The 54195-nt window shown below is 64.5% G+C and carries 61 protein-coding genes and 1 tRNA gene (2 of these 62 cut by a window edge); 32 read left to right on the forward strand and 30 right to left on the reverse strand.

Translation table 11 applies throughout. The features are described 5' to 3' along the window. Positions 1 to 199: the 3' end of a hypothetical protein gene (locus tag DNA98_RS03600; protein WP_110525862.1), read on the forward strand. Its footprint begins 209 nt before the window's first position; the window shows 199 of its 408 coding nt (coding positions 210-408); its start codon lies off the left edge, out of view; it ends in the stop codon at positions 197 to 199. On the opposite strand, the gene DNA98_RS03605 is transcribed toward DNA98_RS03600, so the two are convergent. Next, positions 173 to 1021 carry a patatin-like phospholipase family protein gene (locus tag DNA98_RS03605; protein WP_110525865.1) on the reverse strand — a complete coding sequence of 283 codons (849 nt, stop codon included), beginning with the start codon at positions 1019 to 1021 and terminating at the stop codon, positions 173 to 175. The two genes, DNA98_RS03600 and DNA98_RS03605, sit on opposite strands and share 27 nt — an antisense overlap. A 62-nt stretch (positions 1022 to 1083) precedes the next feature. Here DNA98_RS03605 and trpC point away from each other — a divergent pair, with 62 nt between their 5' ends. Next, the gene (trpC, locus tag DNA98_RS03610; RefSeq protein ID WP_110525868.1) at positions 1084 to 1863 is read left to right on the forward strand and encodes an indole-3-glycerol phosphate synthase TrpC; all 780 of its coding nucleotides are present in this window, start codon (positions 1084 to 1086) and stop codon (positions 1861 to 1863) included. Between the two features lie 43 nt (positions 1864 to 1906). Next, positions 1907 to 5281 (forward strand): BTAD domain-containing putative transcriptional regulator, encoded by a 3375-nt coding sequence (locus DNA98_RS03615; protein ID WP_110525872.1) that lies wholly within the window; start codon positions 1907 to 1909, stop codon positions 5279 to 5281. A 194-nt stretch (positions 5282 to 5475) separates the two neighbouring features. Here DNA98_RS03615 and DNA98_RS03620 read toward each other — a convergent pair whose 3' ends face one another. Continuing rightward, positions 5476 to 6081, reverse strand: coding sequence for a superoxide dismutase (locus DNA98_RS03620; RefSeq protein ID WP_110525875.1), 606 nt, complete (start codon positions 6079 to 6081; stop codon positions 5476 to 5478). Between the two features lie 78 nt (positions 6082 to 6159). Continuing rightward, positions 6160 to 7560 (reverse strand): class II fumarate hydratase, encoded by a 1401-nt coding sequence (gene fumC, locus DNA98_RS03625; RefSeq protein ID WP_110525878.1) that lies wholly within the window; start codon positions 7558 to 7560, stop codon positions 6160 to 6162. A 69-nt stretch (positions 7561 to 7629) separates the two neighbouring features. Between fumC and DNA98_RS03630 the strand changes: the two genes are divergently transcribed. The 10 genes from DNA98_RS03630 (at position 7630) to cimA (ending at position 16924) form a co-directional block, all read left to right on the forward strand. Then, complete coding sequence (locus DNA98_RS03630) at positions 7630 to 8622, forward strand: YpdA family putative bacillithiol disulfide reductase (protein WP_110525881.1); 993 nt, start codon at positions 7630 to 7632, stop codon at positions 8620 to 8622. Then, positions 8619 to 9092 (forward strand): cupin domain-containing protein, encoded by a 474-nt coding sequence (locus tag DNA98_RS03635; protein WP_110525884.1) that lies wholly within the window; start codon positions 8619 to 8621, stop codon positions 9090 to 9092. Before DNA98_RS03630 ends, DNA98_RS03635 begins: the two co-directional genes overlap by 4 nt. Positions 9093 to 9325: 233 nt before the next feature. After that, positions 9326 to 11014, forward strand: coding sequence for a biosynthetic-type acetolactate synthase large subunit (gene ilvB, locus DNA98_RS03640; RefSeq protein WP_110525887.1), 1689 nt, complete (start codon positions 9326 to 9328; stop codon positions 11012 to 11014). Between the two features lie 19 nt (positions 11015 to 11033). Then, positions 11034 to 11546, forward strand: coding sequence for an acetolactate synthase small subunit (ilvN, locus tag DNA98_RS03645; RefSeq protein ID WP_110525891.1), 513 nt, complete (start codon positions 11034 to 11036; stop codon positions 11544 to 11546). Positions 11547 to 11574: 28 nt separating this feature from the next. Continuing rightward, complete coding sequence (locus tag DNA98_RS03650) at positions 11575 to 12297, forward strand: trans-aconitate 2-methyltransferase (RefSeq protein WP_110525894.1); 723 nt, start codon at positions 11575 to 11577, stop codon at positions 12295 to 12297. A gap of 13 nt (positions 12298 to 12310) precedes the next feature. Further along, complete coding sequence (ilvC, locus tag DNA98_RS03655; RefSeq protein WP_110525896.1) at positions 12311 to 13333, forward strand: ketol-acid reductoisomerase; 1023 nt, start codon at positions 12311 to 12313, stop codon at positions 13331 to 13333. Between the two features lie 83 nt (positions 13334 to 13416). Further along, on the forward strand, positions 13417 to 14976 hold the full coding sequence (locus tag DNA98_RS03660) for a 2-isopropylmalate synthase (protein ID WP_110525899.1): 1560 nt from the start codon (positions 13417 to 13419) through the stop codon (positions 14974 to 14976). 5 nt (positions 14977 to 14981) lie between these two features. Continuing rightward, positions 14982 to 15200, forward strand: coding sequence for a hypothetical protein (locus DNA98_RS03665; RefSeq protein ID WP_129865625.1), 219 nt, complete (start codon positions 14982 to 14984; stop codon positions 15198 to 15200). Then, positions 15182 to 15334 carry a hypothetical protein gene (locus DNA98_RS17890; RefSeq protein ID WP_174719994.1) on the forward strand — a complete coding sequence of 51 codons (153 nt, stop codon included), beginning with the start codon at positions 15182 to 15184 and terminating at the stop codon, positions 15332 to 15334. Before DNA98_RS03665 ends, DNA98_RS17890 begins: the two co-directional genes overlap by 19 nt. Positions 15335 to 15337: 3 nt before the next feature. Further along, the gene (cimA, locus tag DNA98_RS03675; RefSeq protein ID WP_110525905.1) at positions 15338 to 16924 is read left to right on the forward strand and encodes a citramalate synthase; all 1587 of its coding nucleotides are present in this window, start codon (positions 15338 to 15340) and stop codon (positions 16922 to 16924) included. 44 nt (positions 16925 to 16968) lie between these two features. Here the strand turns inward: cimA and DNA98_RS03680 are convergent, their stop codons facing one another. The 3 genes from DNA98_RS03680 to scpB all read right to left on the reverse strand — a co-directional run bounded on the left by DNA98_RS03680 (position 16969) and on the right by scpB (position 19056). Next, positions 16969 to 17697: a WecB/TagA/CpsF family glycosyltransferase gene (locus DNA98_RS03680; protein WP_110525908.1), complete on the reverse strand. Its 729-nt coding sequence runs from the start codon at positions 17695 to 17697 to the stop codon at positions 16969 to 16971. Next, positions 17687 to 18463 carry a 2-phosphosulfolactate phosphatase gene (locus DNA98_RS03685; protein ID WP_110525911.1) on the reverse strand — a complete coding sequence of 259 codons (777 nt, stop codon included), beginning with the start codon at positions 18461 to 18463 and terminating at the stop codon, positions 17687 to 17689. Before DNA98_RS03685 ends, DNA98_RS03680 begins: the two co-directional genes overlap by 11 nt. 71 nt (positions 18464 to 18534) lie before the next feature. After that, positions 18535 to 19056 carry an SMC-Scp complex subunit ScpB gene (gene scpB / locus DNA98_RS03690; protein WP_110525914.1) on the reverse strand — a complete coding sequence of 174 codons (522 nt, stop codon included), beginning with the start codon at positions 19054 to 19056 and terminating at the stop codon, positions 18535 to 18537. Between the two features lie 67 nt (positions 19057 to 19123). Between scpB and DNA98_RS03695 the strand changes: the two genes are divergently transcribed. Next, positions 19124 to 20350 carry a type II secretion system F family protein gene (locus DNA98_RS03695; protein ID WP_110525916.1) on the forward strand — a complete coding sequence of 409 codons (1227 nt, stop codon included), beginning with the start codon at positions 19124 to 19126 and terminating at the stop codon, positions 20348 to 20350. Here the strand turns inward: DNA98_RS03695 and DNA98_RS03700 are convergent. Together DNA98_RS03700 and DNA98_RS03705 are read right to left on the reverse strand one after the other, a co-directional pair. Continuing rightward, positions 20344 to 20811 carry an EVE domain-containing protein gene (locus DNA98_RS03700; RefSeq protein WP_110525919.1) on the reverse strand — a complete coding sequence of 156 codons (468 nt, stop codon included), beginning with the start codon at positions 20809 to 20811 and terminating at the stop codon, positions 20344 to 20346. The genes DNA98_RS03695 and DNA98_RS03700 overlap by 7 nt on opposite strands. Before the next feature lie 28 nt (positions 20812 to 20839). Further along, on the reverse strand, positions 20840 to 21565 hold the full coding sequence (locus DNA98_RS03705) for an alpha/beta fold hydrolase (protein ID WP_233493065.1): 726 nt from the start codon (positions 21563 to 21565) through the stop codon (positions 20840 to 20842). A gap of 139 nt (positions 21566 to 21704) precedes the next feature. Here DNA98_RS03705 and DNA98_RS03710 point away from each other — a divergent pair, with 139 nt between their 5' ends. Both DNA98_RS03710 and DNA98_RS03715 read left to right on the forward strand, forming a co-directional pair. Next, a complete protein-coding gene (locus DNA98_RS03710) occupies positions 21705 to 22115 on the forward strand; it encodes a hotdog fold thioesterase (RefSeq protein WP_174719997.1) in 411 nt (136 codons plus the stop codon). 40 nt (positions 22116 to 22155) lie between these two features. Beyond that, entirely contained in the window at positions 22156 to 23235 is a 1080-nt protein-coding gene (locus DNA98_RS03715) for a prephenate dehydrogenase/arogenate dehydrogenase family protein (RefSeq protein ID WP_110526522.1), read from the forward strand. On the opposite strand, the gene DNA98_RS03720 is transcribed toward DNA98_RS03715, so the two are convergent. The 4 genes from DNA98_RS03720 to truD form a co-directional block, all read right to left on the reverse strand. Further along, positions 23220 to 23753 carry a DUF1648 domain-containing protein gene (locus DNA98_RS03720; RefSeq protein WP_110525925.1) on the reverse strand — a complete coding sequence of 178 codons (534 nt, stop codon included), beginning with the start codon at positions 23751 to 23753 and terminating at the stop codon, positions 23220 to 23222. The genes DNA98_RS03715 and DNA98_RS03720 overlap by 16 nt on opposite strands. Before the next feature lie 12 nt (positions 23754 to 23765). Continuing rightward, positions 23766 to 25112, reverse strand: coding sequence for an FAD-binding oxidoreductase (locus DNA98_RS03725; RefSeq protein ID WP_110525928.1), 1347 nt, complete (start codon positions 25110 to 25112; stop codon positions 23766 to 23768). 52 nt (positions 25113 to 25164) lie between these two features. After that, complete coding sequence (locus DNA98_RS03730) at positions 25165 to 25473, reverse strand: hypothetical protein (protein ID WP_110525931.1); 309 nt, start codon at positions 25471 to 25473, stop codon at positions 25165 to 25167. Positions 25474 to 25717: 244 nt separating this feature from the next. After that, positions 25718 to 26791 carry a tRNA pseudouridine(13) synthase TruD gene (gene truD, locus DNA98_RS03735; RefSeq protein WP_110525934.1) on the reverse strand — a complete coding sequence of 358 codons (1074 nt, stop codon included), beginning with the start codon at positions 26789 to 26791 and terminating at the stop codon, positions 25718 to 25720. A 66-nt stretch (positions 26792 to 26857) separates the two neighbouring features. Between truD and tilS the strand changes: the two genes are divergently transcribed. Further along, positions 26858 to 28438 (forward strand): tRNA lysidine(34) synthetase TilS, encoded by a 1581-nt coding sequence (gene tilS / locus DNA98_RS03740; protein WP_110525936.1) that lies wholly within the window; start codon positions 26858 to 26860, stop codon positions 28436 to 28438. Continuing rightward, positions 28417 to 28508: transfer RNA gene (locus DNA98_RS03745), tRNA-Ser, on the forward strand. Before tilS ends, DNA98_RS03745 begins: the two co-directional genes overlap by 22 nt. A gap of 78 nt (positions 28509 to 28586) precedes the next feature. Here DNA98_RS03745 and DNA98_RS03750 read toward each other — a convergent pair. Both DNA98_RS03750 and DNA98_RS03755 read right to left on the reverse strand, forming a co-directional pair. Continuing rightward, the gene (locus DNA98_RS03750) at positions 28587 to 29807 is read right to left on the reverse strand and encodes a tyrosine-type recombinase/integrase (RefSeq protein ID WP_110525939.1); all 1221 of its coding nucleotides are present in this window, start codon (positions 29805 to 29807) and stop codon (positions 28587 to 28589) included. A 2-nt stretch (positions 29808 to 29809) separates the two neighbouring features. Continuing rightward, positions 29810 to 30745, reverse strand: a complete 936-nt coding sequence (locus DNA98_RS03755; protein WP_110525942.1) for a hypothetical protein — start codon at positions 30743 to 30745, stop codon at positions 29810 to 29812. 121 nt (positions 30746 to 30866) lie between these two features. Between DNA98_RS03755 and DNA98_RS03760 the strand changes: the two genes are divergently transcribed. The 14 genes from DNA98_RS03760 (at position 30867) to DNA98_RS03820 (ending at position 41658) form a co-directional block, all read left to right on the forward strand. Next, on the forward strand, positions 30867 to 31088 hold the full coding sequence (locus DNA98_RS03760) for a hypothetical protein (protein ID WP_110525945.1): 222 nt from the start codon (positions 30867 to 30869) through the stop codon (positions 31086 to 31088). 15 nt (positions 31089 to 31103) lie between these two features. Next, on the forward strand, positions 31104 to 31379 hold the full coding sequence (locus DNA98_RS17600) for a hypothetical protein (protein WP_146237971.1): 276 nt from the start codon (positions 31104 to 31106) through the stop codon (positions 31377 to 31379). Next, entirely contained in the window at positions 31379 to 31675 is a 297-nt protein-coding gene (locus DNA98_RS03765) for a hypothetical protein (protein WP_110525947.1), read from the forward strand. The genes DNA98_RS17600 and DNA98_RS03765 overlap by 1 nt, the downstream gene beginning before the upstream one ends. Before the next feature lie 29 nt (positions 31676 to 31704). Next, positions 31705 to 32820, forward strand: a complete 1116-nt coding sequence (locus DNA98_RS17605; protein ID WP_146237972.1) for a hypothetical protein — start codon at positions 31705 to 31707, stop codon at positions 32818 to 32820. Further along, positions 32817 to 33593, forward strand: a complete 777-nt coding sequence (locus DNA98_RS03780; RefSeq protein WP_110525955.1) for an ATP-binding protein — start codon at positions 32817 to 32819, stop codon at positions 33591 to 33593. Before DNA98_RS17605 ends, DNA98_RS03780 begins: the two co-directional genes overlap by 4 nt. After that, entirely contained in the window at positions 33581 to 33955 is a 375-nt protein-coding gene (locus tag DNA98_RS17610) for a hypothetical protein (protein WP_146237973.1), read from the forward strand. Before DNA98_RS03780 ends, DNA98_RS17610 begins: the two co-directional genes overlap by 13 nt. 49 nt (positions 33956 to 34004) lie before the next feature. Next, on the forward strand, positions 34005 to 34850 hold the full coding sequence (locus DNA98_RS03785; RefSeq protein WP_110525959.1) for a hypothetical protein: 846 nt from the start codon (positions 34005 to 34007) through the stop codon (positions 34848 to 34850). Continuing rightward, the gene (gene dnaN, locus DNA98_RS03790; RefSeq protein WP_110525962.1) at positions 34847 to 35914 is read left to right on the forward strand and encodes a DNA polymerase III subunit beta; all 1068 of its coding nucleotides are present in this window, start codon (positions 34847 to 34849) and stop codon (positions 35912 to 35914) included. The genes DNA98_RS03785 and dnaN overlap by 4 nt, the downstream gene beginning before the upstream one ends. Beyond that, complete coding sequence (locus DNA98_RS03795) at positions 35914 to 36702, forward strand: hypothetical protein (RefSeq protein WP_110525965.1); 789 nt, start codon at positions 35914 to 35916, stop codon at positions 36700 to 36702. Before dnaN ends, DNA98_RS03795 begins: the two co-directional genes overlap by 1 nt. Next, positions 36695 to 37288 (forward strand): hypothetical protein, encoded by a 594-nt coding sequence (locus DNA98_RS03800; RefSeq protein WP_110525968.1) that lies wholly within the window; start codon positions 36695 to 36697, stop codon positions 37286 to 37288. Before DNA98_RS03795 ends, DNA98_RS03800 begins: the two co-directional genes overlap by 8 nt. Before the next feature lie 120 nt (positions 37289 to 37408). Next, positions 37409 to 38158 carry a hypothetical protein gene (locus tag DNA98_RS03805; protein WP_110525971.1) on the forward strand — a complete coding sequence of 250 codons (750 nt, stop codon included), beginning with the start codon at positions 37409 to 37411 and terminating at the stop codon, positions 38156 to 38158. A gap of 552 nt (positions 38159 to 38710) precedes the next feature. After that, complete coding sequence (locus DNA98_RS03810) at positions 38711 to 39043, forward strand: DUF3307 domain-containing protein (RefSeq protein ID WP_110525974.1); 333 nt, start codon at positions 38711 to 38713, stop codon at positions 39041 to 39043. 21 nt (positions 39044 to 39064) lie between these two features. Further along, positions 39065 to 39559, forward strand: coding sequence for a hypothetical protein (locus DNA98_RS03815; RefSeq protein ID WP_110525977.1), 495 nt, complete (start codon positions 39065 to 39067; stop codon positions 39557 to 39559). Positions 39560 to 39561: 2 nt separating this feature from the next. Next, the gene (locus DNA98_RS03820; RefSeq protein ID WP_110525980.1) at positions 39562 to 41658 is read left to right on the forward strand and encodes a phage terminase large subunit family protein; all 2097 of its coding nucleotides are present in this window, start codon (positions 39562 to 39564) and stop codon (positions 41656 to 41658) included. Here the strand turns inward: DNA98_RS03820 and DNA98_RS03825 are convergent. The 16 genes from DNA98_RS03825 to DNA98_RS03895 form a co-directional block, all read right to left on the reverse strand. Further along, a complete protein-coding gene (locus DNA98_RS03825) occupies positions 41655 to 42596 on the reverse strand; it encodes a DNA adenine methylase (protein WP_110525983.1) in 942 nt (313 codons plus the stop codon). The two genes, DNA98_RS03820 and DNA98_RS03825, sit on opposite strands and share 4 nt — an antisense overlap. Before the next feature lie 8 nt (positions 42597 to 42604). Beyond that, positions 42605 to 43561, reverse strand: a complete 957-nt coding sequence (iscB, locus tag DNA98_RS03830; protein ID WP_110526525.1) for an RNA-guided endonuclease IscB — start codon at positions 43559 to 43561, stop codon at positions 42605 to 42607. Between the two features lie 266 nt (positions 43562 to 43827). Next, a complete protein-coding gene (locus DNA98_RS03835) occupies positions 43828 to 44796 on the reverse strand; it encodes a phosphoadenosine phosphosulfate reductase family protein (RefSeq protein ID WP_199489352.1) in 969 nt (322 codons plus the stop codon). Continuing rightward, positions 44793 to 45656 (reverse strand): hypothetical protein, encoded by an 864-nt coding sequence (locus DNA98_RS03840; RefSeq protein WP_110525987.1) that lies wholly within the window; start codon positions 45654 to 45656, stop codon positions 44793 to 44795. Before DNA98_RS03840 ends, DNA98_RS03835 begins: the two co-directional genes overlap by 4 nt. Continuing rightward, positions 45653 to 46147, reverse strand: a complete 495-nt coding sequence (locus DNA98_RS03845; RefSeq protein WP_146237974.1) for a hypothetical protein — start codon at positions 46145 to 46147, stop codon at positions 45653 to 45655. Before DNA98_RS03845 ends, DNA98_RS03840 begins: the two co-directional genes overlap by 4 nt. Positions 46148 to 46150: 3 nt before the next feature. Continuing rightward, the gene (locus DNA98_RS03850) at positions 46151 to 46750 is read right to left on the reverse strand and encodes a hypothetical protein (protein WP_158531596.1); all 600 of its coding nucleotides are present in this window, start codon (positions 46748 to 46750) and stop codon (positions 46151 to 46153) included. Positions 46751 to 46752: 2 nt separating this feature from the next. Beyond that, the gene (locus DNA98_RS17740) at positions 46753 to 46902 is read right to left on the reverse strand and encodes a hypothetical protein (protein ID WP_158531597.1); all 150 of its coding nucleotides are present in this window, start codon (positions 46900 to 46902) and stop codon (positions 46753 to 46755) included. 36 nt (positions 46903 to 46938) lie between these two features. Further along, positions 46939 to 48150: a hypothetical protein gene (locus DNA98_RS03855; protein WP_110525996.1), complete on the reverse strand. Its 1212-nt coding sequence runs from the start codon at positions 48148 to 48150 to the stop codon at positions 46939 to 46941. A gap of 173 nt (positions 48151 to 48323) precedes the next feature. After that, entirely contained in the window at positions 48324 to 48719 is a 396-nt protein-coding gene (locus tag DNA98_RS03860; RefSeq protein ID WP_110525998.1) for a hypothetical protein, read from the reverse strand. Between the two features lie 69 nt (positions 48720 to 48788). Next, positions 48789 to 49445: a trypsin-like peptidase domain-containing protein gene (locus DNA98_RS03865; protein WP_146237975.1), complete on the reverse strand. Its 657-nt coding sequence runs from the start codon at positions 49443 to 49445 to the stop codon at positions 48789 to 48791. A 63-nt stretch (positions 49446 to 49508) separates the two neighbouring features. Beyond that, the gene (locus tag DNA98_RS03870; RefSeq protein WP_199489353.1) at positions 49509 to 50195 is read right to left on the reverse strand and encodes a glycoside hydrolase family 19 protein; all 687 of its coding nucleotides are present in this window, start codon (positions 50193 to 50195) and stop codon (positions 49509 to 49511) included. After that, on the reverse strand, positions 50192 to 50653 hold the full coding sequence (locus tag DNA98_RS03875; RefSeq protein WP_110526002.1) for a phage holin family protein: 462 nt from the start codon (positions 50651 to 50653) through the stop codon (positions 50192 to 50194). The genes DNA98_RS03870 and DNA98_RS03875 overlap by 4 nt, the downstream gene beginning before the upstream one ends. A 64-nt stretch (positions 50654 to 50717) precedes the next feature. Continuing rightward, the gene (locus tag DNA98_RS03880; RefSeq protein ID WP_110526004.1) at positions 50718 to 51542 is read right to left on the reverse strand and encodes a hypothetical protein; all 825 of its coding nucleotides are present in this window, start codon (positions 51540 to 51542) and stop codon (positions 50718 to 50720) included. An 8-nt stretch (positions 51543 to 51550) separates the two neighbouring features. Continuing rightward, positions 51551 to 52519 (reverse strand): phage tail protein, encoded by a 969-nt coding sequence (locus tag DNA98_RS03885; protein WP_110526007.1) that lies wholly within the window; start codon positions 52517 to 52519, stop codon positions 51551 to 51553. A gap of 26 nt (positions 52520 to 52545) precedes the next feature. Beyond that, positions 52546 to 53229 (reverse strand): hypothetical protein, encoded by a 684-nt coding sequence (locus tag DNA98_RS03890; protein WP_110526010.1) that lies wholly within the window; start codon positions 53227 to 53229, stop codon positions 52546 to 52548. Continuing rightward, positions 53222 to 54195: the 3' end of a hypothetical protein gene (locus DNA98_RS03895; protein WP_110526013.1), read on the reverse strand. Its footprint extends 1201 nt past the window's final position; only the last 974 of its 2175 coding nucleotides appear in the window; the start codon falls outside the window, past its right edge; its stop codon occupies positions 53222 to 53224. Before DNA98_RS03895 ends, DNA98_RS03890 begins: the two co-directional genes overlap by 8 nt.

Here is a 54195-nt window from a genome sequence, read left to right on the forward strand (position 1 = left end):
GCGCGTGCGCCAGCTCGACCCCAAGCGTTCCGGTTACGCCGTAGCCAGAGGGTTACTGGAGGCCGCCTCTTTGGGCACCTTTTTGCTTCTAGCGGCGCTGGCGGTGGCTTTCGGGTTGGTGGGCTGGGGGTTGCTGCTGCTAGGGATGGGGCTAGGGGGGTACTTGTTGGCCCTATCCCGCGCGTTGGATGCGCCGTAACCAGCCTTTCCACCAGCGGCGAGGGCGGAGGAGTTCCCGGATGGCTGGAAGGGCCGCCGCGATGCGTTCCTGCCCCAGCCGGTAGATGTACTCGGCCTGGCGCGTGTCGAAGGTCTCGATGGCCCGAGGAGGATCTAGCCGGATCACCAGATCGGCTTTTTCCAAGGCGAGCTGCAACAGCCGCCGTCGGGAGGCTTCTCCGGCTTGCAGCGCGGCCTCGAGGGCGGTTTTGGGTTCCACGGGAGGATAGGGGTTAGAGATATCCACCGCTAACACCGGCCCTGGGGCGAGGGAGCGGGCTACCGTCACGGGAACCTTTTCTGCCACGTCTCCGTCCACCAGAAGCCGCCCGTCCCAGACTACTGGGGGGAAAACGCTGGGAATGGCACTGCTGGCTTTAACAGCTTCCCAGACCAGACCTTCGCGAAGGGCTACGGCCTCGCCGGTGCGCAGGTCGGCGGCGACCAGGGCTAGGGGAATCGGGCTTTCCTCGATCCGCCGCTCGCCGAAAAGTCGGGCGTAACCGCTGCGCAACCCGGCCCCCTCGGAGAGGTGGGGTTTGCGAAGAAAAGCCACCAGCCGGGCCATCTGCCGCAGGGTTCCGGCCTGCACCAGCCGTTCCACATCCGGGTCGTAGAGGGTTTGCAATACCAGCTGCGGGTCGAGCGGCAGATCAAAGGCGTACATGGCCGCGGCCAAGGCCCCGGCTGAGCTTCCCGCCAGCGCCCGGATAGGGATGCCCTCCCGGCGGAGGGTCTCGAGGATCGCCAGGTGGGCGATACCGCGGACACCCCCCCCTCCTAAGGCCAGGACCAAACCCATATCTTCACTGTATCAGCCGGCGGCCCGTACACAACTCACCCCGGCTGGAGTAAGTTAGGCCTATGCACTGGGATCATGTACCTGGGGTCTTGGGGGAGATCATCCGGCGGCGCTGGGAGGAAGTGGCGCCCCGGGTCGGCTCGCCCCTGGCTGAACCGCCCGCGGTTCCCTCCTTTACCGAGGCCTTGGCCCAACCTGGTCTATCCTTGATCGCCGAGGTCAAACGCAAAAGCCCCTCTCAGGGAGACATCGCCCAACTCGATCCGGCGCAAGTCGCCCGTCAGTACGCCGAGGGCGGGGCTCGAGCCATCAGCGTGCTGACCGAGCCCCACTACTTTGCGGGTTCCGACCAGGACTTGCGGGCGGTGCGGGAGGCGGTGAGCTTGCCCATCCTGCGCAAGGACTTCACCGTGCATCCCTATCAACTCGCCGAGGCCCGCAGCTTAGGGGCTTCGGCGGCGCTGCTCATCGTGGCGGTGCTAGGTGAGGAGACCGCGGGCTTCCTCGAGGCTGCCCGCCAGGCCGGAATAGAGGCCCTGGTAGAGGTGCACGACGAGGCTGAGCTGGAGATCGCCCTAGCGGCGGGGGCGACCCTCTTGGGCGTCAACAACCGCGACCTCGCCACCCTCGAGGTCGACCTTGAAACCGCCCCTCGCTTAGGTCGTCTGGCCCGGCAGCGCGGCTACTCGGGTTTGTTGGTGGCCGAGTCGGGGTATGGGCGGGCAGAAGAACTCATCCCGCTGAAGGGGATTTTTGATGCGGTATTGGTAGGAACCAGCCTGGCCCGTAGCGGTGGATGGCGCCAAGCCGCCCTCGCCCTGATGGGTCGGGGGGGATGCTAACCGGGGCCCGAGGAAGCGCTATCGTGAGCAGATCATTAGCCCCATGAAGCCCCACCTCAGCCTGCTCGGCCCACCGACCCTTACCCTCAAGGGAAAGGTTGTTGAGCTTTCCCAGCGCAAGGCGGTAGCCTTGGTGGCCTACCTGGCGACTCGGCGGGAGCCGGTGGAGCGTTCGGTCTTGGCTGGGCTTTTGTGGGAGGGGGACGAGGAAGCGGCGCGGAGAAATCTACGGCAAGAACTCTTCCGGCTCAAGGGCTCGGTGTTCGAGCCCTTGCTCAAGCAAACCCCCCAGACCCTGGCCCTAGGCGAAGTGGACACCGACCTCGAGGCCTTCCTGGGCCACCTGACCCGGGGCGAGTGGGCGAAGGCGGCGGGGATCTGGCGGGGGGGGTTCTTGTGCGGCTTCGAGGTGCGGGGCGGCGAGGCCTTTTTGGATTGGCTCTTGCCCGAACAGGAGCGCTGGCAGGGGCTGTACCGCGAGGCTATGCTGGGCTGGGCCCGCAGCCGCGAGGCTGCCGGAGCCTACCACGAAGCGATAGAGATCTACCGGCGGCTGCTGGAGGCCGACCCTTACCAGGAGCAAGAGCAGCAGGCGGTGATTCGGCTTTACGCCCTTTTGGGCGAGACTCCGGCGGCGCTGCGGCAGTATGAGGGTTACCGTGAGGTACTGCGCCGGGAGTTCGGGGTGGAACCCTCTCCTGAGACCCAGGCCTTGTACCGCCGTTTACGTCAGGGCAAACCCCTAACCGAAGCGGAAGGCTTTTCGTTGCCTCGCGCGCTGAACGAGCCGCCGCTGGTGGGCCGGGCCGAGGACTGGATGTGGCTTGAGGCCAACCTGTGCTCGGGAGTGTTGTTGTTGGTGACCGGCGAGCCCGGGGTGGGGAAGAGCCGTTTGACCCAGGAGTTCTCCCGGCGGCGGGGCCGGACGCTCGTCGTGCGGCAGCGCGAGAGTGGTCGGAGGCTTGGCTTTAGCGGGTTTATCGAGGCCGTACGGGTGGCGCTCGAGCAAGGCTGGGATCCGGCGGGGATGGAGGCCGCTTGGCGGGACGAGCTGGCCTGGTTGGTCCCTGAGTTGGCCGGCAGCCTCGAGGCGTCCTTTCGCCGCGAGCGCCAAGAGGGGTGGCTTCGCGAGGCTGGCCGGGTGAGGTTCAAAACTCGTCCCTCCCGCTCGGCCAAGTCGCACCTCTTCGAGGCCTTGGCCCGCTTTGTACAGAACTGGGTGGGGCCAGGCGGGATCTTGCTGTGGGAGGACGTACATTGGGCCGACGAGTCCAGCCTGGAGTTTTTGCCCTACCTGGTGCAGCGTTCGGGAGGGTTAGGGTATATGGTGCTGGCCACGGCCCGCCCTGAAGAGCGGCACCCGGCCCAACTGCGGGCCGTTCTTCAGGAGCTCAAGGCGGAACAGGCGCTAAGGGTTCGCGTTCTACGGAACCTCGAGGTAGCCGAGGTGCTCGAGTTGATCCGCCACCTCTCCGGCCAAGAATCGGGGGGCAGCCTCTTTTCCGAGCGGCTGCACAAGAGTACCGGAGGGAACCCCTTTTTCCTGCTCGAAACGCTGCGCTTTTTGTTCGAGCAGGGGCTATTGCGGGTGGGAGAGGGGAGCTGGCGCACCCCCTATGACGCCTTCACCGCCGACTACCATGAACTCCCGGTCCCGCCCAGCGTACAGGGGGCGGTGCTGAGCCGCTTCCAGCACCTCACCGAGGGGACTTCGCCGATGCGGGAACAGGCCCTGCGGATCGCCCAGGCGCTGGCTTTGGCGGATCAGCCCCTCAGCCTCGAGGCCCTGCGGGATTTGCTTAGGGAGGGGTCGCCAGCAGACAACGCTCTGCTGGCTGCGCTGGACCAGCTGGTGCAGGCCGGGTTGGTGCGTGCGGGCTCGGATTCGCCGGGTGGGGTAAGGTTCAGCCTAAGCCACGAGCTCTCCCGCCAGGCTATCCTGGCCGCGATGCCCGAGACCACCCGGATGGGCTTTCATGCCCGCTTCGTCGAGCTGTTGCGGATCTCGGGGGCCCCTCCTGAGCGCTTGGCCCTGCACCTGCACCTCGCAGGCCGACCGCGCGAGGCGGCCCAGGCCTATCTCCAAGCGGCGCGCGCGGCCCGCTCGGGGCCGCTGGCCACGCAGGCCCTCAGCTACTACGCCGAAGCCCGGAGCCTGCTCGGAGAGAACCTCAGCCCGGCAGATTCCTTCGCGTTGCTGGCCGAGATCGCCGAACTCAAGTTGATCTTGGGAGAGAACCCCCGGCGCGAGGTGCACCAGATGGAGCCGCTGGCCGCCGAGCTGGGCAAGGCCGCCCAGTACCGGTTGCGCCTTTTGGAAGCGAACGCGGCGGTGCTGAGCGGGGTTGTGGAAGAGGGCATCCTCTCGGCTCGGCAGGCCCTCGAGCTGGCCGAAACCCCCCTCGAGCGGGGCCGAGCGCTGTTTCGGCTGGCCTGGCTGGAATACCGCGGCGGCGATCCCGACGCCCAGCTCGAGCCCTTGGAACAGGCCATACAAGCTTTTCATGAGGCGGGCGAGAGGGGCCTGGAGGCCCAGGCGGTGCGAAACCTTTCCGGCTACTGGTTGCGCTTGGGCCAACTCGAGGCTTTTGAGGCTGCCTACGGCGAGGCTTTGCGGCTGGCCGAGGCGACCCAGGATCGCTACTTGCTGCGCCGGCTGATGGCCGACCGGGCCAATGTGGACTGGGTGAAGGGGCGCTATGGCCAGAGCCTGGCGGCGGGGGAGCGCCTTTTGGCCGAGGCCCGCCAGACCGGCGACCTCTGGGCGGTGTGGGATGCCTTGCAGGTACAGGCCCTCAACGCCAGCGTGTTGGGGCTCGACGAGGGGCTCGAGCAGGCCCTGCAGGATTCGCTCAGGGAAGCCGAGGCCGCCGGGGCCTGGCGCGACCGGGCGGTGTTGCGGAGCGACCTGGGGGCTGGGCTGATGGCGATCAACCGCCTGGCCGAGGCCCGCGAACACCTCTCCATCGCCCTGCGTGAGCTACAGGAACTCGGCGAACGAGCCCGCTTGGGGCATACCCTTTTCGCCTTGGGGTGGACCCTTTTGGATTCGGGAGAGCCCGAGTTGGCCGAGGCTTACCTAAGCGAAGCCGCCGACTTGTGGGGAGAGCGCAAAGAGTGGCGCCACCGGGCGCGCTCGCTGGCGGCGTTGGCCTTGGCCCGCTTACGCTACGGGAACCGCGCCAAAGCCCGCGAGGCCGCTCAGGAGGCCATGCGCTACCTCGAGGACTGGGCCAAAGGGCTTTTCGACCTACCGTTGGTGCTCTACGCCTACGCCCGCGCCCTGGGCGACCACGAGGGGCGGCCCTATCTAATCCACAGCCAGCGGGGGATACACGAACTGGCGGCGGCGCTCGAGCCCACCCTGCGCGAGCGCTTGCTGGCCAACCGTTTCGTAGCCCATGCCCTGGGTAAATGACGGGGATTTAGCGCCCTAGATGTTACGAACGTCCCACGTCCGCAAGGCGCGGGGTTGTACGTGAGAATCTACCTGGGGCCTTGGCCCAAAGCGCCGTCCAGGGGAGCACGCACAGCAGATTGCTGAACAGCGGGGTCTGCCGAATACCGAGTCGAGGCCGGGAGATATTCCCGGCCTCTGGAATGAGCTTGGGTTTAGAAGCGCTCGGCTACCTTGTCCCAGTTGATCACGTTCCAGATCGCCGCCAGATATTCGGGCCGGCGGTTTTGGTACTTGAGGTAGTAGGCGTGCTCCCACACGTCGATGCCCAAAAGTGGGGTGTCGCCTTCCATGAGGGGGGAGTCCTGGTTGGCGGTGCTGTAGATTTTCAGCTTGCCGCCCTTGTCCTTCACCAGCCAGGCCCAGCCCGAGCCAAAGCGGGTGGCCCCGGCTTGGGTCAGCTGCTTCTTGAACTCATCGAAGCTGCCAAAGGTAGAGTTGATGGCCTCGGCCAGCTTGCCGGTAGGTTCCTTGGCCCCGCCGGGGGTGAGGATGTCCCAGAATAGGGTGTGGTTGTGGTGGCCGCCGCCATTGTTGCGCACGGCGGTGCGGATGTCCTCGGGCACCTCGTTGATCCGGCGTAGCAGGTCCTCTAGCTCCCAGCCGTGGAGCTCGGGGTGCTTTTCCAAGGCGGCGTTGAGGTTGTTGACGTAGGCCAGGTGGTGGCCCTGGTAGTGCACCTCCATGGTTTTAGCGTCGATGTGGGGCTCGAGGGCATCCGCGGCATACGGGCGTTCGGGCAACTTGAACGGGTAACTCATGCTTTCACCTCCTAAAGGGGTACTCTATTACCGGTCTTCCTATCAAGTTGTGAGCCAATGCATATCTACGCTTGATTTCTAGCCTTCGCTGGGCTTCGTCATCTCTATTGGCACCACCCAGCGGTCGAACTCCTCCTCGCTCAAATAGCCCAGCGCCAGGGCCGCTTCCTTGAGGCTGGTGCCCTCCTTGTGGGCTTTCTTGGCGATGGCGGCGGCCTTGTCGTAGCCGATGTGGCGGTTGAGCGCGGTGACCAGCATCAGGTTCTTCTCCAGGTTCTCCCGGATGCGGGGCAGGTTGGGCTCGAGGCCCACCGCGCAGTGGTCGTTGAAGGCCAAAGAGGCATCGCCCAGGAGCTGGATGCTGGTGAGGACGTTGTACACCATCACCGGCTTGTAGACGTTGAGCTGGAAGTTGCCCTGAGTGCCGGCGAAGGCCACCGCTGCGTCGTTGCCGAAGACCTGCACGCAGACCATGGTCAGGGCCTCGCTCTGGGTGGGGTTGACCTTGCCGGGCATGATCGAGGAGCCGGGCTCGTTCTCGGGGATGATGAGTTCCCCGATGCCGTTGCGCGGACCAGAGGCCAGCCAGCGCACGTCGTTGGCCATCTTGAAGAGGGCTCCGGCCAGGGTGCGCAGCGCGGCGCTGGTGGTCACCAGGGCGTCGTGGGCGGCGAGCGCGGCGAACTTGTTCTTGGCCGAGACGAAGGGAAAGCCGGTTTCCTTGGCGATGTAGGCGGCGCAGAGGTCGCCGAACTTGGGGTGGGCGTTGAGCCCGGTGCCCACCGCGGTCCCGCCGATGGCCAGCTCGTACAACCCCCCCTCGGCGTGGCGCACCTGCTCGAGGCCGTAGTCGATTTGCGCGACCCAGCTCCCGATCTCCTGACCCAGGGTGATGGGGGTGGCGTCTTGCAGGTGGGTGCGGCCCACCTTGACCACGTCCTGGTAGGCTTCGGCCTTGGCCGCCAGGGTGTCGCGCAGCCGCTTCACGTTGGGGTAGAGCTGGCGGTGCAGCTCCTCTACCACCGCGATGTGCATGGCGGTGGGGAAGGTGTCGTTGGAGGATTGCCCCCGGTTGACGTGGTCGTTGGGGTGGATGGGGTCCTTGGAGCCCAGCACCCCTCCTGCAAGCTCGATGGCTCGGTTGGCGATCACCTCGTTGGCGTTCATGTTGCTCTGGGTGCCCGAGCCGGTCTGGAAGACCACCAGCGGGAAGTGCTCGTCGAGCTTCCCGGCGATCACCTCTTCGGCGGCCCGTACGATGAGCTCGGCTTTGTCGCGGGGCAGCTCGCCCAGCTCGGCGTTGGCCAAGGCGGCGCTTTTCTTGAGGATGCCCAGCGCCCGGATTATGCTCCGGGGCATCTTGAAGCGCTCTACCCCAATAGGGAAGTTTTGGATGGAGCGCTGGGTTTGGGCCCCCCAGTAGCGGTCCGCCGGTACCTTTACCTCGCCCATGGTGTCTTTTTCGATGCGGTAGCTCATGGCGCACGTATTCTACCCTGGTAAGGCCATCCACACCTTGCCTGTCCGCCCTCGTGTACCATGGGGCGGATGTACGACTTGGTGATCGTCGGAGCGGGGCCGGTGGGCTTGGCGGCGGCCATCGAGGCCAAGCGGGCCGGGCTCGAGGCGGTGGTGCTGGAAAAGGGTACCCTGCTTGAGACCATCTACCGCTGGCCGCGCGAGACGGTCTTCTTCAGCGAGGCCAAAAACCTCGAGATCGGAGGTCACCCTTTTCCCTCCCTGGCCCCCAAGCCTACCCGCCGCGAAGCCTTGCAGTACTACCGCCGGGTAGCGGAGGTAGAGGGGCTCGAGGTCCGTACCTATACCGAGGCGACGGGAATCGCCGGTCAAGAAGGGAATTTCACCGTTCGCTACCACGACCGGGAGGGGGAGGGCAGGATGTCGGCCCGGTTCGTCCTGGTGGCCACCGGCTATTACGGCAATCCCAACCGGCTCGGCGTGCCGGGCGAGAACTTGCCCCATGTCCGCTACGGGATCGAGGAGACCCTGCCTTACTGGAACCGCGAGGTGGTAGTGCTGGGCGGCTCAAACAGCGCGGTGGAAACCGCCCTTGACCTATATCGGGGTGGGGCTAGGGTCACCGTCGTCCACCGCGAGAGAGAGATTCGGCCTAGCGTCAAGTACTGGCTCAAGCCCGACTTCGAGAACCGGGTCAAGGAGGGGGCGATCCGCCTCATCCTGAATGCCGAGGTGCGGGAGATTACCCCCAACGAAGTGAGGCTTGTGGAGCGCTCGAGCACTCAGGCGTCTCTTACCCGCCTCCGCGCCGACTTCGTGGTCGTGCTGATTGGGTACCGGGCAGTGGACCAACTTTTGCGCCAGGCGGGAGCCCGTTTTGGCGGGGAGAGCGATGCTCCCTTGCTCTCCGAGGTCTTCGAAACCTCGATTCCCGGCTTGTTCGTGGCAGGTAGCGCAGGCTTTGGCCACGACACCCGCACGGTCTTTATCGAAAATGGCCGGGAGCACGCCAAAATCGCGGTTAGAGAGATCGCCCGGCGGACGCAGGAGGTGCCGCGATGACCTCGGCGGAGGTGATCCGGATCCTGGGGCTGAAGCCGCATCCCGAGGGGGGCCACTACATCCAGACCTTCAAGTCTCCGCTCCTCCTGGAGGCGCGGCAGGGGCAGCGGGCAGCTTCCACCGCGATTTACTTTTTGCTCGAGGCTGGGGATTTTTCCGCTTGGCACAGGGTTTGCTCGGACGAGGTATGGCATTTTTATGCAGGGGGCGGGCTCGAGCTGCACCTGCTGAGCGAGGAGGGGGTATACAGCAAGGTTCGCATGGGTTCGAACCTCCTGCAAGGGGAGAGGCCTCAAGCCGTGGTTCCGGCGGGGGTCTGGCAAGCGGCGTGCCCGGTGGGGAATTATGCGCTTGTGGGCTGCACGGTGGCTCCCGGGTTTGAGTTTGCGGACTTTGAATTGCCCTCCCGGGAGGAGCTGGGTCGGCGTTTCCCTCAGCACGCCGAGCTCATCGCGCGCCTGACCCGCTAAGCGCGGAAAACCTTGCAGCTTAGGCCGGGAGGTTGTAAGGCTGGCTTGACACGGTATACCAAGCCCGAGTAGACTCCCTCTCAAGGTGATTCGAGCTTACGCCAGCATTATTAGCCTATCCCTAGCCCTAGTAGTAGCGGCTAGGGGGGGCTTGGTGCAGCGATAAGCCAGCAGAACACCATAGACCCCCCGCTCGAGCGGGGGGTTTAGGTTTGAGCAGACGGGGAGATCTTATGAACGGAGCGGCGGCAATCCTCAAAGCGTTAGAGAAGCAAGGGGTGACCACCATCTTTGGGCACCCTGGGGGCACCATCATGCCTACCTACGATGCCCTTTACGACTCTCCCATCCGGCATATCCTGGTACGGCACGAGCAGGGCGGAGTCCACGCCGCCACTGCCTACGCCCGCGCCAGCGGCAAGGTGGGGGTGGTGATGGCGACCTCGGGGCCGGGGGCGCTGAACCTGGTCACCGGGCTACAGGACGCGCTGATGGACTCCACCGCCGTCGTGGCCATCACCGGCAACGTGCCCCAGGCGCTCATCGGTACCGATGCTTTCCAGGAGGCCGACGTCTGCGGCATCACCCAGCCGGTCACCAAGCACAACCTCCAGATCCGCAACGTCAACGATATCCCGCGGGTGATTGCCGAGGCTTTCTACATCGCCTCCACGGGCCGCCCGGGGCCGGTGCTGGTGGACGTTCCCAAGGACGTGCAGCTCGCGCCCTTCAACGGTAGCTTCGATGTAGAGATCGACCTCCCCGGCTACAAGCCCACTTACAAGGGGCACCCCCGCCAGATCGAGCGGGCGCTCGAGGCCATCGAGAGGGCCAAAAAACCCGTCCTGATGGTGGGCGGCGGGGCCCAGCACGCCGCGGCCGAGATCCTCGAGTTTGCCGAGAAGACCGGCATCCCGGTGATCCCCACCCTGATGGGGCTGGGGGCTTTCCCCGGCACCCACCGGCAGTTTCTGGGCATGCCCGGCATGCACGGCTCGGTGGCGGCCAACTGGGCCATCCACAACGCCGACACCATCCTGGCCATCGGCCTGCGCTTCGATGACCGGGTGACCGGCAAGGTCTCGCGCTTTGCCCCCAACGCCCACACCATCATCCATGTCGATATCGACCCTGCCGAGATCGGCAAGCTGGTGAACACCGCCATCCCGGTGGTGGGCGACGCCCGGTGGGTGGCCGCCGAGCTGGCCAAGGGGGCCAAGCGGCTCGCCATCGCCGAGTGGTGGCAGCAGGTGGACGAGTGGCGCACCAAGCACCCCTTTAGCTGGACCCCCAAGCCCTACCTGCAAAGCCAGGAGGTTATCCACGCCTTCTGGGAGGCTACCGGTGGCCGGGCCATCGTGACGAGTGGGGTGGGGCAGCATCAGATGTTCACCGCGCAGTTCTTCAAGTTCGACCGGCCCCGCTCCTGGATCAACTCCGGCGGGCTGGGCACCATGGGGGTAGGCCTGCCCTTCGCCATCGGCGCGGCGCTGGCGAGGCCCGGCGAGCTGGTCATCGACTTCGACGGCGACGGCTCCTTCCAGATGACCCTGCAGGAGCTGGCCACGGTGAAGAAGTACAACCTTCCCGTCAAGATCGTTCTCCTCAACAACGGCTTCTTGGGCATGGTGCGGCAGTGGCAGGACCTCTTCCACGCCCGGCGCTACAGCGAGGTCTACCTGGCCGACTCTAACCCCGACTTCGCCAAGCTGGCCGAGGCCTACGGCATCAAGGGCGTGACCTTGGAGGATAGGTCCCGGCTGGCCGAGGCGGTGCGGGAGGTGCTGGCGCACGACGGCCCGGTGCTGCTCGATTGCCGCGTGCACCACGAGGAGGGCGTCTTCCCCATGATCCCTTCGGGCGGGGCCGCCGAGGACATGATCATCGAGAACCCGCGCGAAGCGGTGGAGGCCGGAGACTGACCGGTAGACAGGAGAGTTCATGCGACACGTGGTTTCCGTTTTGGTCCAGGACAAGCCCGGCGTCCTGCAACGCATCGCGGGCCTGATCGCCCGCCGGGGCTTCAACATCGAGTCGCTGGCGGTGGGGCGCACCCACCAGGAGGGGCTCTCGCGCATCTCGCTGGTGGTGACCGGAGACGACCGGGTGCTCGAGCAGGTCGAGAAGCAGCTCAACCGCCTGATCGAGGTCATCAAGGTCACCGACCACTCCGAGCCCCACGTCGAGCGCGAGCTGGCGCTGGTCAAGGTGGCGGTGCCGGGCATGGAGGAGCGGCTGGAGATCAAGGACATCGCCGAGGCTTTCCGCGCCCGCATCGTGGACGTGGCCCGGAGGTCGATCATCTTCGAGCTCACCGGCGACTCGAGCAAGGTGCAGAACTTCATCGAAGCCATGCGGCCTTACGGGCTGATGGAGGTCATGCGCACCGGGGCGGTGGCCCTTTCGCGGGGCGAGAAGACCTTGAAAGTACGCGAGCGAAAGGAGGCCGTGTAAGGGCGCGGTTATCCGCGCCTTATCGTTTATGCCTCGAGCCCTTCAGGAAAAATCCACCCCCGAGCAGATCCGCGCCCGTTTCGACGCGGACGTGGAGCGCTTCTCCAACCTCGAGACCGGCCAGTCCGCCACCATCGACGCGCCGCTGGTGCTGGAGTTGTTGGCGCAGACCGCGCTGGCCTTGGTGCCTGAGCCTAAACGCCTCCTCGACGTGGGTTGCGGCGCCGGGAACAACACCTTGAAGATCCTCCAGCGTTACCCTCATATTGCCTGTGACCTTCTCGACCTGAGCGCTGCCATGCTCGAGCGGGCCAGGGAGCGGGTTTCCCAGGTAACCGATGCTCCGCTTCGCACTTTTCAGGCGGACTTCCGCACCGCGCCGCTCGAGGACGACGCCTACGACCTGATCGTCGCGGCGGCGGTGCTCCACCACCTACGCGACGAGGCCGACTGGGAGGCCGCTTTTGCCAAACTCTACCGCATCACCGCGCCGGGCGGAGCCCTGCTTGTCTCCGACTTGGTGACCCACGCCCACCCTGCCGTACACGCCCTGATGTGGAATCGCTACGGGCAATACCTGACAAACCTGGGAGGAGAGGCTTACCGCGAAAAGGTGTTCGCTTACATAGACCTCGAGGACTCACCCCGCTCCCTCGGCTTCCAGATGGAACTGCTGCGGAGGGTGGGCTATCGCGAAGTGGAAGTGCTGCATAAGAACAGCGTGTTCGCGGCGTTCTATGCGCTGAAGTAAAGGGAGGTTGCTTGTGAAGATCTATTACGACTCCGACGCAGACTTGGGCTTCATCAAGGACAAGACCGTGGCCATCCTGGGCTTCGGTTCGCAGGGCCACGCCCATGCGCTAAACCTGCGCGACTCGGGCATCCGGGTAGTGGTGGGGCTGCGCCCCGGCAGCCGCAACGAGGCCAAGGCCCGGGGGGCGGGGCTCGAGGTGCTCCCCGTCGCCGAAGCGGTGAAGAAGGCCGACGTGGTGATGGTGCTGCTTCCCGACGAGACCCAGGGCAAGGTCTACCGCGAGGAGATCGAGCCGGCCCTCAAGGAGGGCGCGGCGCTGGCCTTCGCCCACGGCTTCAACATCCACTTCGGCCAGATTAAGCCCCGGCCCGACCTCGACGTGTGGATGGTGGCCCCCAAGGGCCCCGGCCACCTGGTGCGCAGCGAGTACGAGAAAGGCTCGGGGGTGCCCAGCCTGGTCGCCGTCTACCAAGACGCTTCCGGCTCGGCCCTGCCCACCGCGCTGGCCTACGCCAAGGCCAACGGCGGCACCCGCGCCGGGACCATCCAGACCACTTTCAAGGACGAGACCGAGACCGACCTCTTCGGCGAGCAGACGGTGCTGTGCGGCGGTCTGACCCAGCTCATCGCCGCGGGCTTCGAGACGCTGGTAGAGGCCGGGTACCCGCCCGAGATGGCCTACTTCGAGTGCCTGCACGAGGTCAAGCTCATTGTGGACCTGATCTACGAATCTGGGTTTGCGGGGATGCGCTACTCCATCTCCAACACCGCCGAGTACGGCGACTACACCCGTGGCCCGATGGTGGTGAGCCGCGAGGAGACCAAGGCCCGCATGCGCGAGGTGCTGCGGCAAATCCAGCAGGGCGAGTTCGCCCGGGAGTGGATGCTAGAGAACCAGGCCGGCCAGCCCGTGCTCAACGCCAACCGCAACTACTGGAAGAGCCACCCCATCGAGGTTGTCGGCCCCAAACTCAGGGCCATGATGCCCTTCCTCAAGTCGCGCTTCTCCAAAGAAGAGGTAGCTGGGGACTGAGCCGCGCGCCATACGCTGCATGTTACGCACCCCAAGGCGTATGACGTGGCACGTAAGACGTACGACCAAACCAGGAGGTTTCCATGCGCCACATCCGAATCTTCGACACCACGCTTCGGGACGGGGAACAATCCCCTGGCGTAGCCCTTTCGCTGCAGCAGAAGCTCGAGATCGCCCACGCCCTGGCCCGGCTGAATGTGGACATCATCGAGGCGGGCTTCCCGGTCAACGGGGCTAGCGAGTTCGAGTGCGTCTCCCGCATCGCCCGCGAGGTGCAAGGGCCGGTGATCTGTGCCCTGGCCCGTACCCACAAGCTCGACATTGAGCGGGCGGCGGCGGCGCTCGAGCCCGCCGAGCGGCGCCGCATTCACGTCTTCACCAGCGCCAGCCGGGTGCACCTGGAGTACATGCTCAAGAAGACGCCCGAGCAGATCCTCGAGCTCACCGACGAGATGGTGCGCTATGCCCGGCAGTTTACCGACGACGTGGAGTTCAGCGCCCAGGACGTCATGCGCGCCGACTTCGACTTCGTGCTGCGCCTCTACGACGCCGCCATCGCCGCCGGGGCCACCACCATCAACATTCCCGACACCACCGGCTACGGCACCCCGCCGGAGTACGGCGCCCTGATCAAGCGCATCCACGACGAGGTAGTACGCGGGCGCGACGTGCACATCTCCGCCCACTGCCACGACGACTTGGGTATGGCCACCGCCAACAGCCTGGCGGCGGTGGAGAACGGCGCGACCCAGATCGAGTGCACCGTCAACGGCATCGGGGAGCGGGCCGGCAACACCGCTTTGGAAGAGGTGGTGATGGCGCTCTACGTCCGCCGCGACCACTACCAGGCCGAAACCCGGATCAACACCCGCGAGATCTACCGCATCAGCCGCATGGTCGAGCGCTACACCGGCATGGTGGTGCAGCCCAACAAGGCCATCGTGGGGGACAACGCCTTCGCCCACGAGTCGGGCATCCACCAGGACGGGGTGATCAAGAACAAGGAGACCTACGAGATCATGAACGCCGAACTCGTAGGCCGCGAGGCCGCCGTGCTGGTGCTGGGCAAGCACTCGGGCCGGGCCGCGGTCAAGAAGGCCCTGCACGACTTGGGCTACGAGCTCGACGAGGGCCAGATGCAGACCGTCTTCCAGCGCTTCCGCGAGATCGTAGACCGCAAGGGCCCCATCTCCACCGAGGAACTGCGGGCTTTGGTGGAGAGCGAGACCGCGTCCAGCGCGCACCTCTTTACCATCGAACAGCTGCAATTCTTCTCCGGCTACGGCATGCTTCCCACCGCCACCGTGCGCCTGAAGACCCCCAAGGGCGAGGTGACCACCACGGCCATCGGCGATGGGCCGGTAGACGCGGTTTACAAGGCGCTCGCCGAGGCCATCGAGATTCAGCCCGAACTCGAGCTCTACCGCGTGGAGGCGGTCACCGGCACCACCGAGGCGCTGGGCGAGGTCACGGTCAAGCTCAAGCTGGGCGAAGTCATGGCCACCGGCCACGGTATCTCGCCCGACATCATCGAGGCTTCGGCCCGCGCCTACCTCGATGCGGCCAACAAGCTGGTGGCCGGGCAGGCGGCCAAGCACCCGCCGAGCCTGGACGAGGTGCAGACCAAGGGCGTAGAACGCTAGTGGAGATGAACCCATCTCGCATGCTGGATGACCTCAAAGCTACCGTCCTTCGCATGGAACAGCGCTTGGATGCTCTCCAAGACGTGCGGATTGAGGAACTCATGAGGGCTTACCGCGAGCTGGTGCCACGCTTCGAACGGGACCTCGAGGACGAGCGCGACCGGCTCCTCTCGCGCGGCGCTGCGTTGATGCTGGTGCAGCAGGTATGGAAGGGCAGGCAGTGATCCGCCCGGCCCGCGTGGGCGACGCCCCTGCCATCGCCCGCGTCCACGTGGACTCCTGGCGCGAGACCTACTCGGTGTCGGGGGAAGAAGCTGATGGAGTGGGCGTACGGTTGGCGCGACCCGAGGGGGAGTAAGACGTGATCGAAATTCTAGATACCACCCTACGCGACGGCACCCAGGGGCAGGCTGTGAGCCTCTCCAGCGACGACAAGGTGGCCATCGCCCGGCGGCTGGCGGCCTTTGGCGTGCCGCTCATCGAGGGCGGCTGGCCGGGGTCGAACCCCAAGGATGCCGAGTTCTTCGCCCGCATGAAGGGCGTAGACCTAGGCCAGACCCGGCTGGTGGCCTTCGGTTCGACCCGGCGCAAGGGGCTCCGTCCACAGGACGACCCGTCGGTGCAGGCCATGCTGGAGGCCCACACCCCGGTGGTCACGGTGGTGGCCAAGAGCTGGGATTTTCACGTTGCCGAGGCGCTCGAGGTGAGCCTGGAGGAGAACCTGCGCATGATCGAGGAGACCTACGCCTACCTGGTCGCTCAGGGCCGGCGGGTCATCCACGACGCCGAGCACTTCTTCGACGGCTTCAAGGCCAACCGGGGCTATGCCCTGGCGACGCTCGAGGCCGCCGTGCGGGGCGGGGCCGACACGCTGTGTCTGTGCGACACCAACGGCGGCAGCCTGCCCGAGGAGGTCGCCGAGATCACCCGCGCGGTCGTGGAGGCTTTCCCGGGTGTTCGCATCGGCATCCACCCCCACAACGACGCCGAGCTGGCCGTGGCCAACGCCCTGGCCGCCATACGCGCCGGGGCCACCCACGTGCAGGGCACCATCAACGGCTACGGCGAGCGCTGCGGCAACCTCAACCTCACCAGCACCATCCCCAACCTGATCCTCAAGTACGGGCTCGAGCTCGAGGGCATCGGCCGGGAGAAGCTCGCCGAGCTGCGCGAGGTCTCGCACTACGTGGACGAGCGGGCCAACCTCACGCCCAACATCCGCGCACCCTACGTGGGCGACGCGGCCTTCGCCCACAAGGGCGGCATCCACGTCTCGGCGGTGCTGAAGAACCCCCGCACCTACGAGCACGTGCCCCCCGAGGCGGTCGGCAACACAAGGCGGGTACTGGTCTCCGACCTCTCGGGCCGCAGCAACCTGCTGGCCAAGCTGGCCGAGGCCGGGGTGCAGGTGCCCAAGGAGACGGCGGGGGCGCTGTTGGAAGAGGTCAAGCAGCTCGAGCACGCCGGCTACTCCTTCGAGGGCGCCGAGGCCAGCTTCTACCTGCTGGCCCACCGGCTGCGCGGGGGAAGGTTGCCTTTTGAGGTGCTGGGCTTCAGCGTCTTCATGCACGCCAACGACCACCGCCCCGACACCCCTACCTGGGCCGAGGCCACGGTGCGGGTGAGGGTGGGGGAGAGCGTGCAGCACACCGCGGGGGAGAGCGCGTTCGGTCCGGTTTCAGCGCTCGACATCGCCTTCCGCAAGGCGGTGCAGGCCTTCTACCCCGAGATCGGCGAGATCGAGCTCACCGACTACAAGATGCGCATCCTGAGCGGCCAGGAGATGGGCACCGCCAGCGGGGTGCGGGTTGTGATCGAGATGCACCGCGCCGGAGAGCGTTGGACCACCGTGGGCGCCAGCCGCAACAGCCTCGAGGCCTCCCTCAAGGCCCTCACCGACGGCTACGCCTACGCGCTGGTGAAGGTCCAGCCAGTGCCGCAGGATTGATCCCTCCACCGAGGTCGGTTTCTTGCACGTACGGCCGCAGATGGTTAAGCGCGGGCCTTCTTCGCCGCCCATACCAGCCGCACGAAGCGGATCAGCCGGGGGAAGCGCCCCCAGCGCTTGCGATCCAGCCCAACCCTGAGCAACCACTCGATGTTGAGGCGTTGTGCCCACACGGGCACCCGCCTGACCTCGCCGGAGAGCACGTCCAACACCCCGCCGACGCCGATGGCGACCTTCGCACCCAGGTTCGCTTTGTTGCGGTGGATGAAGGTGTCTTGCCGCTCGCCCATCCCTACCAGCAACAAGTCCGGCTGGGATTGGCGGATGGCCTCGAGCACGGCGGCTTCGTCCTGGAAATAGCCGTCTTGGGTGCCCACCACCTGGATTCCCCACTCGCGCCGGGAGCGTTCGGCGGCTTTTTGCGCGATCCCCGGTCTTGCCCCGAGGAAGAAGACCCTTAGGCGAGGGCCGAAGCGCTTGAAGAGTTCGACCGTCAGGTCGGCTCCGGTGACCCGCTCCTCCAGCCGCTTTCCCGTAAGCCGCTTGGCGGCCCAGAGGATCCCTACCCCGTCCGCAGTGACCAGCTCGGCCTCGAGGATGGCCCGCCGAACTGCTGGGTCGGATTGCGCCCGCACCACGATCTCGGGGTTGAGCGTCAGGACTTGGCGAGTGGGGCCGGACGTTTGCAGAAATCCCTCGATGACCTCGAGGGCCCCGCTCATGTTGACCAGGTCCAGGGGAAGGCCCACAAGGCTGATCCGCTCAGGCTTCATCGCTGCCCTCCAGTGCGGTAAAAGCATAGGCGATACGGTCTTTGGAGAGTCCGTAACGGGAAGCTTCCAGCAGCCGGGTTTCCTGCAACAGCGGAACTACCCGATCGAAGCCGATCAGGCTGGCCAAGGCGATATCCTCGTCGCGGCCCATGCGGTGCAGGCGCTGGCCCTCCCCACTCCCGAACAGGGCTTCTTGTGGGTCGGGGAAAAGCGAGAGCAGGTGGGTGGCCAGGGAAGCTCCCTGCATGGTGGTGAACGAAAGGGCCTGCTCGAGCCGTTTGGCGAAAAACCCCGCGGCTAGCATGTTCGCTTGGCTGGGCTCGCCCGATCCGGCGGATTGGGGGTCCCCGAGGGTTTCCGCCGCGCAGATGAGGGCCACTTCCTCCCTGGCCAGCCGGGGAACCGCGGCGAGCAGGGCCTTGGCGTTGCGGAAATGTCCCAGGACAGCCCGCGGGGCCTGGAAAGCCAGCGCTCTGGCCAAGGAAGGGGCGTGGACAACGCACCGAAGCCCACGCATATCGGCCGATTCCAAATCCCTAAAGCTCAGCCCGCGGTGGAATCCCTCGGGGGGGATCCCCTCCTGCTCTCCCAGCAACACGTCGCCGGGTTCGGCCAGGAGACGGGCCGAGCGGAGGCTAGGAGCCACCCAGACCTCGCGGGCTCCCCGAGCCAGGAGCAGGCTCACTGCGCTCCCGGGAAAAACGTCTACCACCACCGCTAGGTCGGGGTAAGTCGGGTTAGGGCTCAGATCTACCCGTAGGCGCACGGCGGCATTATATAAGGGGCATACGTCACGTCGTCGTGCCCCAAGCGATGGGCTTACGACGCCGAGGGCGCTCAACTGCGCAGCAGCAAGGTCGGCCCTTCTTCCATGGGCGGCAAGTCGTCCAGGCTTTGCAGACCAAAGGTGATCAAAAAGCGTTCGGTAGTTCCGTAGAGCTTGGGCTTGCCCAGCGCGTCTTTTTCCCCTACCACTCGTACCAGCTCGCGCTCGAGGAGCCCATCTAGCACCCCTTCGGCGCTCTTGCCCCGCAAAGCTTCGATCTCGGCGCGGGTCAGGGGTTGGTGGTAAGCCACGATGGCTAGGACCTCGAGCGCGGCCCTGGAGAGCTTGGGGGGAGTGGGGCGGAGCACCTGCTCCACCGCCGCGAGGTGGCGAGGGTGGACCACCAGCCGCCAGCCTTGGGCCACGTACTCCAGGCTGACCCCGGTGTCGCCGCTGGAGAGCTCGGCGGCCAAGGAATCGAGCGAGCGTAACAAGGCGTCCTTGGGGTAGCCCAGCTTGGCGAAGTCCTCGAGGGTCAGAGGCCTCCCCGCGGCAAAGAGCAGGGCCAGGAGGGTGGGACGGAGCTCGTGCATGGTGACTGTACTGCAGGGCCGCAGATGAACTTTGGGCGGCCTGAACCTCAGCTATACTAAACCCAATATGCCGAGCTACCAATACAAAGCCCGCGACAAGCAGGGACGGATGATCTCGGCGGTAATCGAGGCCGACGACGTGCGGACTGCAGCCCGGACCCTGCGGGATAAGGGCTTCTATATCGCGGAGATTAAAGAACCCGGTAAAGGGCTTCAGGCGGAGATCAAGATCCCTGGGTTGGACCGGGGGCCGGGCCTCAAGGACCTGGCTATCTTCAGCCGCCAGCTCGCCACCATGCTCTCGGCGGGCTTGCCGATCGTGCAAGCTTTGGCGATTCTGGAAAAGCAAACCGAGAAAAAAACCTTTCAGGCCATCATCAAGGATGTCCGCACCGAGGTCGAGGGCGGAGCCTCCTTCAGCGAGGCTTTAGCCCGTCATCCCAAGCTCTTCAACCGCCTGTACATGAACCTGGTGCGGGCCGGGGAGACCTCGGGCAACCTGGACGCTATCTTGGACCGGCTCTCTACTTTCTTGGAGAAAGACCTCGAGCTGCGGGGCAAGATTAAGTCGGCGCTCACCTACCCCACCATCGTATTTGTGTTCGCCATCGGGGTGACCTACTTCTTGCTCACCGGGATTGTGCCGCAGTTTGCCAGCATCCTCACCTCCCTCAACGCCCAACTGCCCCCGCTGACCCGCTTTCTGATTGCGGTTTCGGATTTTCTAAAGTCGAGCGGGCTTTTCCTGCTGGTCCTGGCCGTAGCCGGATATTTTGCCTACCGCGCCTATTACCGCACCGAGCAGGGGCGGCGGGTCATCGATCGTTTCAAGTTGCGGATGCCGGTCTTCGGTGACCTGACCAAGAAGAGCTCGCTGGCCCGCTTCTCCCGCACCTTTGGGATTCTGATCAGCAGCGGCGTGAACATCGTGGAGTCGCTGGATATCACCAAGGGAACCGCCGGGAACGCTGTGGTGGAAGATGTGCTCGAGGAGACCAAGGTCACCATCCAAGCCGGGGAGCCGGTGCACTCGACGTTGCAAGCCTATCCGCAGGTGTTCCCGCCGATGGTGAGTTCGATGGTGGCTATCGGCGAGGAGACCGGGGCGCTCGATACCATGCTGCAAAAGATCGGCGACTTTTACGAGCGCGAGGTGAACGAGGCGGTCTCGAGCCTCACCGCCGCCATCGAACCGGTGATGATTATCTTCTTGGGGGTGATCGTGGGAATGATTGTGGCGGGGATGTTCCTGCCGCTGTTCCAGATCATCAGCACCCTTTCGGGGAGTCAATAGGCCAGCCAAGGCTTGGCCAGCGCGAGGATCCTCTGCGCCACAGCTTCTCCCACCGGCATCACCGAGAGGCGGTTCCCCCGCCGTAGCGTCCATAGCTCCTCGGGGGAGAAGTGGGCGCGCAACACCTCGAGCCCCAGCACGTTGGCAAAAGCCTGCACGAACTCCACCCGCACCGTCCACCAGCGAGGGTGATCAGGGCGGCTTCGGGGGTCAAAGTAGTCGGATCTGGGATCGAACTGGGTGGGGTCCACCACCTCGCTCTCGATCACCCTACACAGCCCGGCGATTCCCGGAGAGGCGGTGTTGGAATGATAGAAAAAGGCTAGGTCGCCTACTTGCATCGCACGCAAAAAGTTTCGCGCTTGGTAGTTGCGTACCCCGTCCCACACGGTGGTTTTCTGGCGCGCGAGGTCGTGGATGCTATATACCTCGGGTTCGGACTTCAACAACCAGTAGGCCATAACGTCTCTAGCTTAGTGCGTCGGCAACTTAGCCCACGTCCCAAACCGGAGCTTCTCCGCCCGAGAGGCCCGCACCCTGGATGAACCCCTCCACCAACGAGGCCGCCTCCGCTGGGTTCTCCCAGGGGGCTAGGTGGCCGCAGCCCTCCAGGCTCACCCGCACCGCGCCCAGGCCCCGCTCATTCGCGGGCACCCAGTCCGCCACTTCCTGAGCGTAGCGCGAAGGGGTGAACACATCCTCGGCCCCGACCCCTACCAACACCGGGCCTCTTAGCCGCCGCACAGCTTTTCGCCCATCGGGAAGTTCGAGCATTCCCCCGATCCACTGGCCTACGTCCAAGCCGGCTAGGCCCTCGGCCCAAGCGGCGATGGGCTGTTGGCCGTACTCGAGAAAATACGCCCCGAAGAACCAGGGCTTGGCCGCTTCCACAAACGCCGCGAGCCCTGTCGCGTGAGCGGTTCTTAGGGCTCGCAGCCGGGCCTCGAGCGCGGCATCCACCCGCACGATGGGGCTGAACACGCTCAGGCTGCGGGCCTCGCTCTCGGCGGCGAGGTGGATCGCGGCCCAGGAGGCTTCGGCGAAGGCGACCAGATGGGCGTGGCGCGGGACCCGCGCCCGCCACGCTTGGTACGCCTGGAGAGCGGTGGGGTAGCGCTCGAGTTCGCTGACGTCGAATCTCGAAAGCGCCCTGGCCAGCCCACGAAAGCCTGCGGGTGGGGCTAGATAACCGGGCATCAGGACGAGCTGCTCCACCCAAACAAGATCTCATGGTTTGGGAAAACAAACAGCGATTCAGCCCGCAGAAGTTCGCAGCTCTGCTCATTACCCTTGTGGGAAAGAACGACGGCTTTCGTGAAGTCGGCGCCTCCGGTAAACTCGTCATGTGCCGCAGCTGAACTTCCACAACCTTCCCAAAGAGACCCTGATCGAGACCCTGGGGATCCGTGTAACCGAAGCCAGCCCCGACCGGGTGGTGGCCGAGATGGAGGTGACCCCCAAGGTGCACCAGCCCTTCGGCTTTTTGCACGGCGGGGCTAGCGTGGCCCTGGCCGAGACCGTAGCCAGCATCGGGGCCTATCTGGCCGCCCCCGAAGGGCACACCTCGTTCGGGCTCGAGATCAACGCCAACCACCTCCGTTCGATGCAGTCCGGCAAGGTGAGGGCGGTGGCCACCCCGTTGCACCAGGGCCGCACCACCCACGTCTGGAGCATCGAGATCCGCGACGAGCAAGGCCGGCTGGTCTGCGTTTCCCGTTGTACGCTGGCCATCGTCCCTTTGGAGCGGCAACGCGGCAATTCCTAGACCCGGGCCGTTCTCGCTAACTTGTGGCGGCTTCCCTATGATGAAACCGGTCTTTGCTAAAGTCGGTATCTTCGGCATCGGGCTGCTGGGGGGATCGGTGGCGCTGGGCCTGCGCGAGCGCTTTTTGGCCGAGGAGGTGCACGCTTACGACGCCGACCCGAGCGCCCTCGAGGATGCCTTGGCCCTAGGGGTAGTGGACCGCACCCACACTGGGCTCGGTTCCTGGATCGAGGAACTCGATATGGGCGTCCTGGCCGCTCCCGTCCGGGCGTTGGCTGAACTCGGCCAGCAAGTGGCTCGCTTCACCCGCCCCGACAGCTTGTGGACCGACGTGGGCAGCGTCAAAGCCCCCATCGTGGCCGCGCTTTCTCCGGTGTTGCCCAACTTCGTGGGGGGGCATCCTATGGCCGGCAGCGAGAAGGCCGGAGTGGAGGCCGCCCACGCCGGGCTTTTGGAGAACGCCGTCTGGGTGCTGACCCCCACCCCAAAGACCCAACCCCAGGCCCTCGAGCGCCTGCGCGAACTGGTGCGCCACCTGGGGGCCTACCCGATGGACCTCTCTCCCGACCTGCATGACCGGCTGGTGGCCCGCGTCTCTCACCTCCCTTACCTGCTGGCGGTAGGGCTCAACCGAATGGTCGCTCAGGACGAGCACCGGGAGCTATTGATGTTTTTGGCGGCAGGGGGGTTCCGCGACCTGACCCGGGTGGCCTCGGGCTCCCCGCGCATGAGCCGGGACATGGTGGTGACCAACCGGGCGGCCCTGCGGGGGGCCATCGAAGACCTGCGGGCCATCTTGCTCGAGCTGGAAGAACAGCTCGAGGATCCCGAAACCCTCCTGGCCACCGCCGAGGAGGCCAAACGCACCCGCGACGCCTTGCCCATCGTCAAGCGCAGCCTGCTCCCGGTAATGCACGAGCTGGTGGTGCAGGTGCCGGACAAACCCGGCCAGATCGCCCGCGTCTCGACCGCTTTGGGCGAGGCCTACATCAACATCAAGCAGTTCGAGGTGCTGGCCATCCGCGACGAGGGCGGGGCCATCCGCATGGGCTTCGCCACGGCGGAAGAGCGCGAGGCGGCCCGGCGAATCCTGGAAAGCATCGGCTATCGGGTGCGCTGAGCCTCTTTTGGGTATCGCTCGAGCACCCTGCGCAAGCTGGGTCCCAGCCCGGCGATCAGGAAGGCCAGGTAGGCGAGGTCGAGCCCCCAAAGGGCTGCGAATAGACCTCCGGGCGGCGGGGCGTTGTGGGCGTGCCGGGCCACCATCCAGACCAGCAGCCAGGCCATCGGCAACACCGCCACGAGCGCCGCCCAGACGAAACCCCAAACCACCGACAGCGCTTCCCGGCGGGCTGCCGGGGGCAGCCGGAGCAGCCGCTCCTTGTGCGGGAGGTTGAGCCAAGCGAGGCGGGCTTCGTGCAGCGTCAGGGTCGATAGGGCGAGCACCAAGACGACGATCCCGCTGAAGATGAGGGGGATCTCGAGGAAGTGGGGCTTCGGCCCCCAGGCCGTCGCGTTGCCCCACAGGTCGAACCGGAGAGGAATCCGGTCGGGCAGTCGGCTGTACACCAGCAGGCTATAGACCCATAAACCCACCAGGGTGGTGCAATTCAGGGCGGCCAGCCACCGGTTGGACACAGCCTAAGGATACTAGGCCAGCTCGGGCAACACCTTGCCGGGGTTCAACCGCCCCTCGGGGTCTAGGTGGCGCTTGAGGTCCCAGAGGACGGCCAGGGTCTCCGGGTCCACCGCCTCGCGCATGAACTCGCGCTTCATCAGGCCGATGCCGTGTTCACCCGAGAGCACCCCGCCGTGGCGCAGCGCCACCCGCGCGACCTCGTGGGCCAGCTCCCATACCTTGTCTTCAGGGTCGGCTTTGGGGTCGTAGAGGATGTTGGGGTGGAGGTTGCCGTCGCCGATGTGGCCGAACTGCACCAAAGGAAGCCCGTACCGCTGGCCCAGGGCCTCGATCTCGCGCACCACCGCGGGGAGGGCGGAGCGCGGCACCGTGATGTCCTCGTTCATGCGCTTGGGGCGAATGCGCCCGATGGCCGGCGACACCGAGCGCCGCGCCTGCCAGAGCCCCTCGGCTTCCGCCGGGCTGTTCGCCAAGCGCACCACTCCCCCCGCGGCCCGGCAGGCCTGGGCCACCCACTCCAGCTCCTCCGTCACCACCTCGAGGTCGTCGCCGTCGGTGTCCACCAGCAGCAGCGCCGCCGCGTCCACCGGCAGGCCCAGGTGCAGGTAGTCCTCGACCGCGCGGATGCAGGCCCGGTCGAGAAATTCCAGCTTTGCCGGGACCGCCCCCGCCGCGATGGCCTGGGAGACGGCCTCGGCGGCCTGTCCCACCTCAGGGAAGTGGGCCATGAGGGTACGGGTGTGCTTGGGGAGGGGCTCGAGCCCCAGCGTGGCCTCGGTGATGAGGCCCAGCGTGCCCTCGCTGCCGATGAGCAGCCCCGGCAGGTCGTAGGCCTGGCGGCCCAGGCGGTGCACCTCGCCAAAGGCGTCCACGAACTCTAGCTCGCGCACATAGTCGCCGGTCACCCCTTTTTTGAAGCACATCGGGCCCCCGGCGTTCTCGGCTAGGTTGCCCCCCAGGGTGCTGGTGCGGAAGGAGGCCGGGTCAGGGGGGTAGTACAGCCCGTGGGGTCTGGCCCGCTCGCTGACCCAGGCCGTGACCACCCCCGGCTGGGCGATGGCGAGGCGGCGGAGGGGGTCGAGCTCGAGGCGGGTCATGCGGGTAAAAGCGACGACGATGCTCTCCCGCACCGGCACCGCCCCGCCCGATAGCCCGCTGGCCGCCCCCCGCGCCACCACCGGCAGGCCCACCGCCCGGGCCAGCCGCACCACCTCCACCACGTCCTGGGTGGTCTCGGGCAGCACCACCACGGTGGGGGTTTGGCCCACCGCGATGGCGTCGTAGCGATACATCTGTCGTTGGGGAAGCTCGAGGAAAACCTTACCCTTTCCCAACCGATCGGCAAACTCCCGAAACACACGGGGGGATGAAACGCCCACGGTCCCAGTCTAACAAACGGCGAAGCCAGGCCTAGCAGTCGAAGATGGGGACGCTGTACGAGGCTCGGGTCTGGCGGAAGCCGCTCTCAAAGGTAGCCTCGAGCACCAAATAGGCGTTTTCCGGAGGGCGTGAGGCGGTGGCAATTCCCTCTTTGCTCGCCAAGGTTGCGAAGGAGGGGATCTGGGCCGTTACCGAGATCAGGTTGCCCTCCTTATTCACGCTGGCGCTAAGGCTGCGCAGGTCGTAGCGGTTGCCGTCATCGGCCTGCCAGTAAGTGCGCCAGGAGACGAGGCTTCCTTGGAAGCTGAATCGGTACGCGACGGCGCTGGGACGGGCCATACAAAGGTAAGGGGATTCCAGGGTGAAGTTCGATATCCGCTCTCCCGACGGACCGGGGCCGGTCTCGCTCGAGGGTTGACAACCCGAGAGAAGGAATGCAATCAAGCTCAGGATCAATACAGCAGCAAATCTGAGCATGTTTTAATCATAGCATAGCCCCCGCACGCTGGCTTTAGCTTGGCTTTAGGCGGCCCGCGGGGGGTTGGCGACCCGGTGATCCGCTACCGGACGGAAGGGGGGTTGATCATGCCTCGTCCTCGTCCGCCTCGACCTCGCCCGCTTCCGGGTTGGTCTTCATGACCTCGCGCAGCACCGCGGTCGCGTAGGCCCCCTTGGGGAGGAAAAAGCTGACCCAGATGCCCTGGGGGTCTTCGCTTACGGACCACTCGGGGAGAGGAAAGCGGATCGCCCGGCGGGCTCCCTTGCGGGCTGCGAATTGCTCGCGGCGGAGGTCGTAGCGGGCCAGGATTTCGTCCTCGAGCGCGCGCGCTTCGGCCTCGGCCTCGAAGTATTTTTTCCCGTACAGTGGCCCCATCGCGCTGATCTCGAGCCGGGCGGCCCGGGGGTTCTCGAGTTCGGGGTCTACGACCACAAACTCCCCGCCGGAGTCGTGCTTTTTGGCTACGTCGCCGCGCACTACCCGGTCGTAGAGGCCGCGCCGCAGCCGCAGCGCCAGCCAGTCGTTGAAAAGGAGGCTTTGCAGGCTGGCGATGAGAAACTTCTTGAGCCAAGGGTTGCCCCGGCCCTTGCCCCGGCTCACCAGCTCATAACCTTTTTGCGGGTTCAGCCCGCCGATGCCGAAGCGCTGGGGGCCGAAGTAGTTCGGGACACCTTGGGCCTCGAGCCGCCGCAAGACCGCTTCCGCCAGGGGTTTGGCGTCCGCTGCGGCTACATCTCGGATCAGGATGCGAAAGCGGTTTCCCCGGAGGTGCCCGATGCGCAGCTTGTTGGTGTGTAGGCCCTGCTCGAGGACACGTACCCCAGGAAGCCCCTCGAGGCCCTTTACCCGCCCTTCGTACTTGGCCGGGATGCTAATCCATTGCCGCGTCAGGGCGCGTTTGTCCTTGAGCCCGGCCACGCCGATCCCCGCTTCGGGGATGGCCAGGGTGTCGCGGAGAAACTCGAAGACGGCTCGGGTGGTGAGCCCCTCCTTTTCCACCAACAAGTAGAGGTGCTCGCCTCGTCCCGAGGGCGTGTAGGCGGGGACTTCCTCCACCTGAAAATCTCGGTTTTCCCCGCGGATACGTCCCCCCGTTCCCGTTAGGTCGGCGCAGAGGTAGGGGTAACGGTCGAAGTCGAAGGTCAGCTCGGGAATCACCGCCTTATGCTACCCAAGCCTAGGGGGCGGTTGCTACCTGGCCCTCGAGGCTTCAGGATAGGGGAGATGTTTCGGCCTGAGGCTATACCTCACCCTATCGAGGCCCGCTTTTCCCGAGCCCTGGCCGAACTCGGGCTGCGAGGGTCGGTAGTGGTGGCGGTCTCGGGTGGAGGCGACTCGGTGGCGTTGCTCTACCTCCTAAAAGCCCTCGGCTTCGAAGCTATCGTGGCCCACTTCGACCATGCCCTACGGCCCAGCTCGGCTGAAGAGGCGGTTTGGGTGCAGCAGCTGGCGGAGGCGTTGGGTTATCCTTGCGAAGTCGAGCGGGTAGAGGTGCGCCGGATAGCCGAGCAGAAAAAGCGCAACCTCGAGGCTACCGCCCGCGAACTGCGCTACGCCTTCTTGAGCCGGGTGGCCAAAAAGTATCGCACCGAGGGCATCCTCACCGCCCATACCCAAAACGACCAAGCCGAGACGGTGTTGCTGCAACTGCTGCGGGGGACAGGCCGGGCCACGGGCATTCGCCAGCGACAGGGGAGGGTGATGCGACCCCTCCTGGGGTTTACCCGCGCCGAACTCCGCGACTACTTGCGGGCCAGGGGGGCAAGCTGGCTCGAGGACCCCACCAACCAGGACCTTACCTTAGACCGGAACTATCTCCGTCACGAGGTTCTGCCCCGGTTGGAGGCCCGCTTTGGCGGGGCGACGGGAGCGCTGGCCCGCTTTGCCGAGGTGCGCCAGGCGGAGGATCCGCTGCTCGAGGAGGCAGCCGCCCAGAGGCTCCTCCCCGACCGACGCTGGCCGGTCCCGGCCTATCGGGCGGCACCGCTCGAGGGCACGGCGCCGGGCCTGCGCCGCCGGGCCATCCGGCAGATCCTCGAGCGCCTCGGCCTCCACCCCGAGTCCCGACTTATCGAGGCTGTGGAGGCGGCGCTTGCAGGTCGCCCCCAAACCCTCCCCGGCGGGGTCGGGGTGCGCCGGAAAGGGGGCACGCTGTTTTTCCTGACCACAGCGGCCCCCCCGCTCGAACCCGGTTGGCGTACCCCGCAACCCGGGGATTACCTGGAGCTTCCCCTGGGACGCAAGCGGCTGGTGGAGTTTCTGGCCGAGCGGGGTCTTCCCGCCGAACTCAAGCGGGTCTGGCCGGTTCGGGCCGTAGGATCGCAGGTGCTCGAGGTCAGGGACCTTCACCCCGCGTCTCTTGACGAGCGTTTCATGGGCCTGGCCCTCTCCGAGGCCCGCGCGGCCGGTGGGCGCGGTGAAGTTCCCATCGGGGCGGTCTTGGTCCGGGGGGGAGAGGTGATCGCGAGGGCAGGGAACCGGGTCGAGGAGTTCCAAGACGCGACCGCCCACGCCGAACAGCTGGCGATTCGCGCTGCCCTCGAGGCCCTGGGCGAGAAGGTGCTGCCGGGCTCCACCCTCTACGTGACCCTCGAGCCCTGCCCGATGTGCTATGGGGCCATGCTCGAGGCGCAGGTCTCGCGGCTCGTGTATGGGGCGGAAAACCTCAAAGCCGGGGCTTTTACCGCTCACGGGTTGAAACCGCAGCTCGAGGTGGATGCTGGACGCCTAGAAGGAGGGTGTGCTAAACTTCTAAAGGCTTTTTTCGCGCCTCTGCGCCTTGGGGAGGGGTGCCAGAGCGGTTGAATGGGCCGGTCTCGAAAACCGGTATATCCCTTACGGGGTATCGCGGGTTCGAATCCCGCCCCCTCCGCCAGCAACGCAAAAACCCGCCCGTGCCATTCAAGGGCGGGTTTTCTTTTGACCCCTATTTGACCCCTACGGGCTACAGCGTTCATGGCTCCTTTTCGGGGGACGGGGTGGGCGGCTCTATAGCCATTCGTAGCATTCCCTCGCGCAAGTCCTCATCGTGTACCTTTTGGTAGATCTCGATGGAGACCCTAGGATCGGAATGCCCCCCTGCGACCGCGAGATCCTTGGGGGTGCGGAAGACCCGGGCGGCTTGGGTGAACCAGCTATGCCGCAAGTCATGTATGCGGAACTTGAGCAGTCTCTGCTTACGGGGATCGGAGTCCTCGAGCTTCCCGAATACCTCTTTGCGTACCCGGTCCCATATTTCGTTGATGGTCACCGGAGAGGTGGGCTTGCCCTTTCGGTTGGGAAAAAGCCAGCCCTGATCGGGGTAGCCTAAGCGTTTGCGTTCTTCCTCGAGTTGCCCCAGCCACCAGGTCACGATCTCAGCCCCAGCCGCTGGTAGGTACAGAGTGCGGCGCCCGGCCTTGGTCTTGAGCCGTTCTTTTACGGTAGGTTTGCCGTCCTCCACCACCACCTGGCGCCGGATGCGCACCTCCAGGTATTCTTTACCGGTATCCGGGTCCATCACAAAAGTGAGGTCCTCTTTGCGCAAGCCCAGCCCCTCTCCCCGCCGCAAGCCCAGGGCCAGATAGAGATAAAACAGGGCAAATAGCCGCCTTCGCTTGAGTTCGGCCAAAAGCGGTTCGCGGAACTCTGGTGGCAAAGCTTGCGAAACCGGCTCCCGGCGCATTCCCGGCTTGCGGGCTAATCGAGCCGGGTTGTGGGTGACCCCGGTCTGTTTGCGGTTCCTGAGAGCCCAGTCCAAACTCATGGCGATGAGGTTATGGCACTGCCGCACCGTGCTGGCTGAGCGGCGCTGGATCAAATCAAAGTAAAACCCCTCTAAGTGGTGCGGCTCGAGTTTGCGCAGGGGGATATGTCCTAAGGCTGCCGTGATGTGGCTCAGCAATTGCCGGTCTTTTTCTTTGGTGTTCTGCTGCAGTTCGGGATCGGCTTGGCGCAGTTTTACGAAGCGCTCGAGCCATTCTCCGAGAGTGACTTCCTCGCCCAGGGGCAGGGTGCCGGCCAAGCGCTCGGTGCGCAACCGGTCCATCTGAGCTACCACCTCGGCTTTGGTCTTGCCGTATACGCTCACCCTTCGCTGTTTGCCATCTACCATGCCTAGGGTGAGCCTTCCCTCCCAACGCCCATCCGGGCGCCTGCGAATCGAGCCCTCCCCATTAGAGCGAGCCCGGCCCATCTTTACTCCTGGGTGGTACCGAGGCGGGCTACTACCGAGCCCACTTCCTCTAGCGAGCGCCGGTCAGGGAGCTTGATTTGTAACCGATTTGGACCCCAACCCACCCCCAGCGGCTCATCTACCATCCCGATCACCAGGGCCTGCTCGGCGGGCCACCACCAGGCCTCCATAGGGCCGGGCTCGTCGGTTACCAGAACATAATCGCCCTCGGCTACGCTTTTGGGGTGGCGCAGGACAGCCTCAGAGACGAAAAAGTGTTCTAGCAGATGATATACACGTATGCGCCGCGCATCGGGGATCTCGCTAGCCGGGAAGCACACCCCAGCCCCGCCTAGCGCACGGTAACGGCTGTGGGGGGCCGCAGCCAGCGGGGAGTAGACCGGGAAATGGGCCATGGGCGACTCGAGACCCGGGATCTCTAGCCCGGTGAGTTCGGTGAACTGCTCCGGGGTGAGCTTCAGCGCGCGCAAAAACTGGGCGAACTGCAGGGAGTTGAGGTCGGTGGGGTCAAACCGTCCCCGAAACACGCCATATAGCCAGGAACGGCTCACCCCGGCTTTATCGGCCCACTCCTTGAGGTCTTTGTACTTACCGGGTCGGTCTCCCAATAGCTCATGCCGGATGTAGCGCTCGAGGGCTTCCCCCGCTCTCTTGCGCTTCTGGTTGACCTTAGCGACGCGCTCCAAATCTACCGGCGGAATATCGTGGCCGAAGCGGGCGATGAACTCTTCCCGGGTTAGACCCAGCCCCAGCAGCAGTCCCTGCAGGTTGCGCAGGGGGAGTTCAGCGGGGTCGCGCAAACCCCGGCATATAAGGCTCAGCAAGGGCTGGCTGATGAGCCCTCCCGAACGCAGGGCGACCCCCATCTGGCTGCTGTGCAACTCGTCCCGAATGTACTGCTCAATAGCTGAACCCAGTTTTTGTAAGTCTGTTTTCATTATGGATCTCCTTTAGAGACCACTAAGATACTACTTAGTAGTATATAAGCCCGACTAGATTCGTCAATCGCTTTAGCGATGGACTTGCATGAAAGTGTTTATTGTGTAGTATAGTACTAACATGCAGTACGAACCCAAAAACCCCCTCTTTGCCCGAACCAAAATCCGTTTCACCCATCTGGTTTCCGCAATCAAAATGTCCCGCCGTACCGCAACGAAAATGCTGCGCGCGCAGCGGTTGCCCAAGGCCGTCATCAACTGGATGGCGGCAGCAGAACTGGTTGCTGAGCGAGAAGGGGGACACCCCTGGGACAAACTCGAGGAAATGCGCAAATCACAATAGCCAACGGAGTCTGCCATGTCTGCCACACATGTTGCTCTGTACGACAGCAACCGCCGCGCCCTATATAGCTTCGCCGTACTCGATGGTGAAACCCCATCCTCGGCGGTAACGCGGGTGCGAGGGGGGGCCTCGGAGCGGTTGCGGGAGCTGATTGCCCGGGCGGATCGGGTGGATCTGCTGACCCATGACCCCCGGGAAAAAATGGGTTGGCGTCACGAGGTGCGGCCTGATCTGCTGGACCTGCTCAAGGGCGGTCAGACGCTCCTGCTTACCCTGGATGGAGGGATCTGATGGGCCTGGAGATATCCGCCCGGCTCGAGGGGCTGGATCAGGTACTCGAGCTGCTGGATGAGGTGCGCGCACTCCGTACCCTGCTCAGCGGGGGGCTACCGTTGAAAATGGTGTACACCGCGCGGGAATGGGCGGAGCGTACCTCGTACCCGGAATCGTTTATCAAACAGGAGTGCCGCGAGGGGCGCTTCCCCGGGGCCTACCAGGACCTCGGCAAAAACCGCTGGTTTATCCCTCATGAGGCCGGGGTGCGCTGGTTGGCCGCGCGCAAGGCTAAAGCGGTTCCGCAGCGCTAGTGTGCCCAGTATTTCATAGTGGGGTGTGCATGACAAACATCCGTCGCTCGTCTCGAGATCGGCGCGGTTTCGTGGTCTACAACGAGACCGCTAACGACCTCGAGCTAACCGCTGAAGCCCTGGGGGTCCTGGTCTATATCCTCTCCAAGCCCGATCACTGGCGGGTCAACGTGGCAGACCTGCAGAAACGCCGGGGGATGGGCCGGGATAAGGCCTACCGCATCATGCGTGAGCTGATTGCCAACCGCTATGCTCAGTTCGTCGAGTACTACGAGCCTAATGGCCAGGTAAAAGACGGCGAATACGTCATCTATGACGTGCGCCAACCCGAAGGGCTCGAGCCCAAAGTACGCCGCCCGATTACGGAAAAACCGGATACGGCTCAGCCGGATACGGCTCAGCCGGATACGGCTTTTCAGGAAGCGGATAGAATAACGTCCAGGACACCGCTTACTGAAAACCCGGATCCGGCTAACCCGGATACGGCTGAACCGGATCCGGCTAACCCGGAACATAGTATTAACCCAGTAGTAGTTAATACTGAAATTAAAAGCTCTCTCTCAAAGAGCGCGCGCGAAACAAAATCCGAAAAAGCTTCCCCTGCTCCAACCTCAACCCCTCGCGGCATGGGGGAAAAATCGTCAGGGGGTCAGCCCGCCGAGCCACCTCAGACCTCGGAAGATCTGCCCGGCGCGGCGGCTGGAACCACTCCAAAAGACGACCTCGAGGCCTGGGAGGCGACCTTCACCGGCTTCAAGCGGTCCCTAATCCTTGCGGCCCGGAAAGACCCTGCGGCCAGGCCGTACTATTTCACGCTAGCCCGCAAACACCGCCAGGCGCTGGGCTACGCCCTCGCTATGGGGGCCAAGCAGGGGTCTCGGGATACCGAGACGTTCCGCGCGTGGTTACCCGACCTGGTGCAGCACATCGAGCAATTCGGGGCGGATGCGGTAGCCTCCGCCCTGCAGGAATCCATCAAGCGGGCGGGCTCGAGCCCCTGGGGCTTTTATCTCAAGCTGCTAAGCGACAAGCCCGCTACCCCCCTCGCCCCCTCTGCCCCCGCCGTGGACTACAACGACCCCGCTGCGCGGGCTGAGCTATACAAACGCCTGCCCCTGGCTGGCGAGAAAAGGAGAGTGCGATGACCCTGTTTGCCAAAGACGTAGCCCCGCTGGAAACGGTACGCGCCTGGCGCGCTCAGCCCACCGAGTTTGACCCCCTCGAGCACGAGGCCTACTGCGATAACGGGATGGTGACCTATTGGCGTGAGGACGGCAGCACCGCGGGTTTGCGTTGCCCGGTGTGCGACTACCTCGCGAACTTCACCCGTTTGCGGGAGCGGATGCTCGCGGCGGGGATTGGCTCGATCTACCTCGATAAGGACTGGGATTCCCTAGCCCCGGTTCCCCCCTTCCCCCACCTCCAGGCGGTATGCGCCCGCCTGGATGAGGTGATCCTGCAGGGGCACAGCCTGCTGCTGCATGGGGAATCCGGCCAGGGGAAAACCCAGGCCGCGGTGCTGATCGCTAAAGAGGCAATCAAGCGGGGGTACTCCGTGGCGGTGGAAAACCTCGGGCAGCTCAGCATCCAGGTGATGGACGCCATCAAGGGCATAGGCGAGGACACCATGGGATCCACGGTGAGGCGCCTGCAGCAGGTAGATCTGCTGGTACTCGATGACCTGGGGGCGGGAGAAGGGGAGAGCCTGGGGATCGAGCGGCGCTTGGCCTATCTCATCCTGGAAGGGCGGCAAAAGATGCAGCGGCCCACCGTCGCTACCACCAACCTCGAGCTGCACGAACTGGGGGAAATGCTAGGGGCGCGCACCTTGCAGCGGCTCGAACCGCTAAAGGTGATCCGGGTCAACCACGGCACCAACTTTCGCCTGCAGGGAGGGAAAAGCGCATGGGACGAATAAGGGCCCTAGCCGCGTTTGCCCTGCTGGCCCTGCTCGGCTGCGTCGCGCTGTGGCAGGTAATGCCCCGCCCAGCTCAAGAACCCCTGGTAGTCGTACTTCCCCTCCCCCGTCCCAATCCCTCCTATCCAGGCGACCTTCGCGCCCTGCTCGAGCAAGCCGGTACCGCGTGCGCTCGAGCCATGTGGAATGGCCTAGGCAGCGTTGATTGGATCCCCGCCTTTTCCTGTAGGCTCGAGCGGCGGGGTGAGCGCTGGGGGATGCGCGCTATGTATCGCGGGCATCCCATCCCCGCCGCTCCCGGCTGGCCGGATACCTGGGTGAGCCTGTCCGGGGAAGAGTACCGGTTGCGGGAGTTGCCGTAAGCCTTGTCAACGGCTAGAACACTATGTAATAGTAATAACGAGGATCCCAATGCCCCCCACCCTTTGCCCCTTACCCCCGGCTGGCCTGCCCCCGACTCCCCCCATCTGGCAGCACCTGATCCGCTGGCACGAGTGGCTGAACCGCGCCGAGATGCCCCTGCTCGAGCGCCAGGTATGGGAGTTCAGCTATCGTATGCCCCCCGAGGCAGCCATTGCGCATATCCGCACCTGGCGGCCCCGGGGCGAGATCCGTAGCCGCGAGGCGTCGGAGTTCTGGGCGCACCACCGGGCCATGGCCCTCTACGCCCTGCTCGCCCGCCCTGGGACCTTCTCGGCGCTCGAGCGCGATTTGGGCCTTTCGCCCTCGGTGCTGTACCACCTGCTGGATGACTGGAAGATCAAGCACATCACCCTCGACCGCTTGCAGCGGATCCAGGCCGAGGGGCATCGGGGGGTCTATGAGGGGCAACTCTCCTGGGAAGGGGGGTGCTACCTGCTGCGCACCGATGACTGGCAGGTGCTGCAGGTGCGCTACACCCACTACGGCACCTGGGTGGTGGATGACGAAGGCGGGGAGCTGCTGCAGGGGATACACGCGGTGCGTGCGGCGGCCCTATCGGGATCGGCCCGCCTCAAAGGCGACCTCATCCCACTGCTGAGGGTGATCGGGGCCGAACGGGGGATGCGGTTGCTGCCCCACCCCAAAAAAAGCGGGGAATGGCTGATCCCGCGCGCTCTGCTCGAGGAGCTTTTTGGCCCCGAGACTATCGAACGGGTCTGCCGGGAACTCAACCTCTGCAACTGTGCCTTTTGGAGTGACGCCCGGCTGGGGTGCGGTATGGGCCATAAGGAACTCACGGGGCCTCGCTGCCCCGACTTTGGAGGATTGTCATGATTCGTGTTTCACGCAAAGCGTTGGTAGAGGCCGTGGGGCTGGTGGGTAGCATCATCCCCAAAGGGAATAAGGTCAACCCGCTGCTGGGCAACCTTTTCGTGCAGGCTAGCCCGGCGGGGATGCGGCTGTGGGGCTCGAATGGCGAGATCGACCTGGAAGTATCCCTCGAGGCGGAGGTGGAGCGGGAGTATCGGGCGCTGGTGCCCTATGCGCCCTTTCATGCTTTCCTGGCGGCCTTACGGGGCGATACGGTCAGCTTCAAGGAATCCGGTAGGCTCGAGCTGGAGAGCGAGGCCGCACGGGCCAGCTTTGCCACGATGAGCCCCGAAGAGTATCCGGCGCTGTTTGAGGGCTGGGTAGAACCCCAGATGACCCTGACCAATGCCGAACTGCTTTTTATCCTCAAGGCGGCCTATGCGGCTAGCACCGAGGAGTACCGGGGCATCTTCCGTGGGGTACAGCTGGAAAGCGGCGGCGGCAAGCTCAAGGCGGTGGCCTCGGACGGCTATCGCCTGGCCATGGCCTGGGTAGAGCATTCCGAACAAGCCGGGGTCTGCGTAATCCCCCGGGCCGTGGTGGGGATTTTGCAGCAGTTGGCTGAGCCTGGGGAGCGGGGGGCGCTGGGGTGGAATGAGCGGGGGATTTTTTACCGCTCCGGCCCGTATCGCCTCAGCGCGCGGCGGCTCGAGGGGGAGATGCCCGATTACAACCGGGTCATCCCCCAAGCCTTCGTGGCTAAACTCTCCCTCCCGCGCGAGGCCTTCCTGGAGTCGGTGCGGCGGGTCGCGGTGCTGGCTGATCCCGATAATCGCCGCCTGGATTTGCACCTGGACGACAAGATAACCCTCGGGGCGGAGGGGGATTGGGGGCGAAGCAGCGAGGTGATGCAGGGGGAATACCAAGGACCCACGCTGGCCTTCTCGGTCAGGGCTCCCTACCTGCTCGATGCGCTGAAGTATGCGGCGGATGCCGAGATCGTGACCCTGGACCTTTCCGGTCCCACCACGCCCTTCGTGGTACGCGGGGAAAGGACCATGGCCCTGATCGTGCCGCTGAGGGTGTAATGGGCCGCGCCTGGACTGAGGCCCAGGTGGACTACCTGCGGCGCAACTACAACCGCCTAGGACCCGTGGCCTGCGCGCATTCCCCGGTCCTGCAGGGGCGCAGCGTACACGCCATCCGCACCAAAGCGCAGCGGCTGGGCCTTTATTTCCACATCAACCCCCCTGAGGGGTACGTGCTGGCATCGGTGGTGGGGGCTGAGGCGGGGATGCCCTATGATCAATTGATTTTCCAGGCTATGGTGCGGGAAACCCTGCGGCTATGGGTGGAAGCCCTCTCCTGGCGCTATCTCCGCCGCCGCGCTAGGTGGATTCCCCCCCTCCCCCTCTTGCTCCAGATAAAGCGGGCCTGGGTGGTGCATGAGCGCCTTGCGGCGGCTTATATAGAGCAGATGGGGCGCTATCGAGCGGCGGTGGCCGCGGGGTATCTTTCGAGCCTCGAGGCCGCCCGCTATCTGGGACTGCATCGCGTTTCGCTGTTGCGGGGACTGGAAGGGCGGGGGGCTTATGGGGATCTGCTACGTACGATCAAGCACGTTTACTCCCCCGGCGGCTGGCTCGCGGTAGAACCCTACTCCCTCGAGCGCGCCCGCATTGGCATCGAAAAGCGCAAGCGTGCCGTTCTCGAGCGGGGCACCCCGGTAAAGGTGCTCGCCGCCGAGGCGGGGTGCCACCTGGCCTCAATCCACGACCGGCTTGCGGTGCGCAAGATTCCCGTTCAGCAGATCGTGCATCGGGGGCGGCGCATGGCGTTCGCGCTGGTGGAGGGGGCAGGCGAAGCCAATGCCTAAAGCCTCCACCCTCACCAAAAAGGGAAAGCCCCTCTCGAGCTACACCGGCACCGAGGATCAGCACAGCGTTTACCTGATGCACCAGTTGCGCCTCATGAGCGCCCGCTACCCCCTGCTGGCCTACGTCTATCACGTACCCAACGAGATGAATGTAGGCGACTGGGCGGCTGAGAAGGAAGAGATAGGGCGGCTCGAGCAGGCCCTGGGGTCGCGCAAGGCCGCCTACAGCGCGTCCTCCATGCGCCGCCGGAGGGTAGCCCGCTTGCGCAAGCAGGTAGCCAAAGGGGTAAAGCGGGGCGTACCGGATTATCACCTCAGCGCTAGCCGGGGGGGCTATGTCAGTCTATATGTCGAACTCAAGGTAGACCGCAATACCCTCTCCGAGGAACAGCTCGCCTACGCCGCCTTCGCGGTATCGGAGAACAACTTGGTGGCGGTGGCCTGGGATTGGTCCCGCGCCGCCGAGGTCTTCGAGTGGTATGCGGGCTTGCCCAAAGAGGGCCCGATCAGCCTGCCCGCCATCCCCAAGGTGCGCTGGCTCAACGCGATCCCGCCCGAAAAGTGGAAGAGCCCCCCGCCTCCCTAGGGGGAAGCGGCTTTCCCCCTTAGCCCCCCCGGGGGGGATACTGGGGTAGAACCTCCCCGCCCCTAGATCCCCCCAAAGGGGCGGGAACCCCCTAGCCCTAGGCTCGAGCCCGACTGCCCTATGCCCGAAATCAAATACAACCCCGATGGCACCCCCTTTGTCGAGACCATGCGGCTCGGACATGCGGAAGTGCAACGCTGTCAAGCCAAGAAACGCGACGGTTATCAATGCGGCCAGCCCGCGGCCAAAGGGACTCGAGTGTGCAAGATGCACGGGGCGGGAACCCGCAAGCGGGTGGAGCGCGGCGAGCGCAAGGACCCCCTTACGGTCAACACGGTCTTTGGGGTGTACGCCAAGAGCGGCAAAACCCGCATCTCCGAGATCCGCGAGGAACTCGAGCGGCTGTACCAGCAACAGGATATCGAGAACACCGATCCCGACCTCATCGTGGTGCGCGCGGTGCTCAAGATGCTCCTCGAGCAGGAAGACCGCGTAGCTCAGGCCGCGCTAACCCTCGAGGACGCTTCCAAGCTCGTAGAAGGCCAGCTCGAGGCCCTGCGGCTGTCCCCCGACCTCGAGACCATCGCCGTAGTCGCCAAGGCCGCCCGCGATGTGTCCCAGGCCTATGGACTGCTGGAAAACTACTCGCGCATCGTCTCGGATCACGCCTATCGGGTCATCAAGGCGGTGGAATCGCGCGCTACTACCCGGGCCAAGACCGCCGAGGCCAAGGCCCTAGAAAAGTTCCTCGAGCTAAGCGCCCTGCTTTCGAGCATCCTGCGGGAAACGCTCGAGCCAGAGCAGTACGAAATAGTCTACGCCCGCTTCAAAAACGAGGTAATGGCCCAGCTACAGCCTCCCGGCGGTTAGTGCAAAAGAAAACCCCCGCACCAGCGGGGGATATAAGTCTCGGGAAAGCCGCAACAACGGGTTCGAGCCGGGCGCAAGGCACACGCGCTCGAGATCGGTTGGGGTGGAGGTCTTTCAAGGTTCACGAGCCGCGCAGGCTCTTTCGCCTATTCCGCCCGGCGTCCACCGGATTTCGCCTCGCCCTTTCCTGAGCGTTCGCCGTACCCCCGCGCCTTTCGGGCTCTCACCGAGGCCCCCTCAACTTTCGGCTGTTCGACCGCCTTTCGGGCGGGCTAGGGGGTAACCCGGATACGGTTTGCAGGTACGGCTAGGTGCGTTTTCGGCGCCCATCAGCCCGTATCGTGGGCCAGTCCAATCCGTCCGCGTTTGCGCACTCGAGCTTTGGCCTCGGTGCCGCACCCCGGCGCTCGGGGAGGACTCGCTCGAGGGCCGGGGTCTCTGGTGCGCCCAGGGCGGCTTATCTGATCGTCCCGGCGGGGCTCGAGGGCCCTCGAACCCAAACTAGCACAACTTTCTATACTTGTCTATAAGGTAATAAAGTATACTCAAGCCATGAACGGTCTGCTCCCCTTAGACCTCCTCGCGGCGCATCTGGCAGGGGATTTCCTGCTGCAAAGCGACTGGATGGCTGCAAACAAACTACGCTGCTGGCGGGCTCGAGCCCTCCATGTAGCCACCTATGCGGCTGCCTTTCTGCCGGTGCTAGCCCTGCACTGGCCGGGCCTCGGCAGGGCGCTGCTCTTCCTCGGGCTCTTGGCGCTAAGCCATTTCCTTACCGACTCCCGGAGATGGTCTACCGGGGAGACCTGGCCGGCCAAGCCCATCGTGGTGGATCAGGTCTTGCACGTAATCGAGTTGGCTATTTTGGCGAGGCTTTTTGGATAACTGAACACACGAGGTAGGGCCATGTACGACGCAACCGATGATCTAGACAAACTCCTAGCCCAACCCGAGGACCCCCGTGAGGCGGTAGAGCGGGCCGCGCGGGCGCTTACAACCGCGCGGATGGGGATAGGGAAGGGCCTGCCGCTGCCCGAGCCGGTGCAAGGCGAGATCGAATGGCCGGAAGACCTCACCCTCATCGCGCCCGAGCAGATCGGGCGGATGCTGGGCTTGCTGGCCGGGCATACCGCCTATGCCGAGAGCGAACTGGCCGCGGCTGAGGTCCAGGTGATGCTGCTCGAGTACCAAGAAGGGCTCGAGCGGGCCTTGTTCCAGGGGGATAGGGGAGAGTGGGAGACCAGCCCCCAGGGGCGGCACTATGGGGTGGCGTTGCTGCAATGGCGGGCTCGAGCCCGGCTCCTGCGGGGCCTCATCCGGGGCTATGAGTCCCGCTACGCCGCCCTCTCGCGCGAGCTGACCCGGCGCGGAATAGGCTGGGGCCAGGTGGGGAAGGGGTAGGGATGCTGCCCTACGAAAATCGCTTGGTGCAGGGGTTCCTCGAGCGGATAGCTCCCCCCACGCCGGAGTTTTCCCCGGAAGAGCTGGCTACCCTCGAGAGCTTCGCCCGGGCCTCGGGGATTCGCCCTGAAGGCCCCGGCGGGCCGCCGTTCAGCCTGGAAGGTCGGGAGTACATGCAACCGCTGTATGACGAGCGGCGGGAGGATCCCTATTACCGGCTGGTGATCATGAAGTCGGCGCAGCTCGGCCTGACCATCCATGAACTCTACCGGGGGGCCTGGTTCACTGCCGATGCCCGGCGGCGGGTCAACGTGGGCTTTTTCTTCCCCTCGCAGAACGCGGTGTATGACCTATCGGCCTCCCGCTTCAAGCCGATGTTCCAGAATGCTAGCCGCATGATGCGCCTGGCCGATGCCGGGGGGCTAGCGCGGGTGGATGTGGTGCGCTTTGGGGTTTCGGTGATGCGCTTCCGTGGCATGAAGTCGGGAGTGAGCATGGATTCGGTGCCCCTCGATGCGCTCCTCTTCGATGAGGTGCGGCTGATGAGCCGTGCGGCTATCGAGCGGGTGCAAAAGCGCGTGCTCGAGTCCAAGCACGTATCCCCCACCGGCCTCAAGGGGATCATCCAGCTCGGGAGCACGGCGGGATTCCCGGATTCGGATATTCACGCCTACTTCCTGCAGTCCGATCAGCACTGGTTCATGACCCGCTGCCCGGGGCCGCTGTGCGAAAACCGTCACGGCTTCAACCTGGCTCAGGCCTGGGTGGATACCCAGGGGGCGGTGGTCAACGCCAGCGATCCTGCCGATCTGCACTACCGCTGCCCGCGCTGTGGGCGGCGCATAGAACACGTCCTGGAGGGCGATTGGGAGCGGCTGGGGCCAGCCGATGCGGAATGGCGGGGCTACCAGATGAACCGTACCCTCAAGGGGCCGCGGGAGCTGCCCCAGCTATGGCGCAACTTCCAGACCATGGTAGTGGGTGGAGTCAACCCGGCGGAGTTCTACAACTCCGACCTGGGCCTGCCCCACAAAGACCCCAATGCGGTGATCGTCACCGCGGCGGTATTCAACGAGGGGAAACAGGTGGATCCCGACTACCACTGGCCGCTCGAGCCCGAACGGCCTCCCAGGGCCGCCGCGCGGGCCTTCGGCATAGACCAAAAGCCGGGGCAAAAGCACGTCCTCATCGCAGAGTGGGGGCCTAACGGGCGTATCTATCCGGTACACCTGGAGATAGTGGAAGAGGAAGGGGTGGATGAGCGGGGCAAGGATCGGGCGGTAGAGCGTACTGTAGCCATCCTGCGGCAATGGAATGTGGATGTGGGGGTGGTGGACGCCGAGCCGTCGTTTGATTACGCCCTCGGGGTAGCCCAGCGGATGCCCAGGGGAGCGGTATGGCTGGCGGATTATCTCGACGACCGCGACCAGCCCCTAGAGTGGAGCGACCAGCGCGGGAGTGAGAAAATTAGCCTCTCCAAGCGGGAAGCCAAGTACGAGTACTGGGTCAAGATCGACCGCTACAAGCACCTGCTGCAGGCGTTCACCCTTTTCCGGCATCATCGGGTGGCGGTGCCGGTGGACCTCGAGCGCAAGGGACAAGAGCTATGGGTAGACGGCACCCGGAAATGGGTATCCCTGGGAGATGAATGGCGGCGGCACATGGGGAACATCGCCCGCACCTCGCTCCCCCGCCGCCGCAAACATCCCGAGACCGGCGAGATCATCGATGAGGGCAAGTTCAGCTACACCTTCCGGCACCTCTCGGTTGAGCCCGACTTTGCCCACGCCTGGGGCTTTTGTGTGGCCGCCCTGATGCGGGACGCGGGGTCAACCCAGATGGTTCCTACTACCCCTCCTCCTACCCACCGCACCGGAACCCTGCAAGACCAGCTCCCCGAGGCGCTGCGCCCGGTAGCCCTGGCCAAGAAGGTGGACAAGACCTGCTCGAGCTGTCAGTTTTTCACGCCCAATCCGAATGGGCAGGGCCTGGGGCGGTGCGAGAGCCCCACCCTGCGGCGGGCAATGGGGATCCCTGTTGAGGGCGTGCTATCCACCGCCCCCACCCACAGCAACTGCGCGCATTGGAAAAAGCGCTAGGGCCCGCGGGCGAAATCGAAAAGGGTTAAGCTCCGGGTGACGTTGCTCCAGATCGCCTCGAAGCGGGGGACTTTAGCTAGAGCCGCCCCCTCGCCGCGCAACATTGAACCGCGAATCCGCCCAGCGGCATGGGATGCGGTGGGGATGACGATCTTGTGCCATCCGGCATCCTCCAAGGGCTTGTAGATGGGGTGGTCGTAGCCAGACAACACTGCCTTGCCCTGGATATTGAGCAAAAGCTGCACCAGGGCTTGGTGGTGCTCGTCGTCGGCTTCGTGGGCGTAGCCGCCATGATTTCTCGTTTGAAGCACATACGGCGGGTCAATGTAAAATAAAGTATTTGGCGTGTCCCAGTAGCGGATGCACTCCAGGGCGTCTATGGAGTCTATTTGCACCCGCATGAGCCGGTCGTGCCAGGAGGCGAGGAGCTTGAGCCGCCCCCGCCATCTATTTGTTGTTTCAGCCATGCCCCGATTCGATGCGGTGAGCACCCGGCTCCAATTGCCCTCGCAGGTCGCTTCGCCACTGAATCCCTGGTTCTGCGCCACAAAGAACGCCCAGGCCCGGTCCAGGTCGGAAGCGCTGGGATCTTGCAGGATCGCCAGAGCCCGGCGGAACTCCGCCCTGGAGTAGGGGGTCCAGACAAGGCGGTGGGCCAATTCCTCGAATTTGGCCCGGTCCTGCAGCACCCGGAATAGGGTGACGATGCGGTCGTCGAGGTCGTTGAGGACCTCGACCGGATAGGGCTCGGTCAGGTGCCAGAACACCGAGGCCGCCCCGGCGTAGGGTTCGACGTAGGTGGTGGCCTTGGGGAGCAAAGGGATGATGCGCTGAGCTAGATTCCCCTTGCCGCCGAACCATCGGAAAGGGGCCATCGCTCGGCTAGGCGGAGGGATCGCTTCGAGTATTTCGTCTATAGAGATAGCGCTTTCTTCCATGTTATGCCTCAATATCCCTCTGCATTACCCGACTCCTTTTTGCGGAAATACTGAGCATACATCCGCTCCCACTCATCGAGCGGGACGAACCGCTGGCCGTCGTCGGTCCATTCCCACCACCCCTCAACCGCTAACGCCAGGTCGCGCAGCTTCCGAACCGTATCCAGGGCTATAGGCCCCATCCCCCACTGCAAAGGTTGGGGATATTGCTGAATGGCTTTCCATAGCGCCACTTCTGTTCCGCTCATCCATCCTGCGGCCCAGTGGTCCTCAGAGGCTTCGGACATAAGTTCAAACAGATAGTCCATCGCCGCTTCTCTAAGGATGCGCTGCCTTTCCTCTTCGAGGGGCACATTCTCCTTCCCGCAGTAAGCGCACCGGCGCCCGAACTTCTCCAGCAGATACTCCCGGACCTCATAGCCGTAAAGTTCGCCCCGCTGGTATTCGACGCCGCTGATCTCAGGATTCTGGAGCGCCTGCGTATCGAAGCGAACCAACTCCATCGAAATGGCTTCGACGGGGCAGAGACGAAGCAGCCGTTTGACCCAGGTCTCGATGTTGGCTACCCGACTTGCCAGGGAGGGCGGGAGCCACCCGGACGGGCGGCGTCGGTTGTTAAAGCGGGCCTTGCGGTAGCGAGTCTTCCTGCTCCTTCGTGCCCTGCGAAGCTGCCGCCGGGCCAGAAGTCGCTCACGGATCTGTTGGCCCCGATGAGTCAGTTCTGCCGCCCACACGACCCGACCAGTAACCTCGTTGACAACGGCAATTCCCGTCACCTTGGAGCCGGGGTCAATCTTGACGCGATGGGCATGAGTGGTAGAGTCGGCAACCCTCCGCTCCTTCAGAATGATGGTGAACGGATACCTACGGAACACAGCCGCTTTCCCTGCCTTCAAGAGCTTCCGTGCCCTGGCAGGGTGGCAGGGATCAAGCGGCTTTCGATTGCTGTCAAGCACAAACACCATACCAGAGCACCTCCTTACGGAGCAAACTCGCCTTTCGGCGGTAACGTTGGCCTCGCCAATGTCTGCCAGGCTTGTCACGCCGTCAACCTTCGCCCTGTACCCCACACAGGACAGCATGATCGACGACGGCAGTTGCCACAGGCTGGCCTCGCACCTGTGGGTGCCATGACCCGGCAAACGTAGCCCCAAAGGGCTTAGGCTGGTCACGAACGAGGGCTACAAGCCCCCGCCTTCAGGCGTGGGGTTCGTGACAATTGGCCTGTCCCCTATTCGCAAAGCCCGTAGGTGCTTGAGCAGGCCGGAGCTTCTGGATCGAAGGCGAATAGCTCGTACTGCGTTCCCCCACGGCCGGTTTTGGCCCACTCCACCACGGTTTTTATGCCGTGGGTGCGGTAGTGGATCTCGCCGTCGGGCTCGGCCACGTAGAAGAACGTGGCCGAGCCCTCCTTGCGGGCCACACCCGAGACCAGCCGTTCCCACTCCGCGATTCGCTCGATATGCTCCGGCCAGCGCCGGGCGATCTCGCGGATTTCCTGCTTGTTGGCGTGGATGCAGGGCATGCACCCTACCCGCCTCATGCCCTGGAGGTACAAAGGATTGGGCTTCACGCCATGTTTTTTCAGCATGGCGAAGACATCTTCTACCGTCCAGTCCAGCAATGGACGGTAATAAAAAAGCCCCGGTCCACCCTCTATATCCCCTATTTCAGCCTCCCACTCGGGTAGTTTGGCTCTTCGGCGGCTCTCCTGCCGCCTGACTCCTATCCAGGAGACCACCCGTGGCAGTGGCTGCTGTTCTAGCAGAGGCCGGTAGATATGCTCGTAGACGGGCTTCAGCTTCAGTTCCCGAGTACAGAATTGGGCGTGGGCGGAAGGGAAGCGGCCTTTTAACATACACAAATCCAGAAATGGGACCCCTGTCGGCTGAAGCAGAGCCAGCGCCCGCTCTCGATCTTCTTCAGGCCATTTACAGCGTTCGGAGCGCAGAAACTCCCGTCGCCGCTCGAACTCCTGTCTGAAATCCGCCCTCACCGTGCGAATCGGGTATACCTGCTCGCTCAGGTACTCGATGTACTCGTAGGTGGCGGGGTGCTCGTGACCGGTGTCGGCAAAAACCGCTACTAGATTGGACGCTCCTCGCTCCAAGGCCAGCAGCAACAGCGCCGTAGAGTCTTTGCCCCCGGAAACCGAAACTATGTTGTAGGTATCGAGGATTTCTCCCTTCAAGCCAATCACGCATCCCCCGCAAATACGAACACCCCCGGCTGATCGGGGTCTCGCCGGTATAACCAGGCCCCCTCTCCCGGGGGCAGGGCGATTTCGCGTACGTCGTCTGGGGCAAAGGCGCTGGTGTTGTGCAGCGGCCCCCCGCGCAGCTCAATGGCCCTGGCCCAGCCAGCCCGGGCCTGCCAGGCCCGATCTGGCGGGGGGTCCTCCGCCAACAACCGCTGGCCCATTTCGCGTAGCTCGAGCAGATTGTTAGCCTCCAAGCTAACGTCGGGGCGTATCTCCTCCACCCCCTGCTCGCTAGCGTGTTGGCCCGCCTCGCCCTCGAGCGCGCGGCCAGGCTTCACTACCCGTACCACCAGGGCAATCCCGGAAGGTGGGAGCAGCCCCCCGACCTCCCAGGGGGTGAGCAGATCCCGCTGAATGCGCTCGCTGAAAGCCTTCCCGCTCGCCGCCAACTCTTCATACATACGGCGGATGGTCTGGGCCTCCCCGCGTAGCGCCGCGGCCTCGTTGGGGAATCGGCAATCGGTGATGGCTACTTTTTCCCCGGCCTGCACCAAACGCTTGATCTCCTGTAGGGCCAGCCACACCCAGTAAAAGGGGTCTAGCCCCTCGCGTACCTGTTCGGTGCCGATCTGTTGCAAGGCCCGGCGGGCCTCGAGGGTCTTGGTCGCCCCAAACGCCTGATAGTAGCGCTCGGCGGCGGCCAGGGGAGATGCGTCCTCAGCGGCTAAGCGCTGCAGATACAAAGCCTTGACCGGATCGGCCAGGGCAACCCGGTAATATCCCCGAGGGGCCAAAACCAGCCGATATAGCGAGTCTTTCCCGTGGCCAGCCCGGCCAGTAATAGCGACGATGGGCTTCATGCGTCCTCCCCCTTGATTGCTAGGCGCTCGCGCCAATCCGGGGTAAGCGGCTTGGGCAGGACTCCCTGCTCCTGCAAAAAGCTGATCCGCCCGGCGTACCAGCCCGCTAGCCAGCCGGGTTGGGCCTCCGTCAGCACCGCCGGGGGGTTTTCCCCGGCAAAGCCTGCCGTGAAGCCAGCCTCGATCTCTTCCTCGGGGGCATCGGGCCAGCCGCCCTCGAGCGCGGGCCGCACCCGCTCCAACTCGGCCAGCTCGTCCTGTAGCACCCGCAGAGCGTGCTTGGCTCGGGCTACCAGGGCGTGCAGTTCACGCTCGGCCTTCTCCCGGGTCGGCCAGAGGTTGCCGCTCAACCACTCGAGCGACCCTTCCTGGCCCTGAGCCCCTAGCATCCGGGCTACCCGAAAGGCTTTGGCCTTGCCGCGCCGCACCTTGACGATGGCCAGCCCGTGCCGGAGGGTTACCAAACGTGGGGCAGAGAATGAAGCTTCCATGTCTTACTCCTTTCCCAGGGGGATCGCCTCGAGCAACGCCAGCACCTCCCCCAGGTGGTGTATGCGGATCACCCGTGGCCCCGAGTAGTGCTGGTTGTAGCTGCGCCGCAAGAGGAATACCTCGAGCCCATCGGCGCTGATCTGCTCAGCCTCGTTAGGGGAGTCCTCCACGATGATCGAAGCCCCCAGGCGGCGTATCCAGGGGGCCTTGCCCTCTGGCCCGGCAAAGCACACCTCTTTGCGGGGGAACTCCCACCAATCCAACCACTCGTACGTAGCCCGGCTCACCGTAACCGGGCGGCGGGTCACATATCCCCGCAAGAGTCCCCGGCGCTCGAGTTCCTGGGCTACCTCTACCGCCTGTGGGTAGGGATAGGCCCGGGAGTACACGCCGCGATAGTCGGTGGCGTAGGCGTGCCGGATCACCCGCTCCGCCTCTTTCCGTAGCGCCGCGGGAAAGTACTGCGTAAGGTCGTAGTGGGGTCCTTCTAGCTCGAGGTTGAGCAGGCCAAACTCTTCCCGCAGCACATCCTGCAGGGTTTCCAGGGTGTTGGCGATGACCCCATCCACATCGAGGGCCACCGCGAGGCTTGGAGAATCCATGTCTACTCCATGACTTCGGCTACCCATGCCGCAAGCAACAACAGGATGCCGAGGCCCAACGGATCGAGGGTCCTCAGCGCGATGCACACCAGGAAAATCAGCCCCGCAGCGGAAGCAGCCAGTATTTTGAGGGTTTTGAGGGATATTTCCATGGGCAGACCTCACTGACTATTATTACATGGTAGTCGCTATAGGACAACCCCTTCTCGCTCGAGCGCGGCCCGATAGTGACGCCCAAATCCCGGCGGGGCATCCTGCAGTTTCAGGCTGTACAGGGCGGTGCGGCCGTAGCGGGGGTGGATGCGGATGAGCTGCTGCATCGGCTCGGCGGGCGAGTAGTTGGCCATGAAGGAATAGTTGTCTACCCCGGGGAAGGCCCCATTGAAAATGACCTCTCCCAGGCCGTGGGGTAGCTGCATCCCCCGGTGCTTGTCGCCAAACAGGTAAAACGATGGGGGGCGTAGGTGGCCGCGCACGAACAGTTGGGTCTGGGTGTTGATCTGGCGGGCGATGGCGTGGGCCGGGATCCCCATGGCCCGGTCGCCCCCCTTGAGATGGTCGCCGTGGCCCGCGTGAAATACCCAGCCCTGCACCTCGAATACCGCGTAGGGCTGGCGGTTCAGATTCCAGAGGATATTGGGCACATCCCGGGTGAGCATGCGCAGCGCTTGATAGACAAACCAATCCAGGTTCGAGTAGCGGTTGACCGTGGGCATCTTGCGCTGATTGGCCCAGCGCGGATGGTTGCCCACTACCCCGTACACCTCGATATCCGGCACCAGCGATGCCAGGTTGCGCAAAAATTGCGCAATGGCATGGGCGGCGATCAGCCATTGATCAGCCAGCACCACCACCTGATCGGCTTCGTTGGCGTGATCGAGATCGCCGTGAATGATATCGCCCAGCAGCACCACTACCAGCCGGTCTACCGGGCTGGTGGTGTGGTGCTCGAGGTACGAGGCCACCGATTGCTCGAGAAAGGCCAGTCGGTCCAAGAACACGTTCAGGTCATAGCGACCAAAACCTAGGGTCTGATCGGCGCTCACCACCTGCCCTACGTGCGCGTCAGACAGCAACAGCACGTAGGACTCGGGGGTCTGGCCGCGGGGGCGGGGGGGAACCCGGCCTGCGCCTAAGGGGGAGTAACTTTTGGGGGCGATGGCTTCAATGCGCCGGGCCAGGGCCTCCACCAGGCTCGCCTGCTCGAGGGCCTTGGCGTAGGCCTTGCTCAGGGCCTCGTTCTTCTCGCGCAGTTGCTCGAGTTCGTCCTCCCGGCGCCGTACCGCCCCCTCGAGGTCGTCGTCAAACCTGGGCAGGCGCTCGGGCTCTTGCTCCATCAGCGAGCGCACGTAGCGGATGGCGGTTTTGGCGTGATGATCGTTCAACCCAAGCTCGCGCATCACCTCCCCGCGTCCCGCGGGTATATTGTTGTGAACCTTCCTGGACAGGATTTGTTGGATACGCTTTACGTCGGAATCGCTCAACCACTTGGGTTTCTTCACAGGCAACCTCGAGTTTTACCTTCTAGTCGCGCTGGGATAAGAAAAAGCCGCCCCTGGGGGGCGGCCTGCGTTCAGCCCTGGATTGCGCTGCTATGAACCTCTCCCTGCACCGCTAGCAAGAGGTGAACCCGCTCGATGAGCTGTTTGAGGGCCAGATCATAGGCATATCCGATGGCCCTGGCCTCGAGGTCGTCCACAAAGGGCAGATCCAGGATCCAGCCAATGATGGGGATGCGGTGGTCCCACTCCTCCACCACGGCTATGGTCTCTTTCTTGGCCTGCTCGATCACCTCTTTGAGCTTGCCCACTACCCAATCCTCTTTTTCCTGCCCGGTAGCCCCGGGCAGAAAGCCCTCGGCAAACTTCACCAGCTCGCCCGCTACCCATTCCAGGTCTTCCTTGTTCAGACCGTCCTTCAGGTGGTCCACCAGTTCCTTGATGAAGGCTAGCAGTTTGTCGTTTTCCATAAATCCTCCCGCCCCTAAGGTGGTGTGCAAGAAGGGTAAGAACGGCCCACCCGCAGGTGGGCCGGGGGGTTATCGGGCCGCGGGGGGAATGGGCACACCCAAGGCTCCGTCGAGTTTCACGCGGGTGGTCCAGCCCCCCACCCAGATGGCCCATACGCATACCGATCCGTTCTCAAGCCGCAACAGGCTCGAGCCGGAAGATCCCCCATCTCCGTTGGTCTGCACGAAGAACATGCCCCCCACCTCGTTTTCCGCCTCGCTGTCGTCGGGGAAATGCAGCGGGCCCGAGTACATCCCGGTGCGCAGCACGGGCACGATGCCCAAGGGACCGGTCCAGCTCCACACGTCCTCCCCAATAGCGGCCTGCCCGGCGCATAAGGGCAGCGCGGGGCTGTGGAAGCCCTTGGGAAGGCTGAACAGGGAATAGTCCGAGGTGGGCCAGGTGTCGTACCAGTCCTCGAGGGTGACCCGCACCAAAAAGCTCGGATCGGTGGCCTGGGAGATATAGTAACGCGCGGCGGTGGCGTCCTCCACGCAATGCCCGGCGCTCAAGAAGCGCGGTCCCTGCTTGGTCTGGATGACCGTGCCGCTGCAAATCACCCGCAGGGCTCCTTCCTCAAAGCGCCAAAGGTTGTACACCGCGCTTTGGGCTTTGACTACCGCTGCGGGGGCGGCAGCCAGGGAAAGGGAAAACAGGCTTACCAAAAGGGCCAGGGCTCGTTTCATGAGAACTCCTTCCGCCGGGGCAGATCCGATGAGGGAATCCTCATGGCGATAAGGGGTCATACCTCAGCGGTCTACCCCTAGCGCCCATAGCCAGCGCTCGGTGCGGCGGATGCGCTCAGGTAACCCGTTGTCGCCGCCGTTGATGAGCCGGCTGATGCGCACCACATCCCCCCGGTCGGCGTAGTAGTTGAGCCCCCACACCGGCCTGGCCCCGTCGAAGCTGAAACGGCTGGACCAGAACCAGCCCGCTGAGAGTGCTGCCCAGCGGTCTTGCAAGAGCAGGTCGGGGTCTTTCACGAAGTCCGGTACGCTCTCCCGGGGTAACGCCTTGCGTAACCCTACGGTGAGGTTTTGGTAGTTGGCCTTGAAGGTGATCTGCTTCAACCCCCGCCCGCGGTAGCGCCAGCCATCCCCGCTCGAGGCCGGGCCGTTGCCATAGCGGCCCCCGTAGACGTAGTTGGCGATCATCTCCGGGCGATGGGCCATCTGCTGGGCCAGCGCGGGCGTAAAACGGCTCGGCCAAACCCGCAGCAGCCCCTCGGCGGAATAGTTGAGGTTTTCCTCGAGCCGGGTGAACCCCCCGCTTTCCACATCGGCCTGGGCCAAGAAGTGCGCCTGGCGACGGGCGGTGTCAATCCCAAAGGTGCGGAAGGTCTCGAGCAGGTGCGGATACCACCGCTGCGCCAGACCCGGGCCCAGCACCCGGGCCAGATCGCCCGGCTCGAAGGCCATAGGGTTGCGGTCGTTCATGGCCCCCCCTTGTCCTTCAGATCCTCGAGCTTCGACCCCAGGGCCGAACGCAGGTGCATCAGCACGGGCTGGTCGGGGAACGTCCGGGAAAGGTTCTCAACCACCGATAGCGCTTCGGTGACTACCAGCATGGCCAGGGCCAGCCCGAGCAGGAAGTCGGGGCCGGGAATCCCCTTGTCGGCGAGGTTGGCCGATATCAGCACCACCGAGTACAGCCAGACCTTTTGCCCGGTTTTGAGCCCCATAGTCTTGCTGGTCACCGGCTTGTTCTGGTGTTTGGCGGCCAGCACTCCGGTGATGAAGTCCAGCAGCATCAAAACGGCCAGGGCGGCGTAGGCTTCCCGCCAAGTGCCAAATAAAAAAACCAGCACCGCGAGCAGCACCTTGGCCCCCCAGGCTTGGGTAAGCAAAGACTGTAACGCCAGCAGGGCCTGATCGAGTAGGGAAGACCGTTCCATGCTCCCACCATGAGGGGGGGGATGGGTAAGACTCCAGGCCGCCTGAGGCGTAGTTAATCCGGCTCTATAGTGGGATCGTGGTGAGCGTGGGGGCGGCGGTGTAGGTGATGCGCAGGCGATCCCCGCTGGCCAGATAGATCAGCCCCGCGGTCACCCCCAGGTCGTAAAAGGTGGTCCCGTCACGGCTGTACTCGAGTTTGCCCACCGTCCCGCCCTGCACGATCAGCGCTGCCGGGTTGGGGTCGGAGTTGGTGTAGGTGAAGGGGGAAGCTCCCGGCGTGACCGCGGCGGGGGCCGCGCTGGCCTGGGTGCGGGTGTAGCGGGCGTCGCCGCGGGCCTGGTTCAGGTATTGGGGGTGAGGATCGGTGGCGGATTGGTGATCGCTGATCTGGGTGGATAGGTTGTTCAGCGCGGTGTCCAGCCCGGTGACCTCGCTGGTGGGGTGGGTATGGGCGGCGGGGGGAAACTGGGCGGGCTTGCCGCTGATGGCCGTCCAGGGGACCTTGCCGCTCCCGTCGTCTATGCCGGTGCGCCAGTTTTCCAGGGCGGTGACGCGGCCATCCAGGGGGACTACCGTTGACTCTAAGCTGCTAACCCGCCCGGTGAGGACGCTTTGCGCGCCCTCGAGCGTGGTCAGGCGGGTTCCCGCATTCAGGCCCTCGAGGGCGGTGAGGCGGCTGCCGGCGTTGATGGCCTCGAGGGCCGCTACCCGTGCGAGCAGCGAGGAATCCCCCTCCAACGCGCGTACCCGCCGGTCCAAGACCGCATCGTTGTTGATCAGGGTTTGCAGTTGCGGGTTCCAGGTATTGGGGTGGGCCGGATCGGTCAGCTCGAGCTGCCGTATCGCTAGGGTGAGAGTGGCATTGGGATTGCCGTTGAGGTTAGCCATACCGCTCCTTACTTGGCCCGGATGATGTAGGCCAGTGCCACATACGCCGGGCGGTTGTCCAATGGCTGACCCGAGCCGGTGGGATCGGTGGTGAAGGTGTGGCGGTGCTCCGAGCCGTTAGGGATCACCGAATACCCCAGCACGGCCCCAGCGGGGACGCTAGACCACTGGTTGCTGGCATCCAAGGGAGCGCTGATCCCGCTGAATCCAGGCCCCCCGGCAAACTCGTTCATGCTGTCCATCTGGAAGATCTGCGGTCCGTAATATCCCGACCCTCCTCCGCCGGTTGAGCCCACCAGGTAGTGGCCGTGGGCTCCCGCATCGGCATCCCATTGTCCGCGTTGGGGCTTGGTACCCGAGGGCGCTTTGGTAGCGCCGGTGTGGACGTGGGCGGGGAGGTTGGCCACGGAGAGCGCCTGCTGGTTGGCCCCCCCTACCTCCCCCAGGGAAGCATTTCCGGCCCCCATGACAAAGCGGTCGCGTAGATCCGGGATGCGAAACGTATCCGGTCCGCCGGCCCCGAAGGCGGTGCCAATTTTGGCAAACAAGGTAGGGTAGTCCGCGCGCGGAAGCTCCCGCCCATCGCACAGCAAAAATCCCGCTGGGGGAGCGGCAATGGACCCCGCCCATTGGATGATGCCCCCAATGGGTACCCCGATGTTGCTCTGGATGCCATCCAGGGCCTGCTCGGCGCTGCTCATGCGGTTCTCGAGGCTGGTCAGCCTTGAACCGGCGTTCAGGCCCTCGAGCGCATTGAGCCGGTTTGCCGCGTTGAGCCCCTCGAGCGCTCCCACCCGCGCGGGCAGCGCGGTCAGCCCGGCGCCCTCGAGTACCCCCAAGCGGGCGTTGAGCCCGGCGTCGTTGTTGATCAACGCCTGTAATTGGGGGTTGATGGAATCGGGGTGTACCGGGTCGGTGGTTTCTATGGCCCGGACACTATTGGAAAAAGGAGCGTTGGGATTCCCGGTCAACGGCATAGGTCTACCCTAGCAGGGGTAGGGGGTCAGCCCCCTATGGTCCAGGATCCGTTGATAACCCGGGTACCATCGAGATACACCGCGCTGGGTTGCCCGCTGATCTCGTAGATCGGAACCACCCCCGCCGAGCGGAAACGATTTACCAGGGCTTTCACCCGCTCGAGCTGATACGGCCCCCCGCTCAGGCGCACAATGAGCACCCCGCGGTAATAGGGGGTGTACTCATAGGGGCCGCCGGGATTGAAGCGCGCGCTGCCGTCGAAATGCAGCGCTCCGTTCCAGCGGCGCAGGGTCAGGCCCGCACGGCTTTCTGCGGTGGTCCAATCGTAGACCAGGGCGGTGGTGCCGGGGAAAACCTGGGCGATGGCCTGCTCAATGCCCACAGGGGTGGTCTTGGCAATCCGCAATTCCGCGAGGATACGCCGTAAAAAGGCCGCGTCGTCCTCGCGGTAGTCGCGGGCGGGGATGCCATAGAGCGCGGCGTGTACATCCAGCCAGCGTCCGACCGCGCGTTCAACGTCGGTAGTGACCACCGCTCCTTCGGGATCGGTGCTTTGCAGGGCATCCCACAGGATTTGCAACAGATGGGCATTGATCCCGTCTCGCTTAAACCAGCGGGGAAGCAAGAATCGCTCCCCGCCCCCGGCGGGGATGCTCGGCGGGGGCTCGGCGGTGGGGACAAACGCGGTGAACGAAAAATGGTCAGCCATTGGAAACCTCGATCTCCACTACCACATTTCCCAGGCCCGGATTAGCCGGGATCACCACCTCGTGGGTAGTAGCGGCGGGCCCGGTGACCACTACCGGGGAGATGGTAGCGCCGTCCTGGGTCAGCCATAGGTAGGCCCGGGCGGGCTTATTGAGCCGCAGATTGACCACGATCCCTCCCCGCTGGGCGTCATACACCCAGGTGACCGGCGGGATGATGCGGGCCGTGCCGTACCCCTGCCGCAAGGCCTCGATGAACTCCGGCTCCTTGCTGGAGTAGTAGCTAGCCACGATCTGGCTGCGGTCAAAGGTGAAGCCATAGGGCTCGGCTAGCGGATACATGCGCTCGCGGTAGACGTAGATCACCCCGCTTTCGTAGACGCGGGTGAAGTAATCGCCCTTCAGGTTGCGCAGCGTGGCCGCCTTGGGGTTGAGGTAGGCGGCGCGCTGCACAAAGCTGGGGTCGCGCACGCTGGGGTAGTTGGTGAGGGTGTTGAAGTAGGTCGAGGCCGCCAGGTCGTAGAGTTCCTGCAAGGTAGCCACGATCCCATAGGAGTAGACCGTGGTCAAAAAGGCATCCTTGAGCGCGGCCAGGTTCGCCGCGCTCTGGGCGGGGTTATAGGTGAAGCCGAAAGTCGCTCCGGCGTCGTACAGATCCCGGTAACTGCCCACCCGCCCGGTGTCGTAGACGGTCTGGATGGCCCCATCCCGCAAGGAGACCAGGTAGGTGGTGTAGTCCTGGTTGCTGCGGTTTGCGCTGTTGTTGTAGTCGTAGCTGAATGCGTACTGGGTGCGGATGGCCTCCAAAAACGCCTTCAGCCCGTCGCTCTTAGCCACCGCCTGCACGGCGGATTTGAAGTCCGTTTTGAGGTCGCGGTATTGGGTCTTGACCCCGGTCTGCCCCAGGCTCAACGAGGGATTGACCCGCACGCGCCAATCAAAGCCGTCGCTGAGGGCCAGGTCGTAGA

This window comes from Meiothermus sp. Pnk-1 (assembly GCF_003226535.1).
GTDB lineage: Bacteria > Deinococcota > Deinococci > Deinococcales > Thermaceae > Allomeiothermus.

Excerpts from the sequence above, each read along its gene's own strand:
- DNA98_RS03605 (WP_110525865.1), bottom strand. The coding sequence starts at position 1,021 with ATGGGTTTGGTCCTGGCCTTAGGAGGGGGGGGTGTCCGCGGTATCGCC.
- trpC (WP_110525868.1), top strand. The coding sequence starts at position 1,084 with ATGCACTGGGATCATGTACCTGGGGTCTTGGGGGAGATCATCCGGCGG.
- DNA98_RS03615 (WP_110525872.1), top strand. The coding sequence starts at position 1,907 with ATGAAGCCCCACCTCAGCCTGCTCGGCCCACCGACCCTTACCCTCAAG.
- DNA98_RS03620 (WP_110525875.1), bottom strand. The coding sequence starts at position 6,081 with ATGAGTTACCCGTTCAAGTTGCCCGAACGCCCGTATGCCGCGGATGCC.
- fumC (WP_110525878.1), bottom strand. The coding sequence starts at position 7,560 with ATGAGCTACCGCATCGAAAAAGACACCATGGGCGAGGTAAAGGTACCG.
- DNA98_RS03630 (WP_110525881.1), top strand. The coding sequence starts at position 7,630 with ATGTACGACTTGGTGATCGTCGGAGCGGGGCCGGTGGGCTTGGCGGCG.
- DNA98_RS03635 (WP_110525884.1), top strand. The coding sequence starts at position 8,619 with ATGACCTCGGCGGAGGTGATCCGGATCCTGGGGCTGAAGCCGCATCCC.
- ilvB (WP_110525887.1), top strand. The coding sequence starts at position 9,326 with ATGAACGGAGCGGCGGCAATCCTCAAAGCGTTAGAGAAGCAAGGGGTG.
- ilvN (WP_110525891.1), top strand. The coding sequence starts at position 11,034 with ATGCGACACGTGGTTTCCGTTTTGGTCCAGGACAAGCCCGGCGTCCTG.
- DNA98_RS03650 (WP_110525894.1), top strand. The coding sequence starts at position 11,575 with ATGCCTCGAGCCCTTCAGGAAAAATCCACCCCCGAGCAGATCCGCGCC.
- DNA98_RS03660 (WP_110525899.1), top strand. The coding sequence starts at position 13,417 with ATGCGCCACATCCGAATCTTCGACACCACGCTTCGGGACGGGGAACAA.
- DNA98_RS03665 (WP_129865625.1), top strand. The coding sequence starts at position 14,982 with ATGAACCCATCTCGCATGCTGGATGACCTCAAAGCTACCGTCCTTCGC.
- DNA98_RS17890 (WP_174719994.1), top strand. The coding sequence starts at position 15,182 with ATGGAAGGGCAGGCAGTGATCCGCCCGGCCCGCGTGGGCGACGCCCCT.
- DNA98_RS03680 (WP_110525908.1), bottom strand. The coding sequence starts at position 17,697 with ATGAAGCCTGAGCGGATCAGCCTTGTGGGCCTTCCCCTGGACCTGGTC.
- scpB (WP_110525914.1), bottom strand. The coding sequence starts at position 19,056 with ATGCACGAGCTCCGTCCCACCCTCCTGGCCCTGCTCTTTGCCGCGGGG.
- DNA98_RS03695 (WP_110525916.1), top strand. The coding sequence starts at position 19,124 with ATGCCGAGCTACCAATACAAAGCCCGCGACAAGCAGGGACGGATGATC.
- DNA98_RS03700 (WP_110525919.1), bottom strand. The coding sequence starts at position 20,811 with ATGGCCTACTGGTTGTTGAAGTCCGAACCCGAGGTATATAGCATCCAC.
- DNA98_RS03715 (WP_110526522.1), top strand. The coding sequence starts at position 22,156 with ATGAAACCGGTCTTTGCTAAAGTCGGTATCTTCGGCATCGGGCTGCTG.
- DNA98_RS03730 (WP_110525931.1), bottom strand. The coding sequence starts at position 25,473 with ATGGCCCGTCCCAGCGCCGTCGCGTACCGATTCAGCTTCCAAGGAAGC.
- tilS (WP_110525936.1), top strand. The coding sequence starts at position 26,858 with ATGTTTCGGCCTGAGGCTATACCTCACCCTATCGAGGCCCGCTTTTCC.
- DNA98_RS03750 (WP_110525939.1), bottom strand. The coding sequence starts at position 29,807 with ATGGGCCGGGCTCGCTCTAATGGGGAGGGCTCGATTCGCAGGCGCCCG.
- DNA98_RS03755 (WP_110525942.1), bottom strand. The coding sequence starts at position 30,745 with ATGAAAACAGACTTACAAAAACTGGGTTCAGCTATTGAGCAGTACATT.
- DNA98_RS03760 (WP_110525945.1), top strand. The coding sequence starts at position 30,867 with ATGCAGTACGAACCCAAAAACCCCCTCTTTGCCCGAACCAAAATCCGT.
- DNA98_RS17600 (WP_146237971.1), top strand. The coding sequence starts at position 31,104 with ATGTCTGCCACACATGTTGCTCTGTACGACAGCAACCGCCGCGCCCTA.
- DNA98_RS03765 (WP_110525947.1), top strand. The coding sequence starts at position 31,379 with ATGGGCCTGGAGATATCCGCCCGGCTCGAGGGGCTGGATCAGGTACTC.
- DNA98_RS17605 (WP_146237972.1), top strand. The coding sequence starts at position 31,705 with ATGACAAACATCCGTCGCTCGTCTCGAGATCGGCGCGGTTTCGTGGTC.
- DNA98_RS03780 (WP_110525955.1), top strand. The coding sequence starts at position 32,817 with ATGACCCTGTTTGCCAAAGACGTAGCCCCGCTGGAAACGGTACGCGCC.
- DNA98_RS17610 (WP_146237973.1), top strand. The coding sequence starts at position 33,581 with ATGGGACGAATAAGGGCCCTAGCCGCGTTTGCCCTGCTGGCCCTGCTC.
- DNA98_RS03785 (WP_110525959.1), top strand. The coding sequence starts at position 34,005 with ATGCCCCCCACCCTTTGCCCCTTACCCCCGGCTGGCCTGCCCCCGACT.
- dnaN (WP_110525962.1), top strand. The coding sequence starts at position 34,847 with ATGATTCGTGTTTCACGCAAAGCGTTGGTAGAGGCCGTGGGGCTGGTG.
- DNA98_RS03795 (WP_110525965.1), top strand. The coding sequence starts at position 35,914 with ATGGGCCGCGCCTGGACTGAGGCCCAGGTGGACTACCTGCGGCGCAAC.
- DNA98_RS03800 (WP_110525968.1), top strand. The coding sequence starts at position 36,695 with ATGCCTAAAGCCTCCACCCTCACCAAAAAGGGAAAGCCCCTCTCGAGC.
- DNA98_RS03805 (WP_110525971.1), top strand. The coding sequence starts at position 37,409 with ATGCCCGAAATCAAATACAACCCCGATGGCACCCCCTTTGTCGAGACC.
- DNA98_RS03810 (WP_110525974.1), top strand. The coding sequence starts at position 38,711 with ATGAACGGTCTGCTCCCCTTAGACCTCCTCGCGGCGCATCTGGCAGGG.
- DNA98_RS03815 (WP_110525977.1), top strand. The coding sequence starts at position 39,065 with ATGTACGACGCAACCGATGATCTAGACAAACTCCTAGCCCAACCCGAG.
- DNA98_RS03820 (WP_110525980.1), top strand. The coding sequence starts at position 39,562 with ATGCTGCCCTACGAAAATCGCTTGGTGCAGGGGTTCCTCGAGCGGATA.
- DNA98_RS03825 (WP_110525983.1), bottom strand. The coding sequence starts at position 42,596 with ATGGAAGAAAGCGCTATCTCTATAGACGAAATACTCGAAGCGATCCCT.
- iscB (WP_110526525.1), bottom strand. The coding sequence starts at position 43,561 with ATGGTGTTTGTGCTTGACAGCAATCGAAAGCCGCTTGATCCCTGCCAC.
- DNA98_RS03840 (WP_110525987.1), bottom strand. The coding sequence starts at position 45,656 with ATGAAGCCCATCGTCGCTATTACTGGCCGGGCTGGCCACGGGAAAGAC.
- DNA98_RS03845 (WP_146237974.1), bottom strand. The coding sequence starts at position 46,147 with ATGGAAGCTTCATTCTCTGCCCCACGTTTGGTAACCCTCCGGCACGGG.
- DNA98_RS03850 (WP_158531596.1), bottom strand. The coding sequence starts at position 46,750 with ATGGATTCTCCAAGCCTCGCGGTGGCCCTCGATGTGGATGGGGTCATC.
- DNA98_RS17740 (WP_158531597.1), bottom strand. The coding sequence starts at position 46,902 with ATGGAAATATCCCTCAAAACCCTCAAAATACTGGCTGCTTCCGCTGCG.
- DNA98_RS03855 (WP_110525996.1), bottom strand. The coding sequence starts at position 48,150 with ATGCGCGAGCTTGGGTTGAACGATCATCACGCCAAAACCGCCATCCGC.
- DNA98_RS03860 (WP_110525998.1), bottom strand. The coding sequence starts at position 48,719 with ATGGAAAACGACAAACTGCTAGCCTTCATCAAGGAACTGGTGGACCAC.
- DNA98_RS03865 (WP_146237975.1), bottom strand. The coding sequence starts at position 49,445 with ATGAAACGAGCCCTGGCCCTTTTGGTAAGCCTGTTTTCCCTTTCCCTG.
- DNA98_RS03870 (WP_199489353.1), bottom strand. The coding sequence starts at position 50,195 with ATGAACGACCGCAACCCTATGGCCTTCGAGCCGGGCGATCTGGCCCGG.
- DNA98_RS03875 (WP_110526002.1), bottom strand. The coding sequence starts at position 50,653 with ATGGAACGGTCTTCCCTACTCGATCAGGCCCTGCTGGCGTTACAGTCT.
- DNA98_RS03880 (WP_110526004.1), bottom strand. The coding sequence starts at position 51,542 with ATGGCTAACCTCAACGGCAATCCCAATGCCACTCTCACCCTAGCGATA.
- DNA98_RS03885 (WP_110526007.1), bottom strand. The coding sequence starts at position 52,519 with ATGCCGTTGACCGGGAATCCCAACGCTCCTTTTTCCAATAGTGTCCGG.
- DNA98_RS03890 (WP_110526010.1), bottom strand. The coding sequence starts at position 53,229 with ATGGCTGACCATTTTTCGTTCACCGCGTTTGTCCCCACCGCCGAGCCC.